This is a genomic window from Pelagibacterium sediminicola (assembly GCF_003390885.1).
Lineage (GTDB): Bacteria > Pseudomonadota > Alphaproteobacteria > Rhizobiales > Devosiaceae > Pelagibacterium > Pelagibacterium sediminicola.
On record NZ_QMEL01000002.1, the window covers coordinates 57,672 to 112,650 of the forward strand.

At 64.1% G+C, this 54,979-nt stretch carries 60 protein-coding genes and 1 pseudogene (2 of these 61 only partly in view); 10 read left to right on the top strand and 51 right to left on the bottom strand.

Features of this window, described 5'->3' with window-relative positions; genetic code table 11:
* From DQG18_RS03425 to ccmI, 3 genes are all read right to left on the bottom strand, one after another.
* Nucleotides 1–362 carry the 5' end (the start) of a heme lyase CcmF/NrfE family subunit gene (locus tag DQG18_RS03425; protein ID WP_116652847.1) on the bottom strand. It extends 1,615 nt beyond the left edge of the window, so only the first 362 of its 1,977 coding nucleotides appear in the window; the start codon lies at nt 360–362; its stop codon lies beyond the left edge, outside the window.
* 181 nt (nt 363–543) lie between these two features.
* Nucleotides 544–981 carry a cytochrome c maturation protein CcmE gene (ccmE, locus tag DQG18_RS03430; RefSeq protein WP_198669647.1) on the bottom strand — a complete coding sequence of 146 codons (438 nt, stop codon included), beginning with the start codon at nt 979–981 and terminating at the stop codon, nt 544–546.
* Nucleotides 982–1,000: 19 nt separating this feature from the next.
* Complete coding sequence (gene ccmI, locus DQG18_RS03435; protein ID WP_245958356.1) at nt 1,001–2,071, bottom strand: c-type cytochrome biogenesis protein CcmI; 1,071 nt, start codon at nt 2,069–2,071, stop codon at nt 1,001–1,003.
* A 137-nt stretch (nt 2,072–2,208) separates the two neighbouring features.
* Here ccmI and DQG18_RS15960 point away from each other — a divergent pair, with 137 nt between their 5' ends.
* Both DQG18_RS15960 and DQG18_RS03450 read left to right on the top strand, forming a co-directional pair.
* Nucleotides 2,209–3,252, top strand: coding sequence for an FAD-binding oxidoreductase/lyase (locus DQG18_RS15960; RefSeq protein WP_157969981.1), 1,044 nt, complete (start codon nt 2,209–2,211; stop codon nt 3,250–3,252).
* On the top strand, nt 3,249–5,198 hold the full coding sequence (locus DQG18_RS03450) for an FAD-dependent oxidoreductase (protein ID WP_198669648.1): 1,950 nt from the start codon (nt 3,249–3,251) through the stop codon (nt 5,196–5,198). The genes DQG18_RS15960 and DQG18_RS03450 overlap by 4 nt, the downstream gene beginning before the upstream one ends.
* A gap of 191 nt (nt 5,199–5,389) precedes the next feature.
* Here the strand turns inward: DQG18_RS03450 and DQG18_RS03455 are convergent, their stop codons facing one another.
* The 28 genes and pseudogenes from DQG18_RS03455 to DQG18_RS03585 form a co-directional block, all read right to left on the bottom strand.
* Nucleotides 5,390–6,640, bottom strand: coding sequence for a hypothetical protein (locus DQG18_RS03455; protein WP_116652852.1), 1,251 nt, complete (start codon nt 6,638–6,640; stop codon nt 5,390–5,392).
* A 139-nt stretch (nt 6,641–6,779) separates the two neighbouring features.
* Complete coding sequence (locus DQG18_RS03460) at nt 6,780–7,253, bottom strand: hypothetical protein (RefSeq protein WP_116652853.1); 474 nt, start codon at nt 7,251–7,253, stop codon at nt 6,780–6,782.
* A gap of 79 nt (nt 7,254–7,332) precedes the next feature.
* On the bottom strand, nt 7,333–8,682 hold the full coding sequence (locus DQG18_RS03465; RefSeq protein WP_116652854.1) for a sensor histidine kinase: 1,350 nt from the start codon (nt 8,680–8,682) through the stop codon (nt 7,333–7,335).
* On the bottom strand, nt 8,682–9,341 hold the full coding sequence (locus DQG18_RS03470) for a response regulator transcription factor (protein ID WP_116652855.1): 660 nt from the start codon (nt 9,339–9,341) through the stop codon (nt 8,682–8,684). Before DQG18_RS03470 ends, DQG18_RS03465 begins: the two co-directional genes overlap by 1 nt.
* Before the next feature lie 25 nt (nt 9,342–9,366).
* Nucleotides 9,367–9,666 (bottom strand): hypothetical protein, encoded by a 300-nt coding sequence (locus tag DQG18_RS03475; RefSeq protein ID WP_116652856.1) that lies wholly within the window; start codon nt 9,664–9,666, stop codon nt 9,367–9,369.
* Nucleotides 9,667–9,718: 52 nt separating this feature from the next.
* A complete protein-coding gene (locus DQG18_RS03480) occupies nt 9,719–9,913 on the bottom strand; it encodes a type II toxin-antitoxin system HicA family toxin (protein ID WP_116652857.1) in 195 nt (64 codons plus the stop codon).
* Entirely contained in the window at nt 9,913–10,161 is a 249-nt protein-coding gene (locus DQG18_RS03485) for a DUF1902 domain-containing protein (RefSeq protein WP_116652858.1), read from the bottom strand. The genes DQG18_RS03480 and DQG18_RS03485 overlap by 1 nt, the downstream gene beginning before the upstream one ends.
* 73 nt (nt 10,162–10,234) lie before the next feature.
* Entirely contained in the window at nt 10,235–10,984 is a 750-nt protein-coding gene (locus tag DQG18_RS03490; RefSeq protein WP_116652859.1) for a glycoside hydrolase family 108 protein, read from the bottom strand.
* 26 nt (nt 10,985–11,010) lie between these two features.
* Complete coding sequence (locus tag DQG18_RS03495; RefSeq protein ID WP_116652860.1) at nt 11,011–11,955, bottom strand: DUF2793 domain-containing protein; 945 nt, start codon at nt 11,953–11,955, stop codon at nt 11,011–11,013.
* Nucleotides 11,952–15,689 carry a baseplate multidomain protein megatron gene (locus DQG18_RS03500; RefSeq protein ID WP_116652861.1) on the bottom strand — a complete coding sequence of 1,246 codons (3,738 nt, stop codon included), beginning with the start codon at nt 15,687–15,689 and terminating at the stop codon, nt 11,952–11,954. Before DQG18_RS03500 ends, DQG18_RS03495 begins: the two co-directional genes overlap by 4 nt.
* 3 nt (nt 15,690–15,692) lie before the next feature.
* Nucleotides 15,693–16,109 (bottom strand): NlpC/P60 family protein, encoded by a 417-nt coding sequence (locus tag DQG18_RS03505; RefSeq protein WP_116652862.1) that lies wholly within the window; start codon nt 16,107–16,109, stop codon nt 15,693–15,695.
* The gene (locus DQG18_RS03510; protein ID WP_116652863.1) at nt 16,106–16,984 is read right to left on the bottom strand and encodes a DUF2163 domain-containing protein; all 879 of its coding nucleotides are present in this window, start codon (nt 16,982–16,984) and stop codon (nt 16,106–16,108) included. The genes DQG18_RS03505 and DQG18_RS03510 overlap by 4 nt, the downstream gene beginning before the upstream one ends.
* Complete coding sequence (locus DQG18_RS03515) at nt 16,981–17,613, bottom strand: DUF2460 domain-containing protein (protein WP_116652864.1); 633 nt, start codon at nt 17,611–17,613, stop codon at nt 16,981–16,983. Before DQG18_RS03515 ends, DQG18_RS03510 begins: the two co-directional genes overlap by 4 nt.
* 191 nt (nt 17,614–17,804) lie before the next feature.
* Nucleotides 17,805–18,347 (bottom strand): phage tail tape measure protein, encoded by a 543-nt coding sequence (locus DQG18_RS03520; RefSeq protein WP_116652865.1) that lies wholly within the window; start codon nt 18,345–18,347, stop codon nt 17,805–17,807.
* Complete coding sequence (locus tag DQG18_RS03525; protein ID WP_116652866.1) at nt 18,340–18,543, bottom strand: rcc01693 family protein; 204 nt, start codon at nt 18,541–18,543, stop codon at nt 18,340–18,342. Before DQG18_RS03525 ends, DQG18_RS03520 begins: the two co-directional genes overlap by 8 nt.
* Nucleotides 18,540–18,854 (bottom strand): gene transfer agent family protein, encoded by a 315-nt coding sequence (locus tag DQG18_RS03530; protein ID WP_116652867.1) that lies wholly within the window; start codon nt 18,852–18,854, stop codon nt 18,540–18,542. Before DQG18_RS03530 ends, DQG18_RS03525 begins: the two co-directional genes overlap by 4 nt.
* An 11-nt stretch (nt 18,855–18,865) precedes the next feature.
* Complete coding sequence (locus tag DQG18_RS03535) at nt 18,866–19,279, bottom strand: phage major tail protein, TP901-1 family (protein ID WP_116652868.1); 414 nt, start codon at nt 19,277–19,279, stop codon at nt 18,866–18,868.
* Between the two features lie 3 nt (nt 19,280–19,282).
* A complete protein-coding gene (locus tag DQG18_RS03540; RefSeq protein WP_116652869.1) occupies nt 19,283–19,690 on the bottom strand; it encodes a DUF3168 domain-containing protein in 408 nt (135 codons plus the stop codon).
* A gap of 4 nt (nt 19,691–19,694) precedes the next feature.
* Nucleotides 19,695–20,036 (bottom strand): phage head closure protein, encoded by a 342-nt coding sequence (locus tag DQG18_RS03545; RefSeq protein WP_116652870.1) that lies wholly within the window; start codon nt 20,034–20,036, stop codon nt 19,695–19,697.
* On the bottom strand, nt 20,033–20,602 hold the full coding sequence (locus tag DQG18_RS03550; RefSeq protein ID WP_116652871.1) for a head-tail connector protein: 570 nt from the start codon (nt 20,600–20,602) through the stop codon (nt 20,033–20,035). The genes DQG18_RS03545 and DQG18_RS03550 overlap by 4 nt, the downstream gene beginning before the upstream one ends.
* Nucleotides 20,603–20,771: 169 nt before the next feature.
* A pseudogene (locus DQG18_RS03555) lies at nt 20,772–22,015 on the bottom strand (phage major capsid protein).
* A 13-nt stretch (nt 22,016–22,028) separates the two neighbouring features.
* Nucleotides 22,029–22,517, bottom strand: a complete 489-nt coding sequence (locus DQG18_RS03560; protein WP_116652872.1) for an HK97 family phage prohead protease — start codon at nt 22,515–22,517, stop codon at nt 22,029–22,031.
* Nucleotides 22,518–22,652 (bottom strand): hypothetical protein, encoded by a 135-nt coding sequence (locus DQG18_RS16620; RefSeq protein WP_281270381.1) that lies wholly within the window; start codon nt 22,650–22,652, stop codon nt 22,518–22,520. It lies immediately after the preceding gene.
* A gap of 2 nt (nt 22,653–22,654) precedes the next feature.
* Nucleotides 22,655–22,843, bottom strand: a complete 189-nt coding sequence (locus DQG18_RS03565; protein WP_116652873.1) for a hypothetical protein — start codon at nt 22,841–22,843, stop codon at nt 22,655–22,657.
* Between the two features lie 136 nt (nt 22,844–22,979).
* Nucleotides 22,980–24,152 carry a phage portal protein gene (locus DQG18_RS03570; RefSeq protein ID WP_116652874.1) on the bottom strand — a complete coding sequence of 391 codons (1,173 nt, stop codon included), beginning with the start codon at nt 24,150–24,152 and terminating at the stop codon, nt 22,980–22,982.
* A gap of 18 nt (nt 24,153–24,170) precedes the next feature.
* Nucleotides 24,171–25,448, bottom strand: coding sequence for a DNA-packaging protein (locus DQG18_RS03575; protein ID WP_116652875.1), 1,278 nt, complete (start codon nt 25,446–25,448; stop codon nt 24,171–24,173).
* A complete protein-coding gene (locus DQG18_RS03580) occupies nt 25,429–25,851 on the bottom strand; it encodes a hypothetical protein (RefSeq protein WP_116652876.1) in 423 nt (140 codons plus the stop codon). Before DQG18_RS03580 ends, DQG18_RS03575 begins: the two co-directional genes overlap by 20 nt.
* A 343-nt stretch (nt 25,852–26,194) precedes the next feature.
* Complete coding sequence (locus tag DQG18_RS03585; protein ID WP_116652877.1) at nt 26,195–29,101, bottom strand: insulinase family protein; 2,907 nt, start codon at nt 29,099–29,101, stop codon at nt 26,195–26,197.
* Nucleotides 29,102–29,296: 195 nt separating this feature from the next.
* Between DQG18_RS03585 and DQG18_RS03590 the strand changes: the two genes are divergently transcribed.
* A complete protein-coding gene (locus DQG18_RS03590; protein ID WP_198669649.1) occupies nt 29,297–29,902 on the top strand; it encodes a type VI secretion system-associated protein TagO in 606 nt (201 codons plus the stop codon).
* Nucleotides 29,903–30,229: 327 nt separating this feature from the next.
* On the opposite strand, the gene DQG18_RS03595 is transcribed toward DQG18_RS03590, so the two are convergent.
* The 7 genes from DQG18_RS03595 to DQG18_RS03625 all read right to left on the bottom strand — a co-directional run bounded on the left by DQG18_RS03595 (nt 30,230) and on the right by DQG18_RS03625 (nt 35,491).
* Nucleotides 30,230–30,553 carry a type II toxin-antitoxin system PemK/MazF family toxin gene (locus tag DQG18_RS03595; RefSeq protein WP_116652879.1) on the bottom strand — a complete coding sequence of 108 codons (324 nt, stop codon included), beginning with the start codon at nt 30,551–30,553 and terminating at the stop codon, nt 30,230–30,232.
* The gene (locus DQG18_RS03600) at nt 30,550–30,771 is read right to left on the bottom strand and encodes an antitoxin MazE family protein (RefSeq protein ID WP_116652880.1); all 222 of its coding nucleotides are present in this window, start codon (nt 30,769–30,771) and stop codon (nt 30,550–30,552) included. Before DQG18_RS03600 ends, DQG18_RS03595 begins: the two co-directional genes overlap by 4 nt.
* 58 nt (nt 30,772–30,829) lie before the next feature.
* Complete coding sequence (gene ilvA, locus DQG18_RS03605) at nt 30,830–32,365, bottom strand: threonine ammonia-lyase, biosynthetic (RefSeq protein ID WP_281270382.1); 1,536 nt, start codon at nt 32,363–32,365, stop codon at nt 30,830–30,832.
* Entirely contained in the window at nt 32,362–32,886 is a 525-nt protein-coding gene (locus DQG18_RS03610) for a DUF1697 domain-containing protein (RefSeq protein WP_116652882.1), read from the bottom strand. Before DQG18_RS03610 ends, ilvA begins: the two co-directional genes overlap by 4 nt.
* A gap of 212 nt (nt 32,887–33,098) precedes the next feature.
* Nucleotides 33,099–34,205 (bottom strand): THUMP domain-containing class I SAM-dependent RNA methyltransferase, encoded by a 1,107-nt coding sequence (locus DQG18_RS03615; protein WP_116652883.1) that lies wholly within the window; start codon nt 34,203–34,205, stop codon nt 33,099–33,101.
* A gap of 149 nt (nt 34,206–34,354) precedes the next feature.
* Nucleotides 34,355–34,825, bottom strand: coding sequence for a hypothetical protein (locus tag DQG18_RS03620; protein WP_116652884.1), 471 nt, complete (start codon nt 34,823–34,825; stop codon nt 34,355–34,357).
* A gap of 162 nt (nt 34,826–34,987) precedes the next feature.
* Complete coding sequence (locus DQG18_RS03625) at nt 34,988–35,491, bottom strand: DinB family protein (RefSeq protein WP_245958357.1); 504 nt, start codon at nt 35,489–35,491, stop codon at nt 34,988–34,990.
* A gap of 477 nt (nt 35,492–35,968) precedes the next feature.
* Here DQG18_RS03625 and ilvD point away from each other — a divergent pair, with 477 nt between their 5' ends.
* The gene (ilvD, locus tag DQG18_RS03630) at nt 35,969–37,813 is read left to right on the top strand and encodes a dihydroxy-acid dehydratase (protein WP_116653356.1); all 1,845 of its coding nucleotides are present in this window, start codon (nt 35,969–35,971) and stop codon (nt 37,811–37,813) included.
* A 121-nt stretch (nt 37,814–37,934) separates the two neighbouring features.
* Nucleotides 37,935–38,885 carry a DMT family transporter gene (locus DQG18_RS03635; RefSeq protein ID WP_116652885.1) on the top strand — a complete coding sequence of 317 codons (951 nt, stop codon included), beginning with the start codon at nt 37,935–37,937 and terminating at the stop codon, nt 38,883–38,885.
* On the opposite strand, the gene trhA is transcribed toward DQG18_RS03635, so the two are convergent.
* Both trhA and DQG18_RS03645 read right to left on the bottom strand, forming a co-directional pair.
* Nucleotides 38,886–39,575 (bottom strand): PAQR family membrane homeostasis protein TrhA, encoded by a 690-nt coding sequence (gene trhA, locus DQG18_RS03640; RefSeq protein WP_116652886.1) that lies wholly within the window; start codon nt 39,573–39,575, stop codon nt 38,886–38,888.
* Nucleotides 39,576–39,667: 92 nt separating this feature from the next.
* Nucleotides 39,668–40,354 carry an ArsR/SmtB family transcription factor gene (locus DQG18_RS03645; protein WP_116652887.1) on the bottom strand — a complete coding sequence of 229 codons (687 nt, stop codon included), beginning with the start codon at nt 40,352–40,354 and terminating at the stop codon, nt 39,668–39,670.
* Nucleotides 40,355–40,437: 83 nt separating this feature from the next.
* On the opposite strand from DQG18_RS03645, the gene DQG18_RS03650 reads away from it, so the two are divergent.
* Complete coding sequence (locus DQG18_RS03650; protein WP_116652888.1) at nt 40,438–40,782, top strand: antibiotic biosynthesis monooxygenase family protein; 345 nt, start codon at nt 40,438–40,440, stop codon at nt 40,780–40,782.
* A gap of 4 nt (nt 40,783–40,786) precedes the next feature.
* Here the strand turns inward: DQG18_RS03650 and DQG18_RS03655 are convergent, their stop codons facing one another.
* The 3 genes from DQG18_RS03655 to DQG18_RS03665 all read right to left on the bottom strand — a co-directional run bounded on the left by DQG18_RS03655 (nt 40,787) and on the right by DQG18_RS03665 (nt 44,066).
* Complete coding sequence (locus DQG18_RS03655) at nt 40,787–41,830, bottom strand: sensor domain-containing diguanylate cyclase (protein WP_116652889.1); 1,044 nt, start codon at nt 41,828–41,830, stop codon at nt 40,787–40,789.
* A gap of 322 nt (nt 41,831–42,152) precedes the next feature.
* Entirely contained in the window at nt 42,153–43,376 is a 1,224-nt protein-coding gene (locus tag DQG18_RS03660; RefSeq protein WP_116652890.1) for a lytic murein transglycosylase, read from the bottom strand.
* A 213-nt stretch (nt 43,377–43,589) separates the two neighbouring features.
* Nucleotides 43,590–44,066, bottom strand: a complete 477-nt coding sequence (locus tag DQG18_RS03665; RefSeq protein WP_116652891.1) for an SRPBCC family protein — start codon at nt 44,064–44,066, stop codon at nt 43,590–43,592.
* A 148-nt stretch (nt 44,067–44,214) separates the two neighbouring features.
* Here DQG18_RS03665 and DQG18_RS03670 point away from each other — a divergent pair, with 148 nt between their 5' ends.
* Together DQG18_RS03670 and DQG18_RS03675 are read left to right on the top strand one after the other, a co-directional pair.
* Nucleotides 44,215–44,562: an ArsR/SmtB family transcription factor gene (locus DQG18_RS03670; protein ID WP_116652892.1), complete on the top strand. Its 348-nt coding sequence runs from the start codon at nt 44,215–44,217 to the stop codon at nt 44,560–44,562.
* A gap of 386 nt (nt 44,563–44,948) precedes the next feature.
* Entirely contained in the window at nt 44,949–46,304 is a 1,356-nt protein-coding gene (locus DQG18_RS03675) for a dicarboxylate/amino acid:cation symporter (protein ID WP_116652893.1), read from the top strand.
* A 39-nt stretch (nt 46,305–46,343) separates the two neighbouring features.
* On the opposite strand, the gene DQG18_RS03680 is transcribed toward DQG18_RS03675, so the two are convergent.
* The 8 genes from DQG18_RS03680 to DQG18_RS03715 all read right to left on the bottom strand — a co-directional run bounded on the left by DQG18_RS03680 (nt 46,344) and on the right by DQG18_RS03715 (nt 52,390).
* Entirely contained in the window at nt 46,344–47,393 is a 1,050-nt protein-coding gene (locus tag DQG18_RS03680; protein WP_116653357.1) for a dipeptidase, read from the bottom strand.
* 117 nt (nt 47,394–47,510) lie between these two features.
* A complete protein-coding gene (locus tag DQG18_RS03685) occupies nt 47,511–47,915 on the bottom strand; it encodes a curlin (RefSeq protein WP_198669650.1) in 405 nt (134 codons plus the stop codon).
* A 490-nt stretch (nt 47,916–48,405) separates the two neighbouring features.
* Nucleotides 48,406–48,792, bottom strand: coding sequence for a curli-like amyloid fiber formation chaperone CsgH (gene csgH, locus DQG18_RS03690; protein ID WP_116652894.1), 387 nt, complete (start codon nt 48,790–48,792; stop codon nt 48,406–48,408).
* A gap of 28 nt (nt 48,793–48,820) precedes the next feature.
* Nucleotides 48,821–49,255 (bottom strand): curlin, encoded by a 435-nt coding sequence (locus tag DQG18_RS03695; protein WP_116652895.1) that lies wholly within the window; start codon nt 49,253–49,255, stop codon nt 48,821–48,823.
* A 151-nt stretch (nt 49,256–49,406) separates the two neighbouring features.
* A complete protein-coding gene (locus DQG18_RS03700) occupies nt 49,407–49,670 on the bottom strand; it encodes a hypothetical protein (protein WP_116652896.1) in 264 nt (87 codons plus the stop codon).
* Between the two features lie 296 nt (nt 49,671–49,966).
* Nucleotides 49,967–50,173, bottom strand: a complete 207-nt coding sequence (locus tag DQG18_RS03705; RefSeq protein ID WP_116653358.1) for a cold-shock protein — start codon at nt 50,171–50,173, stop codon at nt 49,967–49,969.
* Between the two features lie 272 nt (nt 50,174–50,445).
* Nucleotides 50,446–51,717, bottom strand: a complete 1,272-nt coding sequence (locus DQG18_RS03710) for an O-acetylhomoserine aminocarboxypropyltransferase/cysteine synthase family protein (protein WP_116652897.1) — start codon at nt 51,715–51,717, stop codon at nt 50,446–50,448.
* Nucleotides 51,718–51,940: 223 nt separating this feature from the next.
* Nucleotides 51,941–52,390, bottom strand: coding sequence for a YcgN family cysteine cluster protein (locus DQG18_RS03715; protein WP_116652898.1), 450 nt, complete (start codon nt 52,388–52,390; stop codon nt 51,941–51,943).
* A 145-nt stretch (nt 52,391–52,535) separates the two neighbouring features.
* Between DQG18_RS03715 and DQG18_RS03720 the strand changes: the two genes are divergently transcribed.
* Together DQG18_RS03720 and DQG18_RS03725 are read left to right on the top strand one after the other, a co-directional pair.
* Nucleotides 52,536–54,683 carry a transglycosylase domain-containing protein gene (locus DQG18_RS03720; RefSeq protein WP_116652899.1) on the top strand — a complete coding sequence of 716 codons (2,148 nt, stop codon included), beginning with the start codon at nt 52,536–52,538 and terminating at the stop codon, nt 54,681–54,683.
* 4 nt (nt 54,684–54,687) lie between these two features.
* Nucleotides 54,688–54,979, top strand: partial view of a DUF1214 domain-containing protein gene (locus tag DQG18_RS03725; protein ID WP_116652900.1) — the 5' portion only. The gene runs 284 nt beyond the window's last position; only the first 292 of its 576 coding nucleotides appear in the window; it begins with the start codon at nt 54,688–54,690; its stop codon lies beyond the right edge, outside the window.

Here is a 54,979-nt window from a genome sequence, read left to right on the forward strand (position 1 = left end):
CGCAGATCGTCGGGCAGATTGCGCGAAAACGCCGCCACCGCCGCCCCGAACAGCACGAGGATCAGGACGAACAGCAGCATGGAACCTTCATGGTTCCCCCACACGCTCGTGATCTTGTAGAGCATGGGCTGGATCGAGTGGGAATGCTCGTAAACGAGCTTCACCGAAAAATCCGAAACGATGAAGGCCTGGGTCAGCGCGGCAAAGGACGCGCCGACCAGCACGAATTGCAGGATGGCCGATTGCTGCACAAAAGCCGCCGCCGCCCCGCCACGCTTCCAGAACGCAAAGCCGACACCCGCCTGGGCGAATGCAAGGGCGAAGGCGAGGATGAGGGCGAAGTGGCCGAGTTCTATGAGCATAACTGCACCTCCTGCGCCTGCCGAAGCATCGCGCACCCCTCATCCGACCTCCGCTTCGCTCCGGCCACCTTCTCCCTCAAGGGGAGAAGGGGAACCGGGGCTCCTCGGTTCTTGAGCCCCCCTCTCCCCTTGTGGGAGAGGGGTTGGGGGTGAGGGGTGCTGCGGTGCGTGTGAGGAAACACTATTCCTCCTCCCCCTGCCAGACACCCTGCTCGCGCAGCGTGTCGGCGACTTCGCGGGGCATGTAGTTTTCGTCGTGGCGGGCGAGGACGTTGGTGGCGAGGAACGTGCCGTCGAGCTGGAGGCTGCCTTCGGTGACGACGCCCTGCCCTTCGCGGAAGAGGTCGGGGAGGATGCCGGTGTAGTTGGCGGTCATCCGGGTCTGTCCGTCGTGGACGATGAAGCTGTTGACTTCCCCCTCCTGCTTCCAGCTTCCCTCGAGGACGAGGCCGCCCATGCGGATCGGGGTACCGGGCTGGACGGCTTTTTCGGCGATTTCGCTGGGGGAATAGAAAAAGACGATCTGGTCGCGCAGCGCGGTGAAGATCAGCGCTGCGGCCAGCGCGAGGACAAGGCCCATGCCGGAAATCACGGCCAATCGCTTCTGCTTGCGGGTCATTGCCATATGTCTTTTCCTGCTACAGTCCCAGTTCAGCGGCCAGATCGGCCAATGCCGTCCGGCCTTCGGCGTCAAGAGCGGCAAGGCCGCGATCGAGATCCTGCCGCGCGGCGTCTTGGCCGTCGATAACCATCCGCGAGCGGACGAGCTGCATCCACTCGTCAGTGCTGCCGCCCGTGTCATAAAGCCGTGCGGCCAGTCCCTCAACCATGCCGCGGATCATAACCTCTTGAGTGGCGTCGGGCACGGGGTCGGAAAGCGTTGCATCGGTGCTTCCCGCTTCGGCCGCCGCAAGTCCGGCGCGGGCGGTCGCGACCCAGGGTTCCTCGCCCACGGCGATGTCGAGAAGCTCGCGCCAGAGTGCGGCGGCTTCCTCGAAATTCCCGCTGCGCGTCAATTCACCCGCCAAATAAAAGCGCGAGCGCACATGAACCGGATCGCGCCCGGCGGCGGACCGCAGCAGCGCAATGGATTCCTCGTCGGCCGCCCCGTCGTTTACGAGGATGAGCGCCTCGGCCAGATCGGTTTCGGCATCGGCGGTCGGCGGGGCAAGATCGAGGATATGGCGGAAGGCGTTGGCGGCTTCCGAATAGCGGCCCATCTGCATGTAAACGGGACCCAGCGCCTCCCAGCCGCGCACGTCATTGGGCGTTTCGACCAGACGCGCCTCGACCTGGGCGATGGCATCCTCGATGCTGATCTGCCCGCCCTCGGCGGCCAGATCACGCCCGGCGAGCGGCTGGCCGGGAAGATCGGCGCGTCCGATGGCGATATAGACGGCGAACGCCACAACCGCGACGAGCGGCAGGACGATGAGCACCGGCAGGATTTTCGCGGCTGGCGCTGAAGCGGGTTTTCCTTCCTCGCGCTCGAAGCGCAGGACCTCGCGGGCCAGTTCACCCCGCGCCGCCGCCGCTTCGGATTCGGAAATCCGCCCGATGCGCATATCCTCTTCGATGCCTTCGAGCTGACTCTTGAAAAAGGCGCGTGTGGGCGCATCCTCATCCGCGCCCGCAAGGGGCCGGCGCATGGCCGCATAAAGCGCGCCAAGCGCGGCGAGCGTCAGCAAAATGGCAAATAACCAGAGCAAGTGCGCGGCAAACCCTTGAAAAGCAATTCGATCGTGGTTCTATAAGCCAAAATCGCGCCGTTTGCAGGCAATCTCTGGGCGCGCATTGCCGCACCTCTTATATGCGGCGCGGCTTTATCGGGGAATCGTATCTTATTATGGGCGAAGCGCCGCATACCATTGCCGTTGCCGGAACGACGCCCTTTTCCCTGGTTCTTGCCGGTCTGCTTGCCGCCGATCATGGACGCAAGGTCTTTGTCGTGGGCGACAGGCCCTCGGTACATGACGTGCCGCCTCCCCCCTCTTTTTCCGTTACCCCGGTCACGCGGCCCCAGACGTTGCAGCTCGCACTCGCCAGCGGACCCGACATGCTGCGGCGCATCGGGCGGGTTGCTCCCGATGCGATCGAGCGCACCGACCTGCTGGTGCGGGCAGGAACGCCTTATCACGAGACGGCGCTAAGCCATTTCCGGCACCTTGCGACGGGATACGGGCAGGTGGTGGAGCGGGAAGACGCCGATGGGGGCGGCACGATATTACGCATCCGCGATGCCACGCGGCTCTCGCCCTCGGGGTTGGCGGGCCATGTGCGGGATTGGGCCGAACGGGTGGGAATCGAATGGATCGAAAACGCCAAGACGTTCTCGGCCCGCCGCAACGGCACGGCCCTGCTGGGCGGCAAGGACATCGATCAGCTCGTTTTGGCCGACGATGCGGCGATCCTTGCATGGCTCGACGCCAGCATTATAGAGCGGATGGGGCGTGTCCGCGACGATCTCGCCTATATCGCCGAGCGCGGGCACGGCGTTGCGCTTCCAAGCCTTTCCCTTGCCGATGGCACGCTTTTCGATCCGCTGCGTGACGGGACTCTCGCCATCCATGCGGACAACACCGACGGGCTGGCCGATGCGCGGATCGCCGCCGCGTTACCTCAGGGCGCAATCGTGAGAAAGGCCGCGCGGAAAGGCCGGACCCGCCTTGACACCCATGACGGCGCGCCGGTGGTGGGCACCCCGCCCCGCAGCAAGGTTTACATAACGGCGGGACTTGGCCCGCTCGATGTCGCGCTGGCCCCGGTCATCGCCCGCCACATCATGGGCGAGGCGCACGGCTTTGAGGCGGAATGGTGCGGCATGCGCGCGCCGGGCCGGGAGATGAGCGGCTCGACAGTGGCCGAAATCGCGGCGGGGGTGGCGCCATGAGCCAGCCCAACAGGTTCGCCGCCAGCGTGCCGCCCGAATTCGCCAATCCGCTGATCGACCGCACCAGACCTATCCGCTTCACCGTCAATGGCATGCGCGTCGAAGGCTATGACGGCGATACGGTGCTTTCTGCGCTGCTCGCCAATGGCGTTGTGAGTGCGGGTACGCAAAGCGGGTTCGGGGTTGCGCTCGATGAATGGTCGGCGCCACCGGTTATCGTTGCGGGCGCGCCTGCACAGATGCCCATGGCGCTTTGCCCCGCTGTCGACGGCGCGGCGTTCCACACCGTTGCGGCGAGCAAGGCGGCGGCGCCTTTCCGGCGGTTGCTGGCGCGCGGGCGCGACAGTCTTGGCCACGACCTCGATGCGCCCCGCGTGCCGGGAAGCTGGATCGATGCCGAACCCGATGAAACACGGCACACCGATGTCCTCATCGTTGGGGGCGGGGTCGCAGGAATGGCGGCGGCCCTCGAAGCGGCGCGGGGCGGATCGCAGGTGACGCTTGTCGAGCGCAATATGGTGCCTGGCGGCATGGCCGTGTTTTTCGGCAAGACCGATGGCGAAACCCCGCCAGAGGAGATCACCGCCAGCCTTGCCGCCGAAATTGCCGCCCATCCCGCGATCACCGTCCTCGTCCGTGCCGAAGTGTTCGATCTTTCGGACGGGGTCGCGCGTGTCGTGCAGGTGGTCCGGGAAAACAGCCGTCCCCGGCCACGCGTCCTTACCATCGGCTTTTCCGGCGCGGTGCTGGCGACGGGGGCGGAGGAGCGCCTGCCGATCTTTCCGGGCAACCGCCTGCCCGGCGTCGTTGCGGCGGGGTTCGCGTGGCGCATGGCGCGGCAATATGGGATTTGGCCGGGCGAGACGTTTCATCTTCACACCGCGACCAACGCGGGTTACCGGCTCGCCATCCTCGGGTCGGAATCGGGCAAGACGGTGCTGCGCGCCACCGATCCGAGACCCGATCCGCGCACGCGGTTCATCGAGTTCTGCAAGGCCTATGGCTTCCGGCTCGGCTGGGGCACCGCGATCGCCTCGGCCCGGCCCGAGCGCAGCAGGCTGGTGATCGGGCTCGACGAGCACCAGTTCGGTACGGACGCGAACGAGCCCGTCAAAGCACACGCGCTGATCGTTTCAGGAGGATGGCAGCCCGTCATCGGGCCCTGGCTTCTGGCCGGCGGCACCGCGTCATGGGATGCAGCGCGCGGCCAGTTGATGGGCGAGGGAACTTCGGACCGGGTGGTGCTGGCCGGATCGGTTACGGGGATCGCGGGCACGACGGGGTGCATCGAAAGCGGCAAGGCCAGCATCGGCCAGTTGCGCGACGGCAAGCGGCGGGCGGTCGCCGACCCGCGGATCGACGAGATCCATGAAAGCCGCGATGGCGAATTTTCGGTGCGCGCACCGGCATCGCACGGGTTGCCGCCCGCATGGCTCGGCCCGTCGCGCCGGGCCGCTATGACCGAACCGCCCCAGCGCGGGATCGCCACCCTCCTGCCCCGCCGCCCGGGACAGGAGGTCGATATCCGGGCCGCCGATGTCGCCGATATTTCCGGAGCGATAGCAGGGGGCACCATCGCGCCACGAGACGCGCCCAGCTACAGCGCGCAATGGCATATCCTGCCCCAAGCCTTCAAGGCCCCTGCCCCACCCGCAGTTCCGACGCACAGCGCACCGGGCCTGCCCGGTTACCTCAAGGGCAGGTTCGGGCTATCGCAGGCGCAATGGCGCCTCGAACCGGACGGCGCGCGCGCCTTCGAGCCGGGCTGCCTCATTTTCATCAACACCGACGAAACCCATCCGGCCAACACCATCGGCACGATCGTCTCGTGCACCAGCACCGATTGCATCGCGCTGATGGCGCGGACGGAGTTCGGCGCTGGCGATATCGTCTATGTGAGGGATGGCACGGCGTGCACCCCGGCGCGGCTGCGGGGGAAGGTTTAGGCTTTTATCGACGGCGGCAGCATCGCTGGCCCCCTCATCCGACCTTTCGCTTCGCGAAAGCCCACCTTCTCCCACGAGGGGAGAAGGGTATTCCGTGGATATAGTGGCTCTTGAGCCCCCCTCTCCCCCCGTGGGAGAGGGGCTGGGGGTGAGGGGGCCAGCGATGCCAGCCTAAATACGCTAAACTGCGATCAACCCTGTGCAACCCTGCGGTCGGCGCTGTCGCGGGCGCGGCGGAGGATGTCGGCGTATTCGGGGTTGTAGCGGATTTCGGCCATCTTGATTCCGGCGTCGAGCCGTTCGCGAGCCACGGGGTCGGCAGGATCGGCGCGGAACTGATCGAGCGCCCGGGTCACCAGCACCTCGACAGTCTGTCCCGTATCGGCCCATGTCTTGTCGAGCAGCGCGTTGACGGCGAGAGAATCGCGGCATTTGCGGATGGTGGTCAGGAGGTAGAGCCCGTTGAGGGCCATCAGCACGTCGCCGGGATCGAGCTTGTCCGCCCCGTCGCGGGGACGGCGCAGGGCCTGGGTCACGTGCAGGCTGATTTCCTTCAAGGGCCGTTCGAGACGTTCGGAAAAGCGGGCCGTCAGGTCGGTGATAACGCTGCCCCAGAGCGATTTGCGCTCGATTTCAAGATTGTAACTGATCGAACGCATCAGCCGATGGAACCGGTCGACCGATTTGCAGGCGAGATCGTGGTCGGCGAACATGCCGGGCTGGGGAGAAAGCCCGCCGATCTGGCTCTGGGCATGGCTGAGGATGGCCTCGACGAGCGGAGTATACCCGGCGCCCGAAACGTGGGTTTCGGTGTTGCCGCCCGAGAGGCGGACCACCGCCGCCATGATGCGGCCCGGATTGGACATATAGCCCACCATGGCCTGCATCCAGAGCGCGCGGGTAAGGTAGTTGGTAATGTTGATGGTCTGGAGCGCCACACCCAGCGTTGCCTCGTCCTGAAGCCTGCCGATGGCCTGGCCGAAATTCCTGGCCTGTTCGAGCAGCGCGTGCCTTCGCATCGCCATGATGACGTAAGGCAGCCTTTCCCGCGCGTCCTCTCCGCCCATCTGCATGGTGTTGCGCCGCTCGGTCTCGATGTCGTCCTTTTCGGCGGCGGCGTTTTCCTTCAGGCGCTCGAGCATCTCGGGCAGCATCGGAACGAAGGCGGCGGCAGGTTCGGCGCCGGAATCGATCGCATCGGCGATGCGTGCGGCCTCCAATGGGGCAAGGTCGCGGGCCATCCAGGTCCAGATGCTTTTGGCAAGCTCCCGGTCGATCGCGCCCCCCAGCGGGTGATAGACGGGGGGATCGACCAATACGTCGCTGAAGGTTGCGAGAAAGGCGTCGAGAGCCGGCGGCGCGGCGGCGTCCTTTTTGCCCGCGCTCCTGGTGGAGGGCGGCGGCGCTTTGGAAGCTGCGGCGCGGGACTTGCCTTTCAGCATAAGGAATTACCGGGGATGAAATGGATCAGTGCATACGCGGGACGACTGTAGGCCCCGAACGTAAATAAACCTTTGTCCCAAAAGGGAAACGGTGCCGGAACCATACGCCCGGCATCGTTTCATGCGATCCGGCGAGGGATCAGGCGTTGACCACGTTCCACGCGCCATCCGCCTCGCGGCAGGCGGTGCCGGATTTGGTATAGGTCTGGCCGCTGACGGTCACGCGATGGGAAAATTCCCGGCAATCGAGGTTGTTGACACGGACATAGGGGCCGACCGAGACCTGCCCGCTGGCGCCCGAAGCGCTCCAGTTGCGCGGCGCGCCGGGGCGACCGAACTGGAGGGCATAGAACTGGGCGTCGTTGGCCGCGCTACGCTGGGCAGAACTGAGCTGGCCGAGCACACCGGCATCGAGATAGGAATAGCTGCCCGGATCGAGGCGCGCCTGCTGGATCGTCTGGACCTCCGTGGGTTGGGGGGTCTCAAAATCGGGCAGCGCCGTCGTCTGGGGGGCGGGAAAGGCGGTCCGGGTCGAGGGGAAGCCTCCCGTGCGGCTACACGCCGCGACGGTCAGGGCAAGACCCACCAGCAGAGCTGCTTTGAGAATGTTCATTTTTGTTTACCTCTCCATGGGGCCGCGCCCATTATGCGTGCTGAATCTAAAGTCCTATACGGCAAAATTGCGTTCAAGCTCATAGGCGTACGCCACCCCTTGCCGAGGGTAGCAGCAATGTCGCCTTGAGCCCGCCCAATTCAGACCGCGTTAATGTCAGAGAACCCCCGTACACATCCACAAGTTCCTTGACGATATCGAGACCAAGCCCGCTTCCGGGCGTTTTTTCGTCGAGCCTGACGCCTCTTCGCAACACCTGCCCGGCCTCTTGGTCGGTCAGCCCCGGTCCGTCGTCATCGATCTCGACCCGCACCTGACGCCCCTCGGCGCCGGCGGACAGCCGGACGGTGGAGCGGGCCCATTTGCAGGCATTGTCGAGCAGGTTGCCCGCCATTTCCTCAAGATCGCTCTCATCGCCCCGGAACCATGGCGTTGTTTCATCGATCGCGGTCGCGATATCGCAATGCTTGTTGATCTTTGCCATGACGCGCCCAAGCCGGGCAAGGACGGCAGCGGTATCGGCGCGCTTGCCGATGACGCTCGAACGGGCGGCGAGCCGGGCCTTATCGAGATAGGTCGCAACGATGCGCGACATGTTTTCGGTTTCGCTCATCACCGTGCGGGCCAGAAGGCCGTTATCCGCCCCGGCCTCGTTGCGGAGCACGGCGAGCGGGGTCTTGAGGCCATGGGCGAGGTTGCCGACCTGATTGCGCGCGCGCTCGATGATCTGAGTATTGGAGCGCATGAGTTCGTTGACCTCGTCGGCCAGCGGCGAAATCTCCTGCGGGAAATCGCCTTCGACTGTCGGGCGCTCCCCTTCGCGCACCGCCTCGACGGCCTCGCGCAGCCGCTCGATGGGGCGCAGCGCGAAGCGGGCGAGCATGGCGCTCATGGCGGCAAGGATCAGCGCAACCACGCCAAGCACGATGATCGCCTGCCCGCGGAAGGCCGAGGCCTGGCTTTCGAGATCGGAAAGATTGCCCGTGACGAGAATGGAGATACGCCCGGCCGCATCGAGCGTGATCCAGCGCTCGACCACGCGCAGGCGCTGGCCGTATGCATCGGTGACGACGCCGCTTCGCGCGCCGGAGGGATCGAACGCACCGCCCAGTTCGGGCAGCACGGTGCCGATAAGGGAGGAGGAAAAATTGATGACGGCGCCCGCTTCATCGCGAATCTGCCAGTACCAGCCCGAGGTGGGGCGGGTGAAACGGGCATCGGCGACGGCCAGTTCGGCCGAGCCGGGCGTTTCGCCCGAAAGCGTCTGGCCGACCAGCGAGGCGATATGGAAATCGAGGCTTTCCGAAAGGTCGCGGTCGAGCGCCTGGGTATAAAGCTCGGTGAGAAGGAACGCCGTCGCCACCAGCGCGATGATCAGCCAGCCCGCCGAGAGCCAGAACAGCCGGAATGCAATCGAGCCGCGCTGCATCAATCAGCGATGATCTGGTAGCCGAGACCCCTGATCGTCTGGATGAGGTCGTCGGGCAGCTTCTTGCGCAGGCGGCCGACGAATACCTCGATGGTGTTGGAATCGCGGTCGAAATCCTGATCGTAGAGATGCTCGGTCAACTCGGTCCGCGAGATGACCTTGCCCTTGTGCAGCATGAGGTAGGAGAGGAGGCGAAATTCGTGGGAGGTGAGCTTGATGGCCTGCCCATCGACGGTGACGCGCCCCGCCTTCACATCGAGCCGGACGGGCCCGGCGGTGATTTCGTTGGAGGCGTGGCCCGCCGCGCGGCGGACGAGGGCTCGCAAACGCGCCAGTACTTCTTCCATGTGAAAGGGTTTGGCGACGTAGTCGTCGGCGCCCGCATCGATCCCCTGCACCTTGTCGCTCCAGCGGTCGCGGGCGGTCAGAAGCAGCACGGGCATGGCGCGCCCTTCCCGCCGCCAGGCTTCGAGCACGGAAATGCCGTCCATCTGCGGCAGCCCGATATCGAGGACCACCGCATCGTAAGGCTCGGTATCGCCCAGAAAATGCCCTTCCTCGCCATCGCTGGCGCTGTCGACCACATAGCCGGCATCGGTCAGCGCCGTCACGAGCTGCCTGTTGAGGTTTTCGTCGTCTTCGACAACCAGTATCCGCATCTGCCCCGCCCCGGCCGAACCGCTGTTATCGTGCGCTGATGGTGAGATTACGCGCTTCGCCCGAGGCTTCAAGCACGGCGATTACGTAAACCGGCGCGCCGCCCTGTTCGCAGACCTTTACGTCGAGAATCTGCGTCGAGCCGGGTATACCCTCCCGCGCCCGCGCATCGGCCAGCGAAAGAATCTGCCCGCTGGCGACGGCGGCCTGAATGGCGGCATTGTCCCAGCACGCTCCTTGCGCAAACGCGGCCCCCGCCCCCACGGGCAGGACCAGCGTTGCGGCGAGCGCGGCAGAAACAAATCGGGAAAGAAGAACTTTTTTCATGCGCCATCAATAGCGCGAGTTTGCTGAACTGCAAATGAATGGGTGGGGTGTATCAGAACCGCTTGTCGCAACCCGCATCTTTCAGGATGCCATTGGTGGTGTGGCGGCTTTTGAGATTTCGGGGCACAAGAATGATCCTGCCCGCATCATTCTGCCACTTCTCGTGGGAGCCCTTGGCGTTCTCCTTATAGAAAAAGCCGAGCGCCTTTATCTCCTTGCAGACTTCCTTGTAGAAGCCCTCCGGCATCAGGCCGTCGCCAGATGCCGGGGAGGGTTGAGGATGATGGAGGGGATGAGATCGCGCAGCGAGAGCGTTTGCAGGTCGGGCTTGAGGTGGTTTTCAATGATCAGTTCTGGCGCTGTATCCAGAACGATCTCCTCAAATTCCTTGAAGGTCACAGCCTCGACGTGCAAGCCGATGATGTCGCTTTCGGAATAGAAGATTTTTGCGTCCTCATCCCAGAGGGCACTGACGACAAATCTGCGTTTCGCCATGCTGATTTCCTTCAGGGAGACGCTTTAAGATCCGTCTAATATGACCTTCCGGCGAGATTTTTCAATGCCGGGCCTAAGCCCGCCCCACCTCGCTCTTGATCCCCCGGCGCAGGAAGATGATGCCCAGCGCTTCCATGACGAGCTGCGCGCCGGAGTATTCGCCGAAGACCGGGATGGTGATCCCGGCGAACTGGGCAATTCCGATGGCCAGCATCAAAAAGCCGATGACGTAGGTCTTGTAGCCGTCGAGAACGGTCATATCGTTCACTCCTTGGGGGTTGTCGGGCGCGGGGGCGCTGGCGGCGTCGGCCAGTGCGGTTGCACGGATGTCGGCGACGCGGTTCGTCCAGCCGCGCCCGAAGGTCGAAAAGATCGCAAGGCGCTGGAGGAAGCCGAGACGCTGGTCGCAAAGGGCGTTGATGAGGGCGCGGGTATCACGCCGGGCGACCGCATCGAGGGTGACGGGGCCGACAAAGCCGTCCTCGACAACGCCGACCAGCGCCTGCAGCGTCTTTACGGCTCGGTCGGGGCCGGAATTGACGGCGTAGTCGAAGACGGCGAGATCGAGGCCCGGCGGAAGCGAGGCAGCCTTCACGCGCTCCCAGTAAAGTGCCTTGTAGATCCCGGCGGCCTCGGCTTTTTCGAGTACCCTCACCTCAGCCTTGTCGAGCGCCCACCAGGGCTCCACACCGCGCCAGCGGGCCAGCGTCTTGTGGGTGATGCCCATATTGGTGGCGCCGCCGGGGTCGGAGGGATGATCGGCATATCCGCCCTCGTGCTTTAAAATCTGCGCAAGGCAATGGGTCCAGCGCGAAGCGGGCATGGTTTGGTCTCCGTGGGAAAAAGAAATCAGGCGTTGTCGGCGTAGCTCAACGCGATCCAGTCCGTGCCGCGCCGCACCAGCATCAGGCTGTCCTCGAACGCATCGAGTACCCGGTCCCCGCCGAGCTTGAGATTGCCGGTGCCATCCTTGAAGGTGAGCGTCGTCCCCGCCGTGCCGGCAAGGATCAGCAAGGCGCCGTCAAAGCCACCGGTGATCGTGTCGATCTCGTCGGTCAGCCCCGTCTCGGGCGCGGGGACGGCGCAGCTTGTCGTCACCGCAAGGATGCCCGATGCGATGGTGGGAAAACTGACCGTCGAACCGGCCATCTGATCGAAGCGCACGAAGCCATCGGTCCGGTCGAGCGTCATCGCCGTCGACCAGGCCTCGCCATCCGGGCTGACCTTGAAGGCGAAGTCGTCATTGCCCGAAAGTCCGATTTCGGCGCGGCCCGACCAGCCGGACTGGAAGATCAGCGTGGCGCTATCGGCCGCCGTCTCCTTGTTGAGCGTCAGGCGCAGATTGCCGTTGCCGCCATCGCCATCGGGAATGGCGGTGAACAGCGCCGCTTCGGAGCGTACCGCAAGCCGGTTGGTTTCGTCCGGCAGCGCGCCGATGCCGAGGCCGGAGACGTTGGAAAGGAAGGCGCGCCAGTTCCCGCCCTCGAAGATGACGGGCGCGGCATCGGTTTCGTCCCAGGCGACCCAGCCGGTCCGGGGGATAAGGTAGCGCCAGCCGCCCTCGGTCCAACAGGCAAGCTGGCCGTCCCGGCCTTCCCATGCCGCTGTTGCGCCCGTGCCGATGGCGAATGTTTCGCCCGGTTCGGGTGTTTCGGGCGGATCGGTCAGGTCGCGCGCCGTCAGCCGCAACTGGGTGGCGGCATCGAGGATCAGCAGCGCCTCGTTATGGGTGACGTGTTTTTGCGCCTGTTCGGCGGCGATAAGCGGCAGGTCGAGCCGCGCGGTCGAGGTCATGGGAACGCTCCGGTTGATGTGGCGCCCGGACCAAGCTCCGGGCTGATCTGGGTGACGGTGAAGGTGAAGGCGGATGGCTGCTCGCCGAAGTCGGCGGCCTGCTGGGCGGCGGTGTAGATCGTGCCCGGCGTATCGGAGGTGACGGTCCGCACCCTCTCCGGCCCGTCGAAAATCTCCACGCTGTAGCGCTCTGGCAAAAAATCGAGCGGCATGTCGCCATAGGCCCAGCCCGTGCCGGAAGCGCGGCTGCGGCGGGTCCAGCTTAGCGAAACATCGTCAGTGCCAGGATCGCGGAAGGCCACGAGATGGACAGGAGACAGCGGGGCCGCCGGTTCGATGCCCAGCGCGATATCCAGATTCGTCCCCTCGGCGTCCTCAACGCCCGCATAAGCCTTGAGGGCGCGGGTTGTGCCAAGATTGTCCTTCGGCACCGGCATGCGCACCACACGGTTGTCGAGAACCATTACGGATGCTTGTACCGTCGCCTCGCCGGGCGATGTACCATCAAGGCCCCGCAACAGGCCGGTGAGGCGATAGGCACCCGTTTCGACCAGTTCGGCATCGGCGAACCCGATGACCTCCCAGTCGCCGTTGGCAAGCTCTACGGCGATGCGGTTGACGCCCGAAAGCACAGCGCCGGGCGCAGCCGAAGCCAGATGGCCGCTGAAGAGGTTCACGAGAAGCGGTGCCTCGTAGGACCAGATCTCCGAAAGCCCTTCGGGCATGGTTGCGGCGAGTGTGCCGAGAAAGGCGGGGCGATTGAGCGTGGCAACGGCGGCACCGGTCGTTGAATCGCGGATATCGATCGCGCCGGGCCACGGGGCGGCAAAGGCGCCCAGCACAAGCTCGGTCCCACCGCCCGCAACCGGCAGATGCGCGGCGGCGAATAGCGGATCGGCGCCCGCAACTGGCACGATCCGCCCGCTGCGGCGCGGCTCGGAAACCACCGTGGCGGGCACTGCTTCGCCATGGGCGCGGGCGCCGATGGCGCGGCTGGCCCCGTCGCGCACCTCGCCCACGAGGAACGGCCCGTCGGTCTCCCCGGCAATGGTGACGATATCGGCGGGCTCGAGGGCCAGAAGCGATGGCGGCAGCTTGAAATCGAGCGTGTCGCTGCCGCGCGCCATGCGGGCAATCATCGCTTCGGCGGCAAGGCGGGCTGCCGAAGGATCGAGCACGAGGCCCGTATTTTCTGCCGCGATGCGCGTGCCGCCATGGGAAAGGGCCAGCACGGACGCAGCCTGATAATCGCGGCCCCGGTCGATGAACGAAAGGGTCAGCCGCCCGGCAGCTTCAGCGGGGTCTCCGCGCCGCCGGGCGAGAACCGGGCCGTCCTCACGCACCATCCGGCCATGGTCGAGCACGAGCGGCTCGCGGTCGTCCGGCGCAATCCAGTTGAGCCCTTCCGGGCCATCGCGCGGCACGAGACCGGTGGCCTCGGTCACCATGGCCAGGACATCGCGCATGGTCGCGACCGCCTCGATGGTCAGGCCCTGGATCAGCGGCGGGGCGACGTCGATCCTGCCGACATCCACGCCATAGGCATCGGCCACTGCCCCGATCATCTCATCGACCGCCGCAACGCCAAGCCGTCCGTTGAGCCAGTGGCCGGTGGCGTAATTGTCGCCATCGGACCAGATATCGGTGAAGGCGGGGAAGGCCGGATAGGGCCGCGCGTCCCAACACCAGATATAGATGCGCTCAAAATCGAGCATCGCGCCGCCTCTGGCCTTCCAGTATTGGAGGCAGGCGCGCAGCATCTGGCGCTGGATCAGCGCATCGGGCAGGCCGGACGAGAAGGGCGGGCGGGCATCCTCGGCGCTCTTGGGGTCGCCAAAGGCGTTGGGCGCGTTGGGGCCCTTGTCCACCGCGCCGCAACCCAGTTCAGTCAGCCATATCGGCTTGCTTTTGGGCACCCACGCGGTGGGCGTCGCAGACCGTACGCCGCCGACGCGGTTGTGGTGGGGCTGGCTCCACCAGTTTTCGAGGTCCTTATAGCGCCAGATCCATGGCTCGCCATGCCCCGCATCAGTTATGGGGGAGCGTTCGCTGCCGGCGCGCGCGCCGGCGCTGGCATAGTACCAGTCGAACCCCTCCCCGCCCGCGATGTTGGCGGCAAGATAGTCCGTGTCGTAGATCGAGCGCGCGTGCTGGGCGTCGGGGTGGTCCCGGCCATCGCGCCAGTCGGCGAGCGGCATGTAATTGTCGATGCCCACCGCATCGATATTGGAGTCGGCCCACAGCGGGTCGAGGTGGAAGATCATGTCGCCCGGCGCATCGGCGGGCTGGTAGCCGAAATATTCCGACCAGTCGGCGGCATAGACGATCTTGGTGCCGCCCCCAACGATGTCCTGCACGTCCCCGGCCAGCGTTTTCAGCCCGTTGACGAAGGGAAACGCAATCGCGCCCGAGCGCACTTGCGTAAGCCCGCGCATTTCCGAGCCGATCAGGATGGCATCCACACCGCCCGCCGCTTCGGCGAGCTGGGCGTAATGCAGGATCATCTCGCGATAGCCGGAATTGAGGAAGGCGTCGACCTGCGTGGTGGCCGCGCCCGTTTTGTCGGGAGAGCCGGAAGCGCCCGGCGCGGGATGGCACGTGATCCGCCCGCGCCAGGGGTAAGCCGGCTGTCCGCTTTCGAGCGTATAGGGATCAAGCCGGGTGTTGGACGTGGGAATGTCCATCATCACGAACGGATAAAGCGTCACCTTGATGCCGCGCGACCGGAGATCGGCGATGGCCCGGCGCACCGTCGCGTCCGATGGCGTGCCGCCATAGGCCGGTCCGCCAGCGTGGCTCGAAACGGTATTGGCCGTGCCCCGCGTGCGCCCGGCGACGGACCACTGGGCATCCTTGATCTGCCGGGAGGCGGATTCGACGCGCGGCTCCACCGCGCAATTGCCGCAGCGCAGATCGGTGCCGAACCAGGAGACGACGAGTCCCACATGCTCGAGATTGGGGCAGAGCGCGGTCAACTCGTCCATCGATACGTCCCAGTCCGAACGCATCGCGCTCATATGGGCGTTTTCCGGCGCCGTGCGGCCCGCGCCCACGATCCTGACGCGGGGCATCGGGTCGTAGCCGAATTCGGTGGAGCCGGGGATGACGCAGACGGCGCGCAAATCCTTTTCCAGTTCCCCCACCGGGCGGCAGAGTTCGACGCTGAGATTGGGAATGCGGTTGCCGAACTGCTTGAGCGGCAGGCGCTCGAAAACGAGATAGCAGAGTCCGCGATAGCCCGGCACCTGCCCCGCCCCCTGCCGCGCCACCATGAAGCTGTCGGGCTGCTGGCTGGCGGTACCACGATAAAAGCGGACGGTCAGCCCTTCGGTTTCGAGCGGCTTGCCATCGGCCCAGATGCGCCCCAGGTGGGCGACCGGGCCTTCGCAGAGCGCCAGCGCGAAACTGGCAGCGATAACGTCCTCCTCCTCGCGCTGGCCGCCGAGGCCCTTGCTGCCGGAAGTCTCCTGCGGCAACCGTTCCAGATCGGTCGCCCAGATGATGTTGCCCGACACCCGGCTCCAGCCGAACAGGCGCGGCACGGACACGCCTTCGCTCGAACCGGTGATGCGGATATCGCTTCCGGTGCGCTGCGGCGCGCTTTCGCCAAAGATCTGCGCATCCACCGCGCTGCCCGCCAGCGCTCCGAGCGCGCGCCCGATGGTCGCCCCGATGGGGCCGCCGAGCATACCGCCAACGACCTGCCCGGCCAGCGAAAGTGCCAGTGTTGCCATGAATTATTGTCCCGGAAATGCAAAGACGCCCGCGATGCGGCGCTGCCAGGCTTCGGTAAGGTCCGCCTCGACGACGCCAACCTGCTCCTGGGCATGAATGAAACGCCCCGCCTCCACCATGATCGCGCAATGGCGCGGCGGGCGGTGCCGGACGAGGGCGAAAAGGACGAGGTGCCCCGGCAATGGCTGCCCCTCGACCGCGACCATATGGCGGCGCGCCGCTCTTTCCAGCCCGCCGTCGCCCGCCGCGCGCCAGTCCGCGCCATAGGGCGGCACGGCCTGCGGCTCGCGCCCATAAAGCTCGCGCCAGACCCCACGCACGAGCCCGAGGCAGTCGCAGCCCGCCCCGCGCGTTGCCGCGCGATGGCGATAGGGCGTGCCCAGCCAGCGCCGCGCTTCGGCGATGATTTTCCCGCTCATCGCACCATCACGCCACCGTCGAGGCGGTCGGTGGCATTGGGGTAGCGCATAAGAAAATCGCTGCCCGGAATATGCGGGAAACCCTGAAAATTGGCGCCGTTGGAGAATTTTGTGCGGCAGGTCCCGAACTGCTTGTCGCATCCGGCGTAAACGGTCAGCGTATCGCCCGGCTCGGCCCAGTTGCCGACCGGGGAGGCGAACCCAAGCGTTCCGCCGGCATGCTGCGTGATCGCGTCTTCGATCCCGATACGCTTGCCCGAGGTCCAGCGCGCGAAACCGTGGGTAAACCAGCCCTCGGCCAGGCTCCCAAGGCCGGTGACAGCGAGCGTTGCCGGACCTCTGACCGCGCTGACCGTGGCGTTGCGCCTGTAGGCCGATGCCTCGAGATTGACCGTGCACCGTCCATCGCCGAGCGCGGCGTCGCACAGGTGCTGATAGAGCCTGCCTTTGGGCACATTGAGCGCGTGCTGGCCCGAGCGCAGTTCGGCGCGGAACACGCCGTCCTCGCGCACGATCTCGCCGATGGTATCGGCACGGATCAGCGCCCGCTGGTCCACATCGCGCCAGTTGACCCGCCAGCTTTCCACCCGCGCGCCATCATAGCGCCCGAGCAGGATGTCCTCCTCGGAAATGGCATCGGAATGGAGCACACCGAGCACTTCGGCGGTCTGGGCCTGCGCACCCGCGCGCTCGACGGTTTCGGAAGGATCGAGCCCGTGCGCCGGATTGAACCGGGTGCCGGCAAAATCGAGCGCCAGATCGTGATCGGTGAAACCGAGTACCACCCCGTCCCGGCGCACAATTTTCCAGCACCAGCAAAGCGTCGTCGCCCCGCTGGCGATATGATTGGCGAACCGGGAAGAAAAAGCCTTCATTCGTCGAGCACCTCGATCAATGGGATATTAGGCGCAACCGCCGCGTCGAACCCCGAAAGCTCGACGTCGAGCCGGTCGGTATCGAAGCGCACGGGCACGTCGAACACGAAGCCCGCGGTCACAACCGCGCCATTGGCGGGCGCGGTGATGAGCGTCACGATGCCGGTTGAAAGGGCGACCGAGAATGCCCCGCCCGCCAGCGGCGAGCCATCGACCGCGAGGATGACGCTTCCCGTCACCGGTTTGGTGATCGGCCGCAAATAGGGATCGAAGCTCGCGCCGTAGCGCTTGACGAGCTGGAATTTGGTTTCCGCGCCGTCGCCCGTCCCGATCTCCTGGTCGAGCACGGTGGGCGCCGCGCCATCGTTGCGCGAGGTGCAATCGAGCGCGTCGCGCCAGAGAAAGGCATGAAACCGCCCGCGCCGTTCCTCGAAGAATTCGAGCACGGCCTGCATGTCGGCTTTCGACTTGACGCCGTAACCGGCATTGTACCGCCGCCGCGACCGCGCCCACCGGCTATTGCGCTCCTCGCGCCCGGAGGCGAGCGTCACCACATCGGTCAACCGCTGCGGGCCTCCGACGGCGCCGAGCGCGATATCGAGGGGGAAGCGGATTGGGTGGAAGGACATTTTTGGGGTTCCTATAGGCGTTTGTGTCGTGGATGGATCGCTGGCCCCCTCACCCCCAGCCCCTCTCCCACGAGGGGAGAGGGGGGCTCGTGTGGTTGCCCCACGGTTCCCCTTCTCCCCTCGTGGGAGAAGGTGCCCCGAAGGGGCGGATGAGGGGGCAGCGATGCTGCTTCAAACAGTGTGGATTCAGCCTAACTCCCCCGCCCGCCCCTGCGCACCGCCCGCAGGAGCATGGCGTTGACCTCCGCTTCGGCGGCCAGAAAACTTCGCGCGTCCGAAGCCGTCACGTTGAAATTGACCGTCACCGCGCCACCGCCCGCGACGCCCAGTCGCCCATCGGCTCCGCGCTGGAGGGGCATCACAGCTTCCGGTCCAGCCTCCCCGGCCAGCCCCCACTGCCCCGGCATCGGGAAATATGTGGGCGATCCGATCACGCCGCCCTTGGCAAACGGCTTCACCCCGCCCAGCGCCGGATTGAGGGAAGCGAACAGACTTTCGATGCTGCCGGACACCAGGGTTCCGAGCGGCTTCAACGCCGCCTTGAGGGCGATATCGGCAAAGGCGCGGCCGATTTCGCTTAAGAGGCCGCGCAGCGAGCGGCCTTCCATCATCGCGCCGCGCAAGCTGCGCGTCAGCGTTGCGCCGACCGACTGGCCGAGATCGCGGATGCGTTCGAGTTCGACCGGAATATCGGACAGTTCGCGGTCGAACGCCTCGCCGAAAAGTTCAGACATTATTGCCTCCATCCGGGTGCAGTGCCATCAGCGCTTCAAGAGCCGAGCGGTCGAGCGGGCCCGCCGCGCCGCGCCCCGAAAGCCCGGCATGGGCCTCGGCCAGTTCACGCGGCGTCATCGCCCAGAAAAGCGGTGGCGGCAGGCGCAATACGCCCAGCCCGAACCGCATCATCTCGCTCCAGGGCAAGCGACTCATTGCGCGTCCCCGAAGGTCGCCTTCAGAAGCTGCACGGCGATTTCCGCCGCGCCCCGCAGTCCGCCTTCGATCGCAAGCCGGGCGAGGTCATCGTCGGTCACCGGATGGCCCGCCCCGCGCAAGCCCGCGCCCAGAATGGCGGTGAGGTCGCGTGCCGAGATACGGCCTTGGGCAAACCGCTCGACGAGCCCGTTGAGATCGCCGGTCTGCAACCGGGCCTCGAGTTCGGCGAGCGCGCCCAGCGTCAGGCACAGCGTCATCGTCTCGCCGCCGATCTCGGCGTCGATTTCACCCCTTTGGGGATTGGCCATTTGGGGTCCTCCTAATCCGCCGTGAACGTGATCTCGCCCGCGCTTTCCAGCGCCAGCTCGAACGTCACCTCGCCTGCGTGATCGCCGGAAAACTCCAGCGCGACGATCTGGAACGGCCCCTCGACGGTCCCGAAATCGGGCAGGATCAGCTGCCAGTCGCGGATCGTTCCATCAAAGAACAGCGCCCGCACCTCGGCGTCCGAGGTCTTGTCCTTGAAGATGCCCGAGCCGGAGACCGAGGCGCGCTTGATGCCGCCTCCGGCCAGAAGCTCGCGCCAGCGTCCGGCGCTTTCCGCATCGGTGGTGTCGACGCTTGCCGCGTTGAAGGCGAGGCTGCGCGTGCGCAGGCCCGCCACGGTCAGAAAACTGCCCGACCCGGTCTGGTCGAGCTTCAAAAGCATGTCCTTGCCGCTCTGGGCCGTCATCGTTCAGTCCTTGGGTTCGGAGAAAAAGCGAAAGGTCACCGCCGCACGGGCGCGGCCGGTGGAAAGATCGATCCTGGTTTCGGTGCGCACATGGCGGCGCACCGTCAGCACGTGCTCGTCTGGCTCGATCGGGCCGGCCACCACCACCCGCTCGATGCGGTCGGCGATTTCGAGGGCGGCGCGGCGGGAGGGGTGCGGGGTCCAGCAATGGACGGTCATCCGATGCTCGAAGCCGGGCGTCTCATCGCCATCGCGCGGCGCGGTGTCGTGGCTGAGGATGGTGACATAGGGCGGCTGGCGGCCCCTGGGCGGGGCGTCGAACACCGCGCCCGCCCCCACCAGCAGCGTCAGTGCAGCGTCAGAAGACCAGGCGGAAACAAGAGCGGTCTGGATGTCGTCGATAACGTTCATCGGCCTACCCCACCATCGCGGTTTCGATGCACAGGCAGGCGAGATAAGCCCGCCGCCCGTTGATGTCCTCGGCCTCGACGATCTCCAGCGCCCGCCCGCAATAAACGATGCGGTCGCCGGGCTTGAGATCCTTGCGAAAACGCATGGTGACGGCGTGGGTCGAGGTCGCGGTGCGCCCATCCCCTTCGCGCGAAAAGCGCGCCGAACGCGCCCGGACGCGTGCCCAGACGCTGGCAATGGGCAGGAACAGCGTTTCGTGCCCGCCATCGGGCGCAACGCTCATTTCGCGCTTCTGGAGCTGAACGCGGTCACGGAGTGTGCCGAGCGGCGGCGATAGCTCTCTCATATCCGCACCCGCCGGTAACTGGCGAGAATGCGGTCGAACCCCGACGGAATGATCCCAGCCGCGCCGACCGCAAGCACCGCGTCGCGGTTTTCGTACCAATAGGCAACAAGGGTCAGCAGCGCCTGGATGAGATCGGCGGGCACATCCTCAGGCGCCTTGCCATACCCGGCGGTATAGTCGATCTCGACGCCGAGCCGTTCGCGGATCGAAGGCCGGTTGCCGGGCAGCACCACGCGCGGCGGAATGCCGTGCCCGTCCAGCAGCGCCCCCTCGGTGTCGATGATGTGCGGCTCGCCATGCTCATCATAGGTACGGATTTCATCGAGCGACTGCACCGGGCCAACCGGTAGCATGACGATGCCGTTGGCAGGCCAGTCGTCCCGCACCAGCCGCCAGCTCTGCTCCAGCAGCGCCCGGCCCGTCACGCCCTCGATATGGACGCGCGCGGCGGTAATGAGGCTTTCGATCAGCCCGTCCTCGGCGTCATCGTCGACCCTGAGATGAGCCTTGGCCTGGACGAGTGAAACCGGCTCCTGCGCGGGCCCCGCGAGAAGGAAGGAGGTCATGTTGGTGCTCTTTATCGGTTGGTCGATGGTCTGGAGCGCGTGGCTTCACCCCATCCCAGCCCTCCCCATCAAGGGGAGGGTGCTTTCTTTTCTGGGGCGTCCCCAAACGCACAAGGCCGGCACCTCCCCCCTTGTGGGGGAGGTTGGGAGGGGGGGCGGCGTAAGCCGATCAATCCTCGGCAAATCTGAGCAGCTTGATCGCGTCGAAATCGGCGATCCCGCCGCCCACGCGCTTGGTGGTGTAGAACAGCACGTAGGGCTTGGCCGAATAGGGATCGCGCAGGACGTTCACGCCCTGGCGGTCCACGATAAGGTAACCGCGCCGGAAATCGCCGAAGGCGATGGGGGTGGCATCATTGTCGATGTCGGGCATGTCCTCGGCCTCGACCAGCGGGAAGCCCATCAAGCTGGCGCGGCCATCGGGTGCGGCGGCAGGTTGCCAGAGGTAGTTGCCGTCGGCGTCCTTGAGCTTGCGGATCGCCCCTTGCGTGCGCCGGTTCATCAGCCAGGTGGCGTTCTGGCGGTAGCCGGATTTGAGCGCATAGACGAGGTCGATCAAGACGTCCGAGGCATCCGCGGGTGCCGATCCGCCGGGGAACCCGCCGTCGACACCGGTCGCGATATAGCCCAGCTTGTCCCACGCCCAGTTCTCTTCGGCAACGATGTCCGCATCGAGAAAGCCGGTGGGCTTGTTGGCGCCGTCCCCGAGGATGAAGGCGGCGGTTTCCTGTTCGGCAAAGGCGGCATTGACCTCCTCGGCGATCCACTGGCCGACATCGACGGCGGCGTCATCGAGGAAGTTCTGGGTTGCCGCGGGCATGGCGTAGAGTTCGGTCGTGGGGAAGGCGAGTTCGTCCAGCACCTGCGAACCGGTCTGGACGCGCGCCGCCGTCTCGCCTACCCATCCGACCTGCGGGCCGGTGATAGTAATCGGTTTTTTATAGACCGATGACGACACCTGCCGCACGCCGCAAATGGCGCGCATGGGCGAGATGGCCGTCAGGAGCCGCGAGATTTCGGTTTCGGTCTCTGCGGGCACGAGATAGCCGCCGTCTTCATTCGAGCCGACCGAGAGTGCCTTTTCCTCGCCGCGCTTCACATAGGCCGAAAAAGAGTCCTTGTATTCGTCGCCGGCGCACAGGCGGCCGGTTTCCAGCGCCGGGCGGGCGCGGTCGATGCTGGCCTTGTCGATGGCGGCTTTCCGGTCATCGAGAAAGGCGTTGAGCCGGTCGAGCTTGTCCTCGATCAGCGTATCGGCGCTCCCGCGCTTTCGATCTCATCGAGGCGCGCGTCGTTGGACGCCTTGAACTCCTCGAAAGCGGACATGAATTCGCCAAGCATGGCGTTGACGTCGCCCAAAACGGGGCTGGCCGCCGCCTTGTTTTCAAGGCGCGGTTGGATGGTCTTGGTCATTGCTGTTCCTTTTTCAGCTAAACATGCGCGCTGCCGCGCCGAGCGTTGCGGCAAGCCGGGCCTCGTGCCCGTCGGGCGCGGAGGCGATCCGCGCCGCTTCCATCATCGGGAAAGTGACGATGGAAATTTCCCACAGGTCCACGGCCCAGAGCCGCCGGTGACCCGTCCCCCGGTCGCGGGTGGCGCGGACCGCGCGGAACCCGATGGAGAGCCCATCGAGCGCGCCCTGCGCGATCAGGGATTTAAGATGAGCGGCGCGCGGCACCACATCGAGGAGGCGCCCCGAAACCCTCAATCCCCGCGCGTCCTCGACGATCTCGTCCCAGAGCCCGATCGGCTCCTTGGGGTCGTGCTGAAACAGCAGCCGCACTCTTGCCGGGGCGCGCCTGCGGAGCGTTTCGGCAAAGGCGCCGGGCATGACGATATCGCCGCCCTGGTCGAGCTGGCCGAACAGCGAGGCGTAACCGGAAAACCGCCCGTCGGCATCGATAGTCGCACCCATTCAGCGCCCCGTCGGCTTGCGCCGTGTGCGCGGCGATTTTTGGGCCGCAAGCGTGCCCGCGAGCAGCCAGGCGAACTGGCGGAAGACCTGCTGGGCTTCCTGCTGGCCGGCCTTGCCTGTCTGGACTTTCTTCATGGTCAATCCTTCTCCCTGAAGAGGCGATTGAGGTGGGCGATTTCGGTGACGAACGCATTGAAGCGCCGGTTGGCGGTCGCCAGTTCACGCAGCAGGAACACGACGACCGCACTCGCCCCGCTCGCCCACAGGAACAGCGCCAGATGCGCAAGGTCCCCGCGGTCGAGGATGGTTTTCGTGATGTCGTCCATGTTTCCAAACTCCGTGGGTCACCCCACCCCAACCCTCCCCATCAAGGGGAGGGTGTTTCCTTTGCTTGGCTATCTCCATACGCACAAGGCCAGCACCTCCCCCCTTGTGGGGGAGGTTGGGAGGGGGGATTCGGCGTCAGCCGAAATCAGCTCTTCCAAACCCGAGCAATTCCCGCTTCTCGTCATCGCTGAGGAACGCCGCGTTCCCCACCCGCTCCCAATCGAGCTTGCGATCCGCCGCCAGCGCCTCGATCACGTCGAAGTCCGGCACCAGCGCCGCGCCGTCGAATGCAGGCGAGAGCCAGTGGTTGAGCGCGGCAAGCACCTTGGTGACGAGCGGGATCACCGTCTGCCGCCAGAGCGCACGGCTGGCTTCGGCGTAATTGGCGTAGGTGTTGTCGCCGGGAATGCCCAGCAGCATGGGTGGCACGCCGAAGGCCAGCGCGATCTCGCGCGCGGCGGCGTTCTTGGCTTCGAGAAAATCCATGTCCTTGGGCGTGAGCGCGATGGCCTTCCAGTCCAGCCCGCCCTCGAGCACCATGGGGCGGCCCGCATTGAGCGCCCCGGCGAAACCTTCCTCGAGTTCGCCCTTGAGCCGCTGATACTGGTCTTCCGTGAGGTTCCCGGAGCCCGCATTGTAAACCAGCGCACCGGAGGGCCGCGCCGCGTTTTCCAGCAGCGCGCGGTTCCAGGCGGTCGCCGCGTTATGCGTTTCCAGACTGCCCTGCGCGGCATCGAGCGGGGCCTGCCCGTAATGATCGTCGAGCGGGTTGAACAGCGTCAGATGCAGGACGCGCGCTATGGGCGCGGTGTCGAGCATCAGGCGCGCCGTCCTGCCTCCGGCGGTATAGGCGTAGCCCGTCGGCCACCCGTCGCGCCCCGCGATCACCGTCATCCGATCGGGCCTGAGGCCATAGAGCCCCTTCACCACGCCATCGACGATCGCGGCATCAAGATAGGCGTTGCCCGCAATCTGGAGATAGGCATAGACGCTTTCGAGCAGCGCCTTGCCATCCTCGCGCGGGTTGGGACGGGCGAGCAGGCCGAGCAGGGGATGCTCAGTCAGAACCGCGTTGCCATCCGCCACTTCCAGCGGCACCCGCGCGGCGCTTTCGGCCACCAGCCGCACGCAGCGATAAGCCACCGGATTGCGCGCGAACCCTTCATTGGCCAGCGCCGCGAACCCCTTTTTCAGGCTGGTGCCGGTGCCCAGGTGCGACAGCGTGAACAGCGTCTGCGGTCCGGCCATCTTCCTTTCGGAAGGCACGGCGGCAGGGCCGGCAAACAGCCGGGTGAACCAGTTTGGCATCGTGTTTTCCTTATAATCCTACCGCACCCTTGGCACCGGACCATCCTCGAGCATCAGCGCTGTAATGGCCCAGACCAGCGCGTCCACCCGGTCCGGCGAATGGCCATCGGCCATCCCGTCCGCGCCGAACACGCACATTTCGTCTTCGAGTTCGGGGAAGGGCTCGGCGTGCTTTACCCGTCCCCGCGCATAGAGCGCCGCAACCGGTTCGGCCCGCACCCATTTGCCGCGTGTGGCGCGCACCTGGCGCACCGGCACCGCTCCATCCACGTGCGAGATCAGCGTGCTCACCAGGTCGCCGCCCTGGTTGACCTCGGCAACGATGGCATCGGCCTCGAATTCATGGAACGCAACGACCGCAAGGCTCGCCCAGCGATCCGGGCTCACGCCCCTCACCGTCCGGTCGGCCAGCACCACCGCGATCTCGTCGGCCCGCCCCGCAATAACGATACCGCAGGCATCCGAACGCGCATGGCCTGTGACCGGCGGGTCTACCGCGACGACGATCCGGCCCATATCCGGCGCCATGCCGATGCGTGCCGCCTCGATTCCGCTGCGCGTCCAGAGCGCGCCGGGCAAGTCCTCGATGAACTCGCCCTCCAGTTCCTGCCGCCCCAGCGCTGTGCCATCATAACGGCCCACCACAGCCGAAAGGAACGGCGGCGCGAGATTGGCCGCGTTATCGGAAGTGGGCATTACCGTTTTCACCGTCCCCGGCTCGGCCAGCAGCCGCTTCAGGAGCCGCGTGGGTTTTGGCGTCGTCGTCACGATCTGGCGCGGCCGGTCGCCCAGCCGCAGCGCAAATTGCAGCATGTCCCAGGCCGCTTCCGCATTGGGCCATTTGGCCAGTTCATCCGACCAGGCCGCCGCAAATTGCGGCCCGCGGAACCGTTCGGGATCATTGGCGGGCAGGAGCATGGCCTGCGCGCCATTGTTCCAGGTCAGGAGATGCCGCCCCGCATCGAAATGCGGGCGCTCGTCATGGGCGTGGATCGCCAGAAGACCCGAAACCCCTTCCACCATCACGGCCCGCGCCTCCGTCATGGTTTCGCCGACCAGCGCGATGGGCGAAACTGGCGGATCGGCCAGCGCCATCAGCCTGATCCATTCCGCCCCGGCCCGCGTCTTGCCTGAGCCGCGTCCGCCGATCAGAAGCCATGTCGTCCAGTCGCCGTCGGGCGGCGCCTGTTCGGTGCGCGCCCACCAGCTCCAGAAGCCGTATTCGCGGATGAAGGCTTCATCGTCGAGTTCGGCGACGAGCGGATGGATGCCCCCGTCAGCCCTTTTGCTGCTCAAGCTCGAATATCCGGCGCGAGAGGCGCTTTCTCATGTCCTGCAATTGCGGGCTGGACGGCTTGTTGCGCTGTGCCGACCGGCTGGCGACATCGAGTTCGATCAGTTTATCGAGCGTGCGCGCCATGTGGCCAAGCGCCTGCACTTCGGGCGCCCGGTCGTCATCGGCCATGTCGCTCAACTGGACGATCTGGTTCTCGAACAGCCCGAAAAGCTGGCCGATCAACGCATCGTGCCCCGCCCCGGTCGGTCTGGTATGGCGCAGCCGCCAGCCCTCGCACAACCGCCTGCGGCGCAACGCCAGCAAGGTGATGCCATATTTTTCCACCAGTGCCGCCACCGGCATTTCGCCATCCTCATACTCGGCCCGGACGGCACCCCAATCCGGCTCCGTGCTGCCCGACATCGCCCCTCCAAAACAAAAGGGCACCGCCGCTGCCGGCAATGCCCATTTCTTCGACCATGGCAGAACTATAGCTGATCAGCGTGACGCGGGGATAAGTTCTTCCGGACCGGAAAATACGGCGTTCCGGAGAGGCATCGCAGCCCCCTCACCCCCAACCCCTCTCCCACGGGGGGAGAGGGGGGCTCGTGTTGCCTCCCCACGGTTACCCTTCTCCCCTTGTGGGATTGAGGAATGTCCCGAAGGGCAAATCGCTCCAGTGGAGCGATTTGAATGACGAAAGTGGGCTTTCGCGAAGCGAAAGGTCGGATGAGGGGGCTGCGGTGCCTGCCCAAACGGCTGCCGCCTAAAGCACCTTCGTCAGCGTCAAGAACCCGTTCCGCTCCGTGTTTGCCTCGGTGAGCGCCTTTTCGGAACCCATCACCACCACGTGCCCATTGCGCGCCACCTCGGCGAGCAGATCGGCTGCGTCGGTGAAATCCTTTGCACTGGTTGCGAGCACCTGCTCGCGCCGTTCTTGCCGGTAGTCCTCGGTCACCCCCGTGAGGGTGCGGGTCAAGGCGGTATACCCCTTGGCGTCGGGCAATTGATAGGGATCGAGATCGCCGATGGTGCCGATGATCGAGCGTACGATGTCGCTTTCCGATACGCCCTTGCGCAAAAAGTCGGGCGCTGCGTCATAGATGTCGAGCGTCGCAACGAGGTTGGGGTCGCGGTAAGAACCGAAGGCATAGGTATCGGCCAGGGGGCTATAGCTCGCAAACCCACCATAGGCCCCGCCCTCGACCCGCACCTTGTCCCAAAGATAGGCGGTTCCGAGATATTTGGTCACCACCGACAGCGCCGCGCTGGGGCTGTGTCCGAGTTTTTTGAGGTTCACGCCCTTTGCGACATAATTGACCTGCGCGGGGATGGTCAGCCCCTCATTGGCGGGCGCGGGCAGCGGCGACCAGTCGTGCCGGACAAAGCTGTGACGCGGCAGGGTCGCGGCGAAAGCGGCCAGTTCCTTTTCAAACCCGGCAAAAATCCCGGCATCCGTTGTGACATTGAACACCGCCGCCCCGGCATTGACCAGATGCTCGCGGATCGCCACCAGATCGGCCTCGACGCTGGCCCAGTCCTCATCGATCCGCCTTGCCAGGTCGCGAAGAAAGAAGAGTTGGGAAACGCCGGTGCATTGCTCATTGGCCCAGTCGGCCTCGTGCAGCGAAGCGCGGAGGCGCGAAAAGACCTTCTGGTGCCCCGAGGGCACCAATCCGGCCTCCAGATGCGCCTTGTTCTGCGCCACCATCTGGCGGATGCGCTCGCGGTTGTCGAGGCGCGCATCGGTCAGCGTGTCGGTGAGGATGGCAAGCATCTCCCCGGTCTTGTCGGCAGTCGCCTTGCCCCGGATGACCACATAGGCCGCCGCCTCATCCGTATCACGCACGGGCGCGATCAGACGGCTTGCAACGATGCCGCCGGTCGAGCGCCCGATGCGCTGGGACAGCGAAACGAAATCCTCTTTCGAGGTGCCGGTCTGCGACAGCGCCTGGGTGAAGATGGGCAGGTAGGGCACATACTCGCGCGGCAGCGATTTGAGATCGAAGCCGAGGTCGAAATAGACGATGCCATTGGTCGGCAGGTCGTGGAACAGCGTCCGCACGCCGTCGACCGCCATCTCCTCGCTGGGGATCGTAACACCTTCGCGCGGCAGGTCGGCGAGCGTCAGCGTGGGAATCCTTGCAAGGTCCTCGGGCCTGTCGACGGCGTTCTGCAGCGCCTTCAGCCGGCGGGTGGTTTCGATGGTGTCTTCAACTTCGTTATCGTTCATCGCCGCCCGGACCGCATCGAGCTTTTGCCGCTCGGCGGCGGCTTCCCGTTCGGCCTGCTCCTTGTCGGCCCTGACGACGACAGTCGAGCGATGCCCGTTTTTGATCAACAGCTTACGGATCAAGTCTTCCAGAACCGATTCACCTGACTCAAGCCGCGCTTTAAGCCGTTCAAGCGCTGATTCATATTTCAATCCGTCAAGTGGGTTGCCGCCATAGAGCCATTCGTTGAGTGCTGAAAAGAAGAACACGATGCCGCGCGGATATCCGCCCGTATTGTTCTCGCGAAGCTGGAACTCATAGGTATTGACGGTCGCTTCGACCGTCGCCCTGTCGATGCCTTTTTCGGCCAGTTCCTCGAGCCCTTCAAGGATCAGCGCTTCGAGCTTTTCGGCATCCTTCGGGTCGACGCCGCGCATGCCGGCGTAGAACCATGGCTGGCGGTACATGCCGTTGAGATAGGCCATGACGGCTTCGCCCAACCCGGAATCGGTGAGCTTTTTATAGAGCGGGGCGGCCTGCGTTCCGAACAACGCCAGCGCCATCACATTGCGCGCAAGATTTTCCTCGATGTCGTCGGTGGGATCGAACAGCCAGTTGACCGACACGAAGGCATTGCGCGGGTTGTCCTCGTCGGCGGGATAGCTCGCCTCGACCCGGACGGGTTTGTCGAACCGCTTCTGGAGCGGCACCACGGACGCGCGTTCGGTCCGCTCGAAACGCGAAAGCGCCGCATCGAGGATTTCGAGCCGCCGCGCCGGATCGTCATCGCCGTAGAAAATAATCTGGGCGTTGGAGGGGTGATAATAGCGCTCGTGAAACGCCTTGAACTGCTCATAGGTCAGATCCGGCATCACGCGCGGATCTCCCCCTGACGACAGCCCATAGGTCGTGTCGGGGAAAAGCGAGAATTGCGCGGTTACGCGGAACACGGTGTCGGGCGAGGAATAGGCACCCTTCATCTCGTTAAAGACCACGCCCTTGTAGATCAGCGGCGCATCGGGGTTTTCGAGTTCGTAATGCCAGCCTTCCTGCAGGAACGTCTCGCGGGAAATGAGCGGGAAGAACACCGCATCGAGATAGACTTCGGTGAGATTGTAGAAATCGGCAAGGTTCTGGCTGGCCACCGGATAGACCGTCTTGTCGGGGAAGGTCATCGCGTTGAGAAATGTATGCAGCGAGCCCTTGAGCATTTCAACGAACGGCTTTTTGACCGGGAACTTTTCCGAGCCGCACAGCACCGAGTGTTCGAGGATATGGGCAATGCCCGTCGAATCCTCGGGCGGGGTTGCAAACGAAATCCCGAACACCTTGTTTTCGTCGTCATTGATGAGCGAGAGCACTTCCGCACCGGTCTTCTTGTGCCGGTAGTGCCGGGCCAGCGCATTGACCTCGGGGATGTGTTCCTGTGCAATCAGGTCGAATGCGGGGTGGGCTGACATGGTGGCTCCTCTTGGGCAGATCCTTTGGGTAGATCATGTAGGCACAACATTGCCGAACGCCAACCGTTTCGTGGCCCGCGCAAACAATAGCGTGAAAACATATGGACTTGGGCGGCGCGGGCCACCACATTGGACTAAACCAATTTTGGGAGACTTGGCATAATGGGCAAACACTGGCTGGCGTGGACAGTCGCGATGGCAGGGTTTTTGGCCGTTTCACCCCTTGCCGCGCAGCCCTCGCCGGAGCGTTGTGCGCTGATCGGTCCGGCGACTGAAAGGCTCGCCTGTTATGACAATCTGTTCCGCTCCGAGCAGTTCACCGGCGGAGACGACGAAGACGTCACGCCCCAGCAGGGCATGTGGGCCAGCGGCGTCGAAATCTCCCAGATCGAGGGCACCGAGCGTCCTTTCGCAAGCCTGCAATCGGAACAGTTGATCCCCGCCCTCCCCCGCGGCCGCGCGCCGGCACGCATGACCATCCTGTGCCTTGATGACAACACCGTCGTCCAGTTCGCTTTCGCAGGCTATGCACTGGGCACGCCGACCTCGAACAGCGGCACGCTCACCATCCAGTTCGACCGCCTGCCCTCGCGCAGCCAGTCGCTGGAACTCAATACCGACCGCACGGCGCTGGGCTTTTTCACCGATACGCAGGCCATGGGGTTCCTCGAGCAGCTCCTGGACGCAGAACGCCTGTTCGTCCGTGCCCAACCGCAAGGCCAGCGCTCGGTCACCGTGAGCTTCCAACTCGAAGGCATCGAGGACGCGCTGGTCCCGGTGCGCGAAGCGTGCGGGTGGTAGATTAAAGCGTTTCCAGAATAAGAGCGCCTAACAAAACCAGAGACGGCCACGACGCGCGCAATTTGTCCAGCCCGCAAGGCGCCGCGTGCAGCCGATACCGAGGTATCGGCAAGCGCGGGAACACTGCGGATGGGCAAATTTCGCGCGCCGCAGGTGGGGTTTGGACGGCCGCCTGCCGTGTCCAGTCGCTTGGCGATACCCCGGTATCGCCCACGCGCCTGTCCTTGCATCCGACTCGTCCAAACCCCATCGTGGCCATCTCTGGTTCTGTTAGGCGCTCTAAGTGGGCACCACTTATTCGGTTCGAAAACGCGATGAAGCAAAACTCTAGGCAAAACCCAAAACCAGCGCCAGGGTCCGGTTGAGCGCGACCATTGTTTCATCGTCCAGATGGCCGATATGCTGTCCGATACGGCTGCGGCGCAAAGTCATGACCTTGTCGGCCATGATCTGGGAAGGAAACTGCAATCCGTTGCCGGTTGTGGGCGCGACCGGCACGCGCAGCAGCGGCGCGTCGGTCAGCGTGCTCGTCAGCAGTGCCACGATGACCGTGTCGGATTGGGAAAAATTATCCGACTGAATGATAACGGCCGGACGCGGCTTGCCGAAATCTCCGGGCGCGGCAACCGCCACAATGTCCCCGCGCCTCATTCCGCGCGGTCATCGAGATCGGCGAACGCCGCATCGAGGAAATCCATCAGACCGGCATCCGCGCGGTCCGCCTCCGCGACAATCGCCGACTGGCGCCTGCATTCGTCGCGGAAACCGGGCTGCCGCGTATCGGGCACCCAGATCTGTACCGGACGCATCCCTGCGCGGCGAAGCGCCTCGCGATGCTTTCTGACTCTTTCGCGAACCGATGAAGACATGATTGTCTCCCTTATTCGCTGTTACATGTAACAAATCTTGTGCGCAGTGTCCAGTTCCCTAAACCGCCGACAGGAACATCGCGTATGCCGGATTGCCGGACTCGTCCCAGTGCGCATAGCCCAGTTCATCGAGATACGCCTCGAACGCATCGCGCTCGCGGTCCGGCACCTGAATGCCGGCCAGCACGCGGCCATAGTCGGAGCCGTGATTGCGGTAGTGAAACAGCGAGATGTTCCAGTCCGAACGCAGGCCCTCGAGGAATTTGAGCAACGCGCCGGGCCGTTCCGGAAACTCGAAGCGGTAGAGCAATTCGTCCACCAGCCCCTCGACGCGCCCGCCAACCATGTAGCGGATATGGAGCTTGGCGACCTCGTTGTCGGTCAGGTCCAGCACGTGATGGCCCGCGTTGCGCAGCGTTTCGATGATCGCCTGCTTTTCGCCCTCGCCGCCCTTCAATTGCACGCCGACGAAAATCTGCGCGCGCGCGCCGGGCGCGTAGCGGTAGTTGAATTCAGTGATCGCGCGGTCGCCGATCAGCCGGATGAAGGCGCGGTAGGCGCCGGGCTTTTCCGGTATCGTCACCGCCAGAAGGGCTTCGCCGCGTTCGCCGATCTCGGCGCGCTCGGCCACATGGCGCAGCCGGTCGAAATTGATGTTCGCGCCCGAAGCGATCGCAACCACGGCGCCGGTTTGCTCAAGGTCCCGTGCGTGCTTGCGCACCCCCGCCAGCGCCACCGCCCCGGCAGGTTCCGCGATGGCGCGGGTGTGGTCGAAGATATCCTTGATCGCTGCGCAGATTTCATCGGTGGTCACCGTAACGATGCCGTCGAGATACTGGCTGCAGAGGCGGAACGTCTCGTCGCCCGCCTGCCGCACGGCAACGCCGTCCGCAAAGATGCCCACCTCCTTGAGCGGAACGGGCCGCCCCGCCTCCAGCGCCGCCTTCATCGATGCGGCGTCCTCGGGCTCGACGCCGATGACCTTGATATCGGGCCGCAGGAACTTGGCGTAGGTCGCGATGCCCGCCGCCAGCCCGCCACCGCCGACCGGCACGTATATCGCGGCAATGGGTCCCGAATGCTGGCGCAGGATCTCGACGCCGATCGTCCCCTGCCCGGCGATCACTTCGGGGTCGTCATAGGGGTGGACGAAGACAAGGTCCTGCTGCTCGCAGAGTTCGAGCGCGTGGACGCGCGCATCGTCGAACGCATCGCCGAAGATCACCGCTTCCCCGCCCAGCCGCCGGACCGCCTCGATCTTGATCGAGGGCGTCGTGCGCGGCATGACGATGACCGAGCGCACGCCCATTCGGGTCGCCGAATACGCCAGCCCCTGCGCGTGGTTCCCCGCCGAAGCGCAGATCACGCCCCGGGCCTTTTCCGCATCGGTCAGCGTTGCGAGCTTGTTATAGGCCCCGCGCAGCTTGAACGAAAAAACCGGCTGCAAATCCTCGCGCTTGAGCAACACCGTCCGCCCCATGCGATCGGAAAGCGGCCCCATCCTTTCGAGCGGCGTTTCGATGGCGACGTCATAAACGCTCGATGAAAGAATGCGCCGGATGGTTTCCCGCATGTGTTGATTTCCTGCCTTCAATTCGATTCGCCGCGCGCCGCCGCCATGTCCACCAGTCTGGCAATGGTATTCATGTTGCGCGCCGTTCCGTATCTGGCCGCCGGGATCTTCAATTTGGATTGTCCCATGCCGTCGCCGTAATGCACGTAAATCTCGCGCTTTCCCAGCGCAACCTTTTCCTCTTTTTGATGTGTGACGCGCTCCAGGGTGTCGGACGGGGGCGCATCGTCGAGAAACGTGACGAGGACCCTGTTGCCGGGACCGTCAGGGAACGGATTGGCATTCAGCACCGCCTGCATCTCCTCAGGCGTGCGCACGAGCACGCCGACCGGCTTGCCCGCATAGGCCTCCAGCCCTACCTCCAGCGCCGCCTTGGCGGCGCGCGGGTCGAGAGCGGTCCCGAAAACCAGATTGCCGCTGGCGATATAGGTTTGCGGGTCACTGAACCCGATCTCCCTGCATATCGCCTTGAGATCCTCCATGGGCAGCTTGCCGGTGCCCCCGACATTGACCGCACGCAGCAATCCGATCAGTACGTTCATTCCCATTTCCACAGCGACTTCGCAACACAGGACCAATAAACGTCCCTGCCTCCAGATCACCTCAAGGCTAATCTCGTTTGCGGCGTATGACAAAGGCGCAGCGAAAAAAGGAGAAGGTCGGCCCCGGGCCTGCCGGGTATCACTGAATGAACGATCTGCCCGCCGCCGCTCCTGAAATGCTTCCTCAAAATCCGTGCCTGATCCGTTTCGCCCTAAAGCACCCCCGTCCGCCACAACGTCACGCTGATCCCGCCATTGTCCACCGGTTTCCCCGGCGGCAGGAACGGCAGGCCGGTTGCCTTGGCCAGTGTCGCGTCCGCCGCGATCAGCCCCACACGCCAACCGCTGAACCGTGCCGTCAGCACCTGTCCCATTTCCCGGTAAAGCGGAAAGAGTTTCTGGCGCTCGCCGAGCCGTGCGCCGTAGGGCGGGTTGATAATGACCAGTCCCGCCGGCCCATCGGGCGGCACGATCTCTCCGACGGATCGCTGCTCGAAGGTACAAAACGCCTCCACCCCGGCCCGTTCGGCATTCTCGCGGCTCATGCGCACCGCTCCGGCGTCCCGGTCGCTACCGTGGAACCGGACCGATGGGGTTTTGGGTTGAGCCCTCTTGCGCATCTCGGCCCAGGCCTGGGCATCGAAACCCTTCAGCAGCTCGAACGCAAAACTTCTCGCCCGACCCGGCATCAGCCCCGCCGCCATTTCGGCGGCCTCGATCACGAAGGTGCCCGATCCGCACATCGGATCGAGCACCGGTTCGCTACCATCGAACCCGCATTGGCGCAGGAACAGCGCCGCCAGCGTCTCGCGCATCGGCGCCTTGTTCACCGCCTGCTTGTGCCCGCGCCTGTGCAGGCCCTCGCCGGACGTATCGATGCTGATAGTGCAGAGATCGTCCTCGATCCGCACCTTGATCTTCACCGGGGCATCCTCGGCAACCGGCGCCTCCAGTTCCTCGGCGATGGCCCGCACGACCCGCTGAGCCGCCGCGCCTGCGTGATAGATGCGCGATTTCCGGCACGTCGCCTCGACGCTTACCGGCACATCGGCCCGCAGAAAATCGCCCCACGGCACCTTTCGCGCCCGCTTGTCGAGCTGGGCAAGATGCATCGCGCGAAACGATGCAATCCGCACCAACACCCGGCTCGCGCCCCTGAGCTCGAGATTGGCCCGCATCGCCTCGGGCCAGCCGCCCTCGAACGCCACCCCGCCCGGCACGACGCGCGCACCTTCAAACCCGCATTCCCGCGCCTCGCCGCAAAGCGCGCCTTCCAGCCCCGGCACGGCAACGAGAAAGATTTCAAACCTGGTATCCATGCCTCTCAGTAGACCGTTTCAGGTTTTGACGAAATCACCAAAAGCGCTGCCGCCAGACCATGTCGTTTCCGTTAAAACCTGAAACGATCCACAAACCAAACCGGCCCCCGCGAGCGCGGGGGCCGGCGCAAGGACCTAATCCGGCCGGATCAGCCCAGAACGTAGCGCAGCCTCTCGTTCCGTGCGATGGGCCCGAGCCCGTTCACCCAGCCCTGCAAGCCCCAGAACCGGCCCGCCCCGATCGAGGCGAGGTAGATCATGATGAGCGAATAGATAACGTGGGCGTCGGTGAACACCTCCGGAAAGGAGAGTCTCGGCAGCACGTAGAGGATCATCAGAATCGAGCCGACCACTGCCGCGCCACGTAGGAAGACCCCGAGAAAGAGCGCGAGCCCTAAAAGCAGATGTATCCACGGGATCAGGGCGTCGATCAGGTAGATGAAGGGCGGCTGGGCAAGAAAGTTGAAAAAGAACGCGAAAGTGGACGCGTTGTTCAGGAGGTTGGCGGCCGTCCATGTGGGGTCGGGTATCTGGCGCAGCGCAGCGCCGAGGAAAACCCACCCTACGATGAAGCGGAAGGCCAGCAGGATCAGGCGTTGGAGAACTGTCGGTTCGGCCATCGTGCATGCCCCATGATATGCAGCGCCGCAGATATTGCAGCCTTTCCTTACTGCATGAGGCCGATAATGACGCATTGAGCGCGGCCCGCCGTGATCTGGATCAAACGGCAGACACAAATTGCCGCGCCAGCTATCGCCGAATTGGGCCGACGTTCACGCTCGCTATGGCAGCACGAAAGGCAGATCGGTGTCGCCCGTCGCCTCGCCAAGCGCGGTCAGCGCGGCGTGGACCTGTCCGCGGTGATGGGTCTGGTGGTTGAATATCTGCATCACGCACAGCGCGCGCGGCTTGCTCATTTCGCGCCCCGCCGCGCCGCTGAACCAGCGCAATTCGCCCTCAAGATCGGCCGGTGCAATCCGCTCGCCCCACGCGATGATATCGGCATCGAGGGCCTGACGCTGCGCCCACAGCTCATCGAAATCCTCGAGCATCGCACCGCTCTCCTTGATGGGAAGGTCGGGCGCCTCGGCCGCCCCGAAACGCGATAGCCAGATGCGATCGGCCCAGTAGAGATGGCTCAGCGTGCCGTGGATCGATGTCCAGAACAGCCCTCTGTCCGCCTTGCGTTCGGCGTCGTCCAGACGTAGCGCCGCTCCATAAATCCGGCGGTTTAGTTCCGCATTGTAGGCAACCATCGTCTGCACATAGCCCGGCAGGATCATCATCGTCTTTCCCTCCAGCTTACAATCTAGAGTATTTCAGGTCTTGATGGAATCACCGAGGCTGTACGCGTGTGGAAACCGTGCTCTGGGCCCCGGTAACAAGTACCGGGAATCCAACGGCTTCCCTCCCAACCCAAACCTACACCAAATCAAATACACAGGGATCCAGAGCGATCGCTCAAAACGCGCCGCTCTGTGCCGGTTCGATCAAAACCCGAAACCACTAGCGCCGCTCCGTGGGGCTGGCAACGGGGCCGTGTGCAGCGAAACAACCGCAGAAAGCTTCCGTCAAAAACCGACGCACCCCTGCGATCCGGTTCTCGTCTCTTCGTGCCGTACCGTACGGTACGGTACGGTTTTCCTTTACTTCCGGCCCGTGGCGGTCTAGAACTCGGGCCATCATGTTCCCGCGCCCGGAATCGGGGGACCGCGCGCAGGGCGATGCTTTGGCATTTCCTCCCGGCAGGTCGTTTCATCATCATGCCCGCATATCGTTCACGCACTTCCACCCATGGCCGCAACATGGCCGGCGCACGCGGCCTCTGGCGCGCCACCGGCATGAAGGACGGGGATTTCGGCAAGCCGATCATTGCCGTGGTCAATTCCTTCACCCAGTTCGTTCCCGGCCACGTGCACCTCAAGGATCTGGGACAGCTCGTCGCGCGCGAGATCGAGCGCGCGGGCGGGGTCGCCAAGGAGTTCAACACCATCGCCGTCGATGACGGCATCGCCATGGGCCATGACGGGATGCTCTATTCCCTGCCCTCACGCGAGGTGATCGCCGACAGCGTCGAATACATGGTCAACGCGCATTGCGCCGATGCCATGGTCTGCATCTCGAACTGCGACAAGATTACCCCGGGCATGCTCAACGCGGCCATGCGCCTCAACATCCCGGTGATCTTCGTTTCGGGCGGCCCGATGGAAGCGGGCAAGGTGATGATCCGCGACCAGATGCAGGCGCTCGATCTGGTCGATGCCATGGTCGTTGCCGCCGACGACAGCTATAGCGACGAAGAGGTGCAAGCCATCGAGGAAAACGCCTGCCCCACCTGCGGTTCGTGCTCGGGCATGTTCACGGCCAATTCGATGAACTGCCTCACCGAAGCCCTGGGCCTGTCGCTGCCCGGCAACGGCTCGACGCTTGCCACCCACGCCGACCGTAAGCGCCTGTTTCTCGAGGCCGGTCACCTGATCGTCGATCTTGCCCGCCGCTATTACGAGCAGGACGATGGAAGCACCCTGCCCCGCTCCATCGCCACGAAGGAAGCGTTCGAGAACGCCATGACGCTCGACATCGCCATGGGCGGATCGACCAATACGGTGCTCCATATCCTCGCCGCTGCCTATGAGGGTGAGGTGGATTTTTCCATGGACGATATCGACCGGCTATCGCGTCGCGTGCCGGTGCTGTGCAAGGTGGCGCCTGCCGTCGCCAACGTTCACATGGAGGACGTGCACCGCGCTGGCGGCATCATGTCGATCCTCGGCCAGCTCGACCGCGCGAACCTTCTCAACCGCGATTGCCCCACCGTCCACGCGCCGACGCTGGGCGATGCGCTCGACAAATGGGACGTCTCGCGCACCAATTCGGAAAGCGTCCGGCAGTTCTTCATGGCCGCGCCCGGCGGCGTGCGCACCACGCAGGCTTTCTCGACCGAAAACCGCTGGAAGGAACTGGACCTCGACCGCACGGCGGGCGTCATCCGCTCAGCCGAAAACGCCTATTCCAAGGATGGCGGGCTTGCCGTGCTCAAGGGCAATATCGCGCTGGACGGGTGCGTGGTGAAGACCGCGGGCGTCGATGACTCGATCCTCAAGTTCACCGGCAAGGCCGTCGTTTACGAAAGCCAGGACGCCGCCGTTTCGGGCATCCTCACCGGCAAGGTCAAGGAAGGCGACGTGGTCGTCATCCGTTATGAAGGCCCCAAGGGCGGCCCCGGCATGCAGGAAATGCTCTACCCCACGAGCTATCTCAAATCCAAAGGGCTGGGCAAAGCCTGCGCGCTCCTGACCGATGGCCGCTTTTCGGGCGGCACCTCGGGCCTTTCCATCGGCCACGTTTCGCCGGAAGCCGCGCAGGGCGGCGCCATCGGGCTCGTCGAGCCGGGCGACCGGATCGAGATCGACATCCCCAACCGCACCATCAACCTGCTCGTCTCCGACGCCGAACTCGAGAGCCGCCGCGCCGCGATGGAAGAAAAAGGCGCCGATGCGTGGAAACCGGCGGAAAAGCGCAAGCGGAACGTAACCACAGCCCTCAAGGCCTACGCCGCCTTCGCCTCGTCCGCGGATCTGGGCGCGGTGCGGATCCTGCCGGAATAGGCGGGCACCGCTCCCCTTTCCCGCTTCCATCCGCACCCACTCCGTCTCCCCCCGCGGCTTGCACAATATCTTCAATCCGATAGGCTTTGGTTCAACCCCTCCATTCCTTTCAGGCTCCCTCATGCTCAAACCTACCGGGTCCACCCAGGACAGGCGCCTGTTTGCCATCGGCATCGTCCTCACCACCTATATATTCTTTGCGTTGTGCGATACGGCGGCCAAATGGATGGTGCTTTCGGGCATTCCGCCGCTACAGGTGGCGTTCGGGCGCTATATCGTGCAGTTCGCTTTCATGCTGGGACTGGCGCTGCCGGAATCGGGGCTGGGCGCATTCCGATCGTCGCGCGGACTGGCGCTGACCGTACGCGGATTTCTGTTGCTGGGCATGACGGCGCTCAATTTCACGTCGCTACTCTATCTGCCACTGACGCTGACCGCGACGATCATGTTCACCATCCCGCTCATGATCACCGCCCTTTCGGTGCCCATGCTGGGCGAAAAAGTAGGCTGGCGGCGCTGGGTGGCCATTCTTGTCGGCTTTGCCGGCATCATCGTCATCGTCCAGCCCTGGGGGGCGCAGTTCCACTGGGCGGTGTTCCTCTCACTTGCCTGTTCGTTCTCGGGCGCGCTCTATTACATCATGACGCGCAAGCTTGCCGGCAAGGAAAGCGCACTGACCATGCAGCTTTATGTCGGTGCCGTGGGAGCCATCGCGCTCCTGCCATTCGTCATAACGAGTTGGGTCTGGCCGGATTCGATCTTCATGTGGATCGTTTTCCTCAGCGTGGGCGTCGCGGCGATGACCGGGCATCAGATCGCCATCACCGCGCATCGCTATGCGCCCGCCTCGGTGCTCGCCCCGTTCGGCTATACGCAGATCGTCTGGATGGCGCTCTCGAGCTGGCTCATCTTTGCCGAGCCGCCCGATATGTGGATGTTCGTCGGCACGCCGATCGTGGCGGCTTCGGGCCTCTATATCTGGCTGCGCGAGCGCGAACTGGCCAAGTCCGTCGCCATGCGCGCGTCGCCCTCGGCGACCGATCAGGTGCTGGCCGAGGAGCCTGGCAAATAGTCACAGCCGGCTGATGATCATGGCATCGAATATGGCGATCAGGTGCAGCGTGGCGCCGATAACGACGAAGGTGTGCCAGAGCACGTTCTGGAACCGCAGCCTCTCCCAGAGGTGAAAGACGATCCCCACCGAATAGGCGACGCCCCCGGCAACCAGCAGCCATAGGGCGGCGGTTGGCAGCGCTGCCGCCAGCGCGTGGAACGCAATCACCCCGCTCCATCCGATTGCAAGATAGAACGGGATGGCCATACGCCCGAAATGCTGCGGGACGAGGAGTTTCAGCGCCACCCCCACGATCGCCGTCGCCCAAACGAACAACAGCAGTTTTTCTGCAACCGGTACGTCGCCGAGGACCGCAAGGAACGGCGTATAGGTCCCCGCGATGAAAAGGAAGATCGCGGCCTGGTCGAGCCGGGCCAGCCAGGCTTTGAAATTGCCTTCCGGGCAGAGATTGAACGCCATGGATGCGGTGAGCAGGGTGACGAAGGAACCGATATAGATCGCCAGCGCGCCAATCTCGTCCTGCGCCGTCTGGAGTAGCGCGACCGTCAAAAGAATGGTTCCGGGCACCAGCGCCACCAGAAGCCCGATCCCGTGCACCACCCCATCCGCGATCAGTTCGGCCCGCGTGAAGGCGCGGCGCTTGCGCAGGATATAGGCTCGTGCATTTCGGCTCGCGCTACCGCGCATGCTGGCACCTCCGTGGGAATTCTTCCCATTGTCGTAAGCGTAAGCTCAAAGACTATAACGAGAGGTAAGGCAGAATGATGAATGCGGTGCTGTCAAACATCGTGAACAGGAAATGACCTTGAAAATTGGGCCTCGCCCTCAGGCGTGAACGTCACCACGCGCGAGCCCTTCTCCCGGCGGGCCCAGCCCTGGTCCTGCATATGGGTGAAAAGGGCGGCTCCCAGCCTTCCGGCCAGATGGTAGCGCCTTGCGCTCCAGTCGAGGCACGTCCGGCACAATTGCCGGCGCCCTCCGCTGCCGGGAACCGCCATCCCGAGCCCGGCGAAAAACCCTTTTCCCGTCTCGGTGAGCGCCACGTTTTCTCCTAAGAGCGTTATCAGCCCGCGTGCAAGGAGGCTGTCGAACGCCGCCACGCCCATTTCTCCAGCCAGATGGTCGTAGCAGACCCGCGCCCGGCGCATCGCGGCATCGCGCGGTCCGGTACGGGTACGCATATGTCCCGCCCGCGCCGCCAGCCCCATCAGCGCCTCGATAGCCGTCGCGACTTCGGGGTTTGCCAGCGCGAAGTAATTGTGCCGCCCCTGCTTGCGCCGCGCGATCAGCCCGCCTGCTTCCAGCCGCGCCAGATGCCCACTGGCCGTCTGGGCGGTGATATCAGCGGCCTGTGCCAGTTCCGTCGCGGTCAGCGCGCGCCCGTCCATCAGCCCGACGAGCATGTTCGCCCGGCCCGGGTCTCCCAGCAGCGCCCCGACGGCAGCGATGTTCGGCCCTTCCTTCATACTTCGATCTTAACCGAACCATATTTGTGCAGCAACGGGCTATGCTATCGCCGCGTCAAGTTTTTCAAGCGGGTGGATATACGATGATCGCCGTCATTTTCGAGCTCGAACCTGGCCCCGGCCGCACCGCCGATTATTTCGGCATCGCCGCTTTTCTCAGGCCGCAGCTCGAAACCATGGACGGGTTCATATCCGTCGAGCGCTTCGAGAGCGTTTCAACGCCGGGAAAATTCCTGTCCCTGTCGTTCTGGCGCGATGAGGGGGCGGTGGCGAACTGGCGTAATCTCGAGGCCCACCGCGAGGCGCAGGCCGCCGGCCGCAACGGCATTTTCGCCGGGTATCGGTTAAGGGTGGCCAGCGTCATGCGCGATTATGGTCTCACCGACCGCGCGCAGGCGCCCGCCGACAGCATCGCTGCCCACGGCTGAACGATCAGTGGAGCCGCGCCGTGGCGTCGGCGTGCGTATCATCGGAAAGGCCCACCGGCTCGGCATCGACCGGAGGAGCGAAAGCCACGCAATCGCGCCCCGCCCGCTTGGCGTTCACCACCGCCAGGTCGGCCTGGGCGAACCAGTGGACAGCGGATTTGATCGCGCCGTTGAGTGGAGCCACGCCAAAGCTGGCCGTGATCGAAACGACGCCCATTTCGGTACGAAACCGTAGCCGCCCAATCATTTCGCGCAACCTTTCAGCGCATTGACTGGCTTCATAGGCGAGCGTTTCGGGCAGCAGCATGCCGAATTCAGCGCCAGCGATCCGTCCGAAAACATCGGTCGCGCGCAGCGCCGCGCGGCAGCGATTGGCGATGGCCTTAAGCACCTCATCGGCCATTTCCGGGCCCACGGCCGCATTGATCTGCGCGAAATTGTCGAGATCGATAAAGACGAGGCAGGCCGGACGCTCGTAACGCACGGCACGGTCGAACTCGCGCTCCACATCCGTCTGGAATCGACGTCGGGTGAGCGCACCCGTTATGAAATCGAAGCTGTCGGGCTGGCGCGCCGCGAGATGAGCAGCCGCGAGCCGGGCAAGATTGGAAAGGATTGCCACTTCGTTTTCCGAAAAGCGGCGCGGCCGGGTGTCCATCACGCACACGGTCCCCAGCGCATAGCCATCCGAAGACGTGATCGGCACGCCCAGATAGGCGCGCACGCCCTTGTCGCCCCGGACCAGATCGAACCCGGCGTAAGTCTCGTCGGCCTGCGCATCGGGAATAAGAAGCGGCGCGTTGGCGGCGACCGCCGCCGCGCAGAAGGACTGTTCGAGCGGCAGTGGCGTGTCCTCGAGCCCGCGCACGGCGAGAAAGGACTGCTGGCTGCGTTCCACCGCCGTCACCGCGGCGACGGGTACCCCGAGCGCCATGCGCGCGATCTCGGCGATGCGGTCGAGACCATCCCCCATATTCGCGCTCGGAATGCCATGACGGAAGAGCGCGCCAATCCGGCCTTCGTCATCGGTGCCCGTTTCGATCGCCATGGTACATTCCAGACTAAAGCTTCGCGTTTCCAACAGACTAACCCAAATTTGTGGAAAACTGCGTATTGGATGGCCCTGATGGTTACGAACTCGGAAACATCCAGCGTCAGTTCGCTTGCAATCTCAGCAATCAGCGTTTTGGACAAGCACCGCACACCCCTCACCCCCAACCCCTCTCCCTCAAGGGGAGAGGGGGGCTCAAGAGCCGAGGCATCCCCGGAGTCACCTTCTCCCCTTGAGGGAGAAGGTGGCCGGAGCGAAGCGGAGGTCGGATGAGGGGTGCTACGATGCCAGCTAAAAACGCCGGGGATGCAAATAGAACCTACCGCAGCCGCGCCAGCAGCATGCTCGATGCATGGCCATCCGGCGTCAGCCCGCTGGCGCGCTGATAGGCGATGATGCCCGCGCGGGTCTTGGGGCCGATGGCGCCATCGGGCGTACCGACATTGAAGCCCCGCGCGTTGAGCCGTTGCTGGAGTTCTGTGCGCATGGCCTTGTTGAGCCCGGTTTCGTTGGCCGGGAACGACCGCGCGAAACCGCCCACTCCCAGGATGCGGTCGGCGAGGTGGCCTACGGCCAGCGCGTAGTTGTTGGAGTTGTTGTACCGTTTGATGACATCGAAATTGTGCACCAGAAGGAAGGCCGGGCCCTGCGCGCCGGAAGGCAGGAACAGCCGCCCCTGATCGCCCGCGCGCGGGAAATCGCGCCCGCCGGTGCGGCGCACGCCCATCGCCTGCCATTGGCCCAGGGTCTGGCGGTCGATATCCCAGGCGCGTCCGTAATCGAAGCCGCCGGGCAGATCGACCTCATACCCCCAGGTCTCGCCGTCGCGCCAGCCATGCGCCTTGAGGTAGTTGGCGGTCGAGGCCAAGGCATCGGGGATCGAACCCCAGATGTCGCGCCTGCCGTTGCCGTTATAATCGACAGCATAGGAAACAAAACTCGAGGGCATGAATTGGGTGTGCCCCATCGCCCCGGCCCACGATCCCACCATATTGGTGGGCGCGACGTGCCCCGCCTGCAATATCTGCAACGCGGTCAGCAGTTCGCGCTTGAAGAAATTATAGCGATACTGCCCGTAGGTCAGCGTCGCCAGCGCGTGGATCACGTTGTTGCCGCCCATATAGGAGCCGTAATTGGTCTCCATGCCCCAGATGGCCAGCACCACTTCCGGCTGCACGCCCCAGCGGTTGCGCACATTGCCAAGCGTCTGGCTCCACTCCCCGCGCATGTTGCGGCCGGTCGAGACCCGGGCGGAACTCACCGCATCGCCCACATATTGCCCGGTGGTCTTGACCACTTCGGGCTGGGTGCGCGTCAGGTCCATGATCCGCTGGCTGGGAGCGAACCCGGCAAAGGCCTGATCGAAGATGCCGCGCGAGACGCCGCGCGCCTGCGCTTCGGGCCAGATGGAGGAAACGAAATTGGGGACGCTGGCAAACGCCATGCCCGGCAGGGCCAGCGATGCACCCGCGCCAAGCGTCAGCGCCAGCGCGTGACGGCGCGAGATACGGGGTGCAACAGGAGCAGGGGCTGTTTTACGCATGGTAACACCTTACAAAAATCCAGCCTGCCGCCTTTTTACCCTGCCAATGTGGCAAGAGCCTGTCCGTGCCCCCGATCCCGGACGTTGGCGGCCTGATGCCGGTACGCAACTGCACCCATTCTGCACCCTGCCCGTTAAACGGGCGTTAAGCACGTTGCCCGTGAGGGCCCGGCGGTCCGTCCTGACGTTCAAACTCTCGTGACTGCCTCGAATTCAAATCGTCCTGGCCAGCGCTTCGAGCTGATCGGCGCAGATGCCCCAGCCTTCGTGAAAGCCCATCTTTTCGTGCTCTTCCTTGGTTTCGATGTTCCAGTGCTTGGCCCGCGCGATATAGCGCGTCTTGCCCCCCTCGTCGGCAAAGGTCAGTTCGCACACAAAGAACGGACGCTCGGAGGGCTCCCACGCCGAGGTGAAGGCATCGGTAAAGACCAGTTTTTCGTTGGGAACGACATCCAGATAGACCCCCGGATTGGGAAACTCGTTGCCTTCGGGGTCCGCCATCACCACCATGGTCGAGCCGCCGGGGCGGACATCGAGTTCGGCGCGCGGGGTCGACCACGGCTTGGGCGCGAACCACTGGACGAGGAGTTGCGGATCGGTCCAGCAGCGAAAGACCTTTTCGCGCGGCGCATCGATCAGGCGGTCGAGCACGAGTTCACGATCGCTTCTTGGGGTGGCGGGACTGGTCATCGGTTTACTCCTTGGTTGATGCAGAAAAGACGGGAGCGGCCTATTCGATCCGACATAAGATGCGAAATAATCTTCCGCTGGCCCACATCCCTTGACAACCAGACCCGCCCGCACAACCGTATTTCTATCAAACCACCTGGTTATAAAAATGAGCAAGCCGGACAATCTCGACGCCATTTTCATTGCGCTTTCCGACCCCACGCGCCGCGCCATCCTCGCGCGGCTGATCGAGGGGGAGGCGAGTGTGATGGAACTGGCCGCGCCGTTCGCGATGAGCCAGCCCGCCATTTCCAAGCACATCAAGATGCTCGAGCGCGCCGGACTCGTCTCGCGCCGCCGCGATGCCCAGCGCCGGCCGGTCAAGATCGAAGGCCCCGCCCTCAAGGCGGCCACCGACTGGCTGGAGAGCTACCGTAAGGTCTGGGAACAGAACTATGCCCGGCTGGACGCCCTGCTCAACGATCTCCAGCGCGCCGGGGAAAGCCCGAAGAACTAAAGCATTTCGGAGTTTGGCTGAATCACCTGCGTGACAGAGGGCTTTGCTCTGGACCCCGGTAATAAATACCAGGGTGACGCTGGAGGTTGTGGTTGGTTCCGGGCCAGTCTCCCCCTTCAATGTCACCCCGGTATTTATTACCGGGGTCCAGTGCGATCCCAGCCCAACCATAACGGTCTCAGCCCGCCACACCTTTTTGAGTGCCCTCCCGGCCCGCGCCGGATTTGTTTCATATTCCCGCCGATAGCGGCCAAAATATTTCCATCTCTGCAAGGTCTTCGCAATCGCAGAGGCTTGGGAAAGGGCAGGCCCGGAACTAATATCTGGCCCAGCAAGCGGGTTCCGGGTTCTTAGTGCGCCCCCCGCCAGACAATACAGGCATTGCAATGACAACCTCTTCGACGGCGGCCAGACCGCCCAGACCCCTATACACCAATTTCGGCTTCCAGGTTCTCGTCGCGCTCGTCGTCGGCGTCATTCTCGGGCTTATCGCGCGCGGCATCGGGCCCATCGATGGCGGACCGAACTGGCTGGCACAGACGCTTTCCACCATCGGTTCGGCATTCGTCACGCTTTTGCGCACAATGGTGCCGGTGCTGATCTTCACCGCGATCGTTGCCTCCATCGCCAATCTGCGTGAGCTCAACAATGCGGCACGTCTGGTGTGGCAGACGCTTTTGTGGTTCGCCATCACCGCGCTGATCGCGGTCGTGATCGGTATCGCGCTGGGGCTGATCTTCCAGCCCGGCCTCAACACCGCCGTCACCGAGGAGGCCGCCCGCCTGCCCTCACGCAACGGGTCGTGGCTCGATTTTCTCACCGGCCTCATCCCCGTCAACATCCTGGGACTCCAGGCGTCCACTCGCATCACCGACGGCGGCGCCACGACCAGCCTCAATTTCAACGTCCTCCAGCTTCTCGTGCTCTCCATCGCCATCGGCGTTGCGGCGCTCAAGGTGGGTGACGCGGCCCAGCCGTTCCTCGATTTTACCAAGTCCTTCCTCAAGGTCGTGCACAAGCTGCTCTGGTGGGTGATCCGGCTGGTTCCCATCGGCACGGTGGGCCTGCTCGGCAATGCCATATACGCCTATGGCTGGGAAACGCTCGCGCAGCTCGGCGTTTATGCGGGCGCCATCTATATCGGCCTCGCCATCGTGCTGTTCGTCGTCTATCCGGCCCTTTTGTCGGTCAACGGGTTGAGCCCGATCCGCTATTTCCAGGGGGCGTGGCCCGCCATCCAGTTCGCCTTCGTTTCCCGCTCCTCGATCGGCACCATGCCGATCACCGAGCGCGTCACGGAAAAGAACCTCGGCGTGCCGCGCGAGTACGCCGCCTTTGCGGTGCCGCTCGGCGCCACCACCAAGATGGATGGCTGTGCCTCGATCTATCCGGCGATCTCGGCGATTTTCGTCGCCCAGTTCTTCGGCATCGATCTGGGTATCCAGGATTATCTGCTGATCGTCTTCGTGGCCGTGGTCGGCTCGGCCGCCACCGCCGGCCTCACCGGCGCAACGGTGATGCTGACCCTCACGCTTTCGACACTGGGCCTGCCGCTCGAAGGCGTCGGCCTCCTGCTTGCCATCGACCCCATTCTCGACATGGGCCGCACGGCGGTCAACGTCGCGGGGCAGGCGCTGGTGCCCACCATCGTCGCCAAGCGCCAGGGCATTCTCGATCAGGAATCCTATGACCGTATCGAGAGTATCGATGCGTTGGACGCTTCACCGGTGCCCGCAGAATAAACACCCCCCAAAGCCCCGGAGAAATCCGGGGCTTTTTTCTTAACCGCCCCAGGTCCGCTCCAGCAGATTTATCCAGTTCCTGTGGGTGATCCTGGCGATCAGATCGGCGCCATATCCCGCCTTTTCCATCGCTTCCACGAGATTGGGCAGGCCCGACGCATCGGTGATTGCTTCGGGCACAGTACAGCCGTCGAAGTCCGAGCCGATCCCCACCCCGTCCTCGCCGAGCCTTTCGAGCATATAGTCGAGATGCCGGATCGCCACATCGAGGTCCGTATCCCGCCGCGTGTGCTGTCCGTCTTCGCGCAGGAAGCCGCAGGCGAAGTTGAGGCCCACGAGGCCCCTGGATTCCGCGATGGCGTCGAGTTGCCTGTCGGTGAGGTTGCGTGGCGAGGCCGCCAGCGTATGAACGTTGGAATGGCTGGCAACGAGCGGTTTGCTGGAAACCCGCGCCACGTCCCAGAACCCCTTCTCGTTGAGATGCGAAAGGTCGATCAGCAGCCCGCGCTGGTTGCAGACCTTCACCAGTTCCACCCCCGTGTCGGTCAGGCCCTCGCCGTGATCGGGGTCGCCCGGAAAGGTGAACGGCACGCCATTGCCGAAAATGTTGTTACGGCTCCAGGTGATGCCCACGGAGCGCAGCCCGCGGGCATGCAGCCAGTCGAGCGCGGCGAAATCGCTGTCGATCACCTCCGCGCCCTCGATATGATAGACCATCGCCATCGCGCCCTCTGCCATCGCAGAGCGGATATCGGCGGCGCTGGTGCACAGCCGCAGCGCGCCATCCGAAGCCGCGATCAGGGCATCGCCCTTGTCCATCATCAGGCGCGTATAGTCTTCGGCCCGTTCGCGCGTAATGGGCCCGCCCATCACCGGCTTGCCCGCCAGCGCCCCGCCTGCGCCCTCCGGGTTGGGCGTGAACATCGCGAACAGCCCGCCCGCAAAGCCCCCCGCCCTCGCCTTGGGCTGGTCGATATGGAGCCCGCCCGTACCGTCGAAAAAATCGAAATTCTGATGCTTGCGGTCGGCCTCGACGAGCCTGAGCAATGTATCGTTATGGCCGTCGAAAACGGGAAATTCTGCCGGCATTTCAACTCCTGTGCGCTTCATGCGCGACGAGACTGCACCGATTCCGCCACACCCCGCAAAGCAAAGGCGCCGTCCCGGAAACGGGCAGCGCCTTTTGTCAAGAATGGGTCCAGCGGTTTACCAGCCGAAGACGAAACCGAGCCCGGTCTGGCCGCCATGCTGGTTGACATGGGCGTTCGTACCCTTGCCGAACTGGAACAGGCCATAGCTGTTGCCGCCACCATTCTGTTCGAGCGTACCGCTATGGTCGTTGCCTTCCTGATGGATAACCCCGAAATTCCCGCCCCCGTTCTGGAGCACACCGGCCATGTTGTTGATCCCGTTCTGGGTAATGCCGCCGCCCCCCTCGATACCCTGAAACAGCGCATACATGCCAAGGCCGAGATTCATGGCCTGCGCCTGATCGGCGGTGGTGGGAGCAAAATTGATCGAGAACTGACCGCCAGCCTGGGCGGGCGCTGCAAAGCCGATGGCTGCCGTGATGAGTGCTGCGATTGCGGTCTTTTTGATATTGCGTGCCATTGTTCCTGCTCCTTTATGTGTTGCGTCCGGCGTTCAGCCGATGGATGCACTTTGAGACAGGCGGCCTGAACCGATCCGGAAACGGGCGTTTATTCTGGGTTAAGGTTTGAGGCATGAGCGTTCGTGGCCTCACCCCTCCCCAGCCCTCCCCATCAAGGGGAGGGCAATCGCATACGCTTCGGCTGTCGCCGAATCCCCCCTCCCCTTGCTGCGCTCGCAAGGGTCCACTGGACCCTTGCGTTCCGGCGATGCCGGAACCGCTTGCAAGTCCCCCACAAGGGGGGAGGTGCTGGCTTTGTACGTAGGGAGATAACAAGGAAAAGGAAACACCCTCCCCTTGATGGGGAGGGCTGGGGAAGGGTGAAGCCACAAACGCAGATTTATATGCGATAGCCCTTCCTCTTGAGGGAGGGGTGGGGGTAGCCGATGTCGCCCAAACAAAAAAGCCCCGGCCAAAAACCGGGGCAAGTTGGAGGCATGGGCTTTTGCGTCAGGCGTTCGTACTGATCCGCCCGCCGCACTCCACCGGCTGCCCGCCGGCATCGATGGTCAGCGTCACGTCATAGGCTGACGCCCCGCCGACATTGACCCGTCCGAGCGTCAGGGTTTCCCCCGCACGAGCGGAAAAGCCGCCGCCCTGGTTGATGCTGGTGCGGTTGCCGCCACCTGCGCTCTGGACCGAGAACCGGTAGGCTCCCTGCGTTGACACCTCGGCATGGTAGATCGCCTCAAGGGTGAAACCGCCATTGCCGGGGTTGGCGAGCACTTCGCAGCCGCTTGTCGCGTCTACTTGTGCGAGGGCCGTTCCCCCGAAGGCGACGGCGATGCCGCCGGCCGCCAGGGCAAAGGCATGAATGGGATTGAAGGTCCTGCTCATTATCGTCTCTCCCGTTCTATCACCCAGCTCAGGGGCAGGTCTGGACGAAGGCGGCCACATTGCCCGAACCGGCCTGATTGACCGTCGCGCCGCAGCCATTGCCGACCTGCACTCCGGCGGCGATGTTGCCGTTGCCGTCCTGGGTCAGAATGGTGGTGTGGTTGGAGCCGAACTGGCCGACGCCTGCCGCGTTGTTGTTGCCGTTCTGCCAGGTCTGGGCATCGTTGTTCCAGCCATCCTGGCCGACGGCCGCGGTGTTGTTGTTGCCGTACTGCTCGCTGGTCGAGGCGTTCCACCAGCCATTCTGATGGACGCCGATGGTGTTGTTCCAGCCGGTCTGTACGCCGCCGGCCGCGTGACCGAAGCCCCACTGGTTGATGAAGACGTCGTTGGCCATTGCCGGGATCGAGACAAGGGAAAATGCCGCGACGACCGCGCCTGCGATAAGGGTCCTGGTGTTCATGTTCCTTCTCCTGCTCATGTGTTGCGGTGTGTTGCGTACCGCGTTGATGTCGTTTGCAGGATCAGGTGTAACGGGCTCGCCTCGAACGGCCCCTGAATTCCATATTCAGAAGCCGTTCATCGGCAGGATTTTTTTACCCTTCTGTTTTTCTTCAGGAAAATTGGTCCGCCAGATCGGCCTTGCGCCGCAGCGGGTAGTTGCCCGACGCATAGAGCGCCTTGATGCGGGCACCCGAATATCCCTCTTGTCCGACGACGAGCAGCGCGCCGTGAAGGCTCACGGGTGCAGCTTCCTCGGTTGCAAAGCGGATCGCCTCGGCGGCGGTGCGGAAGGTCTTGGCCCCCTGCGCCAGCGCCGTGGCGCGGTCGCGGCCCAGATACAGCCGGGCACGGGCATTAAAATCAAATCGTGTCATTTCTTGTTCTTTCGAGGCCGCCGGATGCGGCCAGTTTATCCATTGTTGTTCATGATCACGCGCTTGATAGCCGTTCGACGGCACAATCCGATGACAATCGGACCGGCAGGAACGCCGGGCCATTCATTGCGTTATGGCCGGATTTCGCTAATGCGCGGGGTTTGTCAAAACGGGGCTCGACCCTCGCCCTTGCGGGGGAGCCACCAGTACACCGGCAAGTGCGGTGCAGGGGAGCGGGCGCGGGGGCCGCTCCGGGGAAAGGGGCGGGCGAAGAACCCGCCCCTTTTTAGTCTGGCCTATTCGGCCTTGAGGTTGACGGCGGCAACCTTGCCGTCGCGTCCGTTCTCAAGGTCATAGGTCACGACCTGGCCTTCCGAAAGGGTGGAAAGACCCGAGCGCTCTACGGCCGAAATATGCACGAAGGCGTCCTTGGAGCCATCGTCAGGCGAAATGAAGCCGTAGCCCTTGGTCGTGTTGAAGAATTTTACAGTGCCGCGAATCATGGCGCTATCCTCTTTCATGGTCTCCGCTGGGGCGGGTAGACCGAATTTCCCAATACGCACCGTGCGCACAGGGTTTAACGTCGCAAAAATCAGGATTGGCCACAAAAACCGGCATTGCCGGGAAATCGAAAAGCCATCGATTGGCTGAAACGTAGCCGCAATATGGGCCCTTGCTGCTCAAAATGCAAGCCTTGTCGAATCAGTCCCGTTCGCGACGCCCCGGAGGGCTGAAAAAGCCCCGGCGCTCCCACGCCAGGGCCATTCCCATAGGCTCAGAGCGCGTCGAGGGCCTGACCGACATCGGCCAGGATGTCCTCGATATCCTCGATCCCGACCGAGATACGGACGAGGTCCTCGGGGACCCCGGCGGTATCGAGTTCTTCGGGGCTGAGCTGGCGGTGCGTTGTCGTTGCCGGATGGCAGGCCAGCGTCTTGGCGTCGCCGATGTTGACGAGGCGATAGATCATCTTGAGGTTGTCGATGAACTTGCCGCCCGCTTCGCGCCCGCCGTTGACGCCGAAGCTCACGATCCCCGACGCCTTGCCGCCATACACCTTGTCGCAGACGGCCTTGTAGGGGCTCGAGGACAGCGCTGCGTAATTGACCCAGCTGACCTTGGGGTGCTTTTCAAGATATTCGGCGAGCGCGAGCGCGTTTTCGCAGTGGCGCTGGATGCGCAGGCCGAGTGTTTCGAGGCCCATCAGGAACAGGAACGCGCTCTGGGGCGAAAGGGCCGCGCCGGTATTGCGCAGCGGCACCACGCGGCAGCGCCCGATATAGGCGGCAGCGCCGAGCGCCTCGGTATAGACCACGCCGTGATAAGAGGGGTCGGGCTCGTTGAGGATCGCGAAGCGCTCCTTGTTGGCCACCCAGTCGAACTTGCCCGAGTCGACGATGATCCCGCCGATCGAGTTGCCGTGTCCGCCGATATATTTGGTGAGCGCGTGAACGACGATGTCGGCGCCCAGATCGATCGGGCGGCAGATATAGGGGGTGGCGACCGTGTTATCCACGATCAGCGGCACGCCGTGACGGTGGGCGATCTCGGCGAGCTTGCCGATATCGACCATGTTGCCGGCCGGGTTGCCGATCGATTCACAGAAGACGGCCTTGGTGTCCTTGTCGATCAGCTTGTCGATGGCGTCGTAATCGTCACCGCGCGCCATGCGCACCTCGATGCCCTGGCGGGGCAGCGTGTGCATGAACAGATTGTACGTGCCGCCATAAAGCTGGCTGACCGAGACGATGTTGTCGCCGACGCTGGCGATGGTCTGGATCGCGTAGGTGATCGCCGACATGCCCGACGCCACCGCGAGCGCCCCGATCCCGCCTTCCATGGCCGCGACGCGCTCTTCGAGCACGGCGGTCGTGGGGTTCATGATGCGGGTATAGATATTGCCGGGCACCTTGAGATCGAACAGGTCCGCCCCGTGCTGGGTGTCGTCGAACGTGTAGGACGTGGTCTGGTAGATCGGCACCGCCGCCGACTTGGTCGTCGGATCGGGGGTGTAGCCGTGGTGCAAGGCGATGGTATCGAGTTTCATCGAGGACTCCTGATAAAGTGCTGGGCGGCACCATAGGTATGTGTCCCCCAGCATTCCAGAGGGTAAGCCTGACTTTGAAATGAAGTTTTCCCGAATATCCCTCTGGCGCGTTCTGCTTCCAATGCATCGCGGCTTTGGGGCAGAAAAAACCAGCCCGGCTTTCGCCGGGCTAAAGGGGGTGGAAACAGAAGGCCGGGCTGGTGCCGTTACAGCCTGAAATGACCTAATTCTCGGGCTCCCAATGGGGCCAGTCGACGATATGGCTTTCCCAGTCCTCGGTGTTGGCGTCTTCCTCGGCAACGGTGCGGCCCCGCACCGAAATGCCTGCCAGATGCACCGTTTCGGGGTCGCCCGAAACCAGCGGATGCCACCAGGCGAGCCCCCTGCCCTCGGCCAGCCGCCGATAGGCGCAGGATTTGGGAATCCAGGCGATTTCGGTTACCTTTTCGGGGGTCAGTTTGATGCAGTCGGGCACCTTGGCCTGGCGGTTGGGATAGTCGGTGCACCTGCAACTTTCCCCGTCGAGCAGCTTGCAGCGCACATCGGAGGTATAGATTTCGCCGGTGTCCTCATCTTCGAGCTTCAAAAGGCAGCACTTGCCGCACCCGTCGCAAAGCGCTTCCCACTCCTCGGTGGTCATGGCCTCCAGCGGCTTGTCTTCCCAAAAGGCCATTCCTAGTCCTGTCCTGCCCCGTCAACGCACAATTGTAGTGACCCACCCCTTGAAAAAACAATACAATAGCCATCATAACCACCGGCGCCACGCCCCTTGCCGGGCAATACCGGCGATGTGATGGCAGGAGGACGCGCAGGGCCAAGTGCAGGATCCGTTCTACAAAAAACAGAAGCGATCCAAAAGCCGCACCCGCTTGCTCGAAGCGGATGCGTGGCTGGATTCGTTCCTTTACGGCGGCTTGCGCTCCGTGGGGCGGTTCTGGACGCGGGTGCAGGACTTCTTTGCGCTGTTCACGGTGCGCGGCTTCAAGCGCATCTTTGTCGAGCTGGCGTCCGACGCCCTGAGCTTTGGCGCGATCGGCGCGGTCCTGATGACCGCCTTTGCGCTTTCGGCCATGGATGCCACCGCCATCGGGCATTACAACAAGGCCGAGGACTATTCGGTCACCTTTCTCGACCGCTATGGCAACGAGATCGGCCGGCGCGGCATCCGCTCGGACGATTCGGTCGAACTTTCAGCCATTCCCGATCATCTCATCAAGGCGACGCTCGCCACCGAAGACCGACGCTTTTACGAGCATTTCGGCATCGATGTCTGGGGCACGTTCCGCGCATTCGTTTCAAACGTTGAAGGCGACTCCTCGCTCCAGGGCGGCTCCTCGATCACCCAGCAGCTCGCCAAGCTTCTGTTTCTTTCCAACGAGCGCACCATCGAGCGCAAGATCAAAGAACTGTTCCTCTCCTTCTGGCTCGAAGCCAACTACTCCAAGGACGAGATCTTAAAGCTTTATCTCGACCGCGCTTATATGGGGGGCGGCGCGTTCGGGGTGGTGGCCGCCGCCGAGTATTATTTCGGCAAGGAGGTGCAGGATGTAACGCTCGCCGAGGCGGCGATGCTGGCGGGGCTCTACAAGGCCCCGGGGCGCTGGGCGCCTCATATCGATCTTGCCGCCGCGCGCGGGCGCGCCAATATCGTGCTCTCGAACATGGTCAACGCTGGCTATCTCACCGAAGGCCAGGTCACCGCCGCGCGACGGCGGCCCGCCGAGCCTGTCGACCGGTCCGACGAGGTGGAAGCGCCCAATTATTTCCTCGACTGGGCCTTTCTTGAAACCAAGCGCATCGTTGGGGACAGCAACGAGGTCGGGTTCGTCGTGCGCACGACGCTCGATCCCGAACTCCAGCGCGCCGCCGAGGATGCCATCATTTCGGTCATCCGCGAGGAAGGCCCCGCCTTTGCGGTGACGCAGGCGGCGATGGTCGGCATGGACCTCAACGGCGCGGTGCGCGCCATGGTGGGCGGGGTCGATTACGGCCAGAGCCAGTTCAACCGCGCGACGGCGCCCAACCGGCAGCCCGGCTCGTCCTTCAAGCCGTTCGTTTATGCTACCGCCTTCGAGATGCTCGACATCACGCCGCGCTCCTCGATTTCGGACGCGCCCGTTTGCATCGGCAACTGGTGCCCGCAGAACTATGGCCGTTCCTATCGCGGGGCGACGACCATCAAGGCGGCGGTGGCCGCCTCTATCAACACCGTGCCGGTCCGCCTTTCGGTGCAGACGGGCCGCCAGCCCATCGCCGACATGGCGCACCGGCTGGGCATCCGCAACGAATTTCCCGTCACCGCCTCGCTGGCGCTGGGCGTCACTTCGGTGAGCGTCCTCGACATGGCCTCGTCCTACGCGGTCTTTGCCAATGGCGGCTACCGGGCGACGGGCTTCGGGATCACCCGCATCACTACACTCAAGGGCGACGTGGTTTACGAGGCACGCCCCGGCCAGAACCGCGAGCGTCTTTTGAGCGAAGAGGTGGTGCTCTCGATGAACGACGTCCTCAACGCCGTCAATTACGGCGGCACGGGCGGGCGGGCCGTGGTCGAGGGCGTACCGAGCGCGGGCAAGACGGGCACCACCAGTTCCTATCGCGATGCGTGGTATATCGGGTACACCGGCAATTACGTGGCTTCGGTCTGGTACGGGAACGACAATTACGCGGTGATGAACAACCTGACCGGCGGGCGCCTGCCCGCCCAGAGCTGGCAGAAATTCATGGCGTTCGCGCACTCCAATATCGAGGTCAACCCCCTTTACGGCGTGGACATGGCGCCTCGGCCGTTCGTCATCGCGGAAGGCGGCGCGCAAAGGGAAGGCGAGGACAGCGACGAGCGCGCGCCAAGCCTTGCTCCCGCGGCGGCGCTCAAGCTGCTCGATCTTTCCGAAAAAATGCGGCAGGCGCAGGCCGGCGGCGAGCCGCAGGCCACCCCGGTCGCCAATTTAAGCGAAAGTCCTTAGGGTCTTGGGTTTCCTGTTCCGCCTGCTCGCCGGCATATTCGTCGCCATCGCCCTGGGCTTCGGCCTGAGCTGGTACGTGCTGACCGATGGGCGGTTGATCGCGGCGGTCCGGGCCGGTCCGTGGGCGGCCTGGCCCGATATCGGGCAGGAAAATCCCAACCCCTATTCACGCGCCTATCTCGCCCGCACCGGCGTCATGCAGCTAGGCTATGCCGAGGGTATCCAGTTTATCGCCATCACCGACAGCGCCGGGGAAACACTGGAACGGCGATGCACCTACCGGCTTGAGGGCGGCG

Coding starts and splice junctions, on each gene's coding strand:
- ccmE (WP_198669647.1), bottom strand. CDS start 981: ATGACCCGCAAGCAGAAGCGATTGGCCGTGATTTCCGGCATGGGCCTT.
- DQG18_RS15960 (WP_157969981.1), top strand. CDS start 2,209: ATGGGCGAAGCGCCGCATACCATTGCCGTTGCCGGAACGACGCCCTTT.
- DQG18_RS03450 (WP_198669648.1), top strand. CDS start 3,249: ATGAGCCAGCCCAACAGGTTCGCCGCCAGCGTGCCGCCCGAATTCGCC.
- DQG18_RS03455 (WP_116652852.1), bottom strand. CDS start 6,640: ATGCTGAAAGGCAAGTCCCGCGCCGCAGCTTCCAAAGCGCCGCCGCCC.
- DQG18_RS03460 (WP_116652853.1), bottom strand. CDS start 7,253: ATGAACATTCTCAAAGCAGCTCTGCTGGTGGGTCTTGCCCTGACCGTC.
- DQG18_RS03465 (WP_116652854.1), bottom strand. CDS start 8,682: ATGCAGCGCGGCTCGATTGCATTCCGGCTGTTCTGGCTCTCGGCGGGC.
- DQG18_RS03470 (WP_116652855.1), bottom strand. CDS start 9,341: ATGCGGATACTGGTTGTCGAAGACGACGAAAACCTCAACAGGCAGCTC.
- DQG18_RS03475 (WP_116652856.1), bottom strand. CDS start 9,666: ATGAAAAAAGTTCTTCTTTCCCGATTTGTTTCTGCCGCGCTCGCCGCA.
- DQG18_RS03480 (WP_116652857.1), bottom strand. CDS start 9,913: ATGCCGGAGGGCTTCTACAAGGAAGTCTGCAAGGAGATAAAGGCGCTC.
- DQG18_RS03485 (WP_116652858.1), bottom strand. CDS start 10,161: ATGGCGAAACGCAGATTTGTCGTCAGTGCCCTCTGGGATGAGGACGCA.
- DQG18_RS03490 (WP_116652859.1), bottom strand. CDS start 10,984: ATGCCCGCTTCGCGCTGGACCCATTGCCTTGCGCAGATTTTAAAGCAC.
- DQG18_RS03495 (WP_116652860.1), bottom strand. CDS start 11,955: ATGACCTCGACCGCGCGGCTCGACCTGCCGCTTATCGCCGCCGAACAG.
- DQG18_RS03500 (WP_116652861.1), bottom strand. CDS start 15,689: ATGGCAACACTGGCACTTTCGCTGGCCGGGCAGGTCGTTGGCGGTATG.
- DQG18_RS03505 (WP_116652862.1), bottom strand. CDS start 16,109: ATGAGCGGGAAAATCATCGCCGAAGCGCGGCGCTGGCTGGGCACGCCC.
- DQG18_RS03510 (WP_116652863.1), bottom strand. CDS start 16,984: ATGAAGGCTTTTTCTTCCCGGTTCGCCAATCATATCGCCAGCGGGGCG.
- DQG18_RS03515 (WP_116652864.1), bottom strand. CDS start 17,613: ATGTCCTTCCACCCAATCCGCTTCCCCCTCGATATCGCGCTCGGCGCC.
- DQG18_RS03520 (WP_116652865.1), bottom strand. CDS start 18,347: ATGTCTGAACTTTTCGGCGAGGCGTTCGACCGCGAACTGTCCGATATT.
- DQG18_RS03525 (WP_116652866.1), bottom strand. CDS start 18,543: ATGAGTCGCTTGCCCTGGAGCGAGATGATGCGGTTCGGGCTGGGCGTA.
- DQG18_RS03530 (WP_116652867.1), bottom strand. CDS start 18,854: ATGGCCAATCCCCAAAGGGGTGAAATCGACGCCGAGATCGGCGGCGAG.
- DQG18_RS03535 (WP_116652868.1), bottom strand. CDS start 19,279: ATGACGGCCCAGAGCGGCAAGGACATGCTTTTGAAGCTCGACCAGACC.
- DQG18_RS03540 (WP_116652869.1), bottom strand. CDS start 19,690: ATGAACGTTATCGACGACATCCAGACCGCTCTTGTTTCCGCCTGGTCT.
- DQG18_RS03545 (WP_116652870.1), bottom strand. CDS start 20,036: ATGAGAGAGCTATCGCCGCCGCTCGGCACACTCCGTGACCGCGTTCAG.
- DQG18_RS03550 (WP_116652871.1), bottom strand. CDS start 20,602: ATGACCTCCTTCCTTCTCGCGGGGCCCGCGCAGGAGCCGGTTTCACTC.
- DQG18_RS03560 (WP_116652872.1), bottom strand. CDS start 22,517: ATGGGTGCGACTATCGATGCCGACGGGCGGTTTTCCGGTTACGCCTCG.
- DQG18_RS16620 (WP_281270381.1), bottom strand. CDS start 22,652: ATGAAGAAAGTCCAGACAGGCAAGGCCGGCCAGCAGGAAGCCCAGCAG.
- DQG18_RS03565 (WP_116652873.1), bottom strand. CDS start 22,843: ATGGACGACATCACGAAAACCATCCTCGACCGCGGGGACCTTGCGCAT.
- DQG18_RS03570 (WP_116652874.1), bottom strand. CDS start 24,152: ATGCCAAACTGGTTCACCCGGCTGTTTGCCGGCCCTGCCGCCGTGCCT.
- DQG18_RS03580 (WP_116652876.1), bottom strand. CDS start 25,851: ATGTCGGGCAGCACGGAGCCGGATTGGGGTGCCGTCCGGGCCGAGTAT.
- DQG18_RS03585 (WP_116652877.1), bottom strand. CDS start 29,101: ATGTCAGCCCACCCCGCATTCGACCTGATTGCACAGGAACACATCCCC.
- DQG18_RS03590 (WP_198669649.1), top strand. CDS start 29,297: ATGGCAGGGTTTTTGGCCGTTTCACCCCTTGCCGCGCAGCCCTCGCCG.
- DQG18_RS03595 (WP_116652879.1), bottom strand. CDS start 30,553: ATGAGGCGCGGGGACATTGTGGCGGTTGCCGCGCCCGGAGATTTCGGC.
- DQG18_RS03600 (WP_116652880.1), bottom strand. CDS start 30,771: ATGTCTTCATCGGTTCGCGAAAGAGTCAGAAAGCATCGCGAGGCGCTT.
- DQG18_RS03610 (WP_116652882.1), bottom strand. CDS start 32,886: ATGAACGTACTGATCGGATTGCTGCGTGCGGTCAATGTCGGGGGCACC.
- DQG18_RS03615 (WP_116652883.1), bottom strand. CDS start 34,205: ATGGATACCAGGTTTGAAATCTTTCTCGTTGCCGTGCCGGGGCTGGAA.
- DQG18_RS03620 (WP_116652884.1), bottom strand. CDS start 34,825: ATGGCCGAACCGACAGTTCTCCAACGCCTGATCCTGCTGGCCTTCCGC.
- DQG18_RS03625 (WP_245958357.1), bottom strand. CDS start 35,491: ATGATGATCCTGCCGGGCTATGTGCAGACGATGGTTGCCTACAATGCG.
- ilvD (WP_116653356.1), top strand. CDS start 35,969: ATGCCCGCATATCGTTCACGCACTTCCACCCATGGCCGCAACATGGCC.
- DQG18_RS03635 (WP_116652885.1), top strand. CDS start 37,935: ATGCTCAAACCTACCGGGTCCACCCAGGACAGGCGCCTGTTTGCCATC.
- trhA (WP_116652886.1), bottom strand. CDS start 39,575: ATGCGCGGTAGCGCGAGCCGAAATGCACGAGCCTATATCCTGCGCAAG.
- DQG18_RS03645 (WP_116652887.1), bottom strand. CDS start 40,354: ATGAAGGAAGGGCCGAACATCGCTGCCGTCGGGGCGCTGCTGGGAGAC.
- DQG18_RS03650 (WP_116652888.1), top strand. CDS start 40,438: ATGATCGCCGTCATTTTCGAGCTCGAACCTGGCCCCGGCCGCACCGCC.
- DQG18_RS03655 (WP_116652889.1), bottom strand. CDS start 41,830: ATGGCGATCGAAACGGGCACCGATGACGAAGGCCGGATTGGCGCGCTC.
- DQG18_RS03660 (WP_116652890.1), bottom strand. CDS start 43,376: ATGCGTAAAACAGCCCCTGCTCCTGTTGCACCCCGTATCTCGCGCCGT.
- DQG18_RS03665 (WP_116652891.1), bottom strand. CDS start 44,066: ATGACCAGTCCCGCCACCCCAAGAAGCGATCGTGAACTCGTGCTCGAC.
- DQG18_RS03670 (WP_116652892.1), top strand. CDS start 44,215: ATGAGCAAGCCGGACAATCTCGACGCCATTTTCATTGCGCTTTCCGAC.
- DQG18_RS03675 (WP_116652893.1), top strand. CDS start 44,949: ATGACAACCTCTTCGACGGCGGCCAGACCGCCCAGACCCCTATACACC.
- DQG18_RS03680 (WP_116653357.1), bottom strand. CDS start 47,393: ATGCCGGCAGAATTTCCCGTTTTCGACGGCCATAACGATACATTGCTC.
- DQG18_RS03685 (WP_198669650.1), bottom strand. CDS start 47,915: ATGGCACGCAATATCAAAAAGACCGCAATCGCAGCACTCATCACGGCA.
- csgH (WP_116652894.1), bottom strand. CDS start 48,792: ATGAGCAGGACCTTCAATCCCATTCATGCCTTTGCCCTGGCGGCCGGC.
- DQG18_RS03695 (WP_116652895.1), bottom strand. CDS start 49,255: ATGAACACCAGGACCCTTATCGCAGGCGCGGTCGTCGCGGCATTTTCC.
- DQG18_RS03700 (WP_116652896.1), bottom strand. CDS start 49,670: ATGACACGATTTGATTTTAATGCCCGTGCCCGGCTGTATCTGGGCCGC.
- DQG18_RS03705 (WP_116653358.1), bottom strand. CDS start 50,173: ATGATTCGCGGCACTGTAAAATTCTTCAACACGACCAAGGGCTACGGC.
- DQG18_RS03710 (WP_116652897.1), bottom strand. CDS start 51,717: ATGAAACTCGATACCATCGCCTTGCACCACGGCTACACCCCCGATCCG.
- DQG18_RS03715 (WP_116652898.1), bottom strand. CDS start 52,390: ATGGCCTTTTGGGAAGACAAGCCGCTGGAGGCCATGACCACCGAGGAG.